Source organism: Azospirillum sp. UENF 112521 (assembly GCF_058780665.1).
The window spans coordinates 112479-168280 of sequence record NZ_JBSNCI010000007.1; the positions used below are offsets into that span (position 1 = coordinate 112479).

Consider the following 55802-nt stretch of genomic DNA (forward strand, 5'->3'; position numbering starts at 1 on the left):
GCTGTCCCGCGCATGGCGGGTGCAGGTTCTTTCGGCCTCGCCCTACAGCCTGGACGAGATGGACGCCATCCTTCGGGAGGAGATCCACCCCGTCTGCTTTCCGAACCTGCTCCAGCCCGCCGGCGAATGGGCCGGCTTCGATCCCGCCATGATCGAGCAGGCGATTAGAGGTCGCAGGGCGCGCTGGCGCTCCAGGCTGCTGGCGAGGCTCAGCCTGGCCCTGCCGGGGTGTTTCCCGACGGTGGAATGGACGGTCACGCGCCGGGAGATCGCCTGTCGGCGCGGAGCATCGCAGATGTGAGCGGCACCGTGCAGCGGCTCCAGGTGAGGCCGGGCACCCAGCTCATGGCGTTGTCCTGATGTCGGATAATGTATCGCAGACACTACACACCCATAAAATAACGTACTATCTATAAGACATAGACCGGCATGTCCCGAGACTTCGCTTCGATCTGCATCACGTCTCGCACATGAGAGTTGATTTCCGCATCGCGTATCAGGTGTAAGACGATGAAAGCCCAAGACGGAACCCACAGGACCAAAGGGTCGCCGGTCTATCCGGCGGTGGCTCGGGCAATCGGGAAGCTCGGCCAGGACATCTCTCTCGCACGCCGGTCGCGCCGCATTCCGGCCGAGGATTTCGCGCGGGCGATGGGCGTGTCCCGAGCGACCCTCCATCGGCTGGAGAAGGGCGATGCCGGTGTCTCGCTCAACACGCTCGCGATGGCGCTCAACGCGCTCGGCCGACTGGATCTGCTCACGAACCTTCTCGACCAGACGAAAGACGACGTTGCCTTGATGATGCTCCGCCAGGACGTACCGACCCGCGTCTCGAAGCCTCGGGCGAAGAAAAACGGGTCGAAGCCCGATGACGCCACGGCCGGCCCCATCGTCTCCACCGATGAGGTGGAGGGTTGGTGAGATGACGACACGGAGAATCGACGTCCGGCTCGGAACGAATGCCGTTCCCGTGGGAGAGTTCATTTACGAGAGCACGGGCACCCGCGAAACGTCCGCATTCACCTATCACGCCTCTTGGCTGGACAATCCGCGGGCCTTCGCCATCGCGCCCGACCTGCCGCTCCAGGTGGCTCCGTTCTACCACGTGCGCACGGGCAACGCCTCCGCGCTTCCCGGCCCGATTGCCGATGGTTCCCCGGATTCGTGGGGTCGCGCCATCATCAGGATGGCGCTGGGCGGCCGCGTGGACTCGGAACTCGACTACCTGTTGGAGGCCGACGACGAACTCCGCTCCGGGGCGCTTCGCTACTTCGATAAGCCGGGCCCCGCCGGAAAGCCGCTCGCACCCCCCAGGGAGACGGGCGAGATCTCCATCCCGCGCCTTTTCGACCTCGAGCAGATCGTGGCCGAGTCCCGGGCATTCGAGGCGGATCCCATCCACTACCGGGAGAGCCGGGCGAAGATGCTTCACGGCGGTCTGCTCAAGACCGCCGTCGGATCGCTCGGCGGCGCGCGGCCGAAGGTGAACGCCCGCGATGAGCATGGCGCCCTGTGGATCGTGAAGCTGGCGAAGATGGACGACGAGTATGCTGTCGCCCGTGCCGAGGTTCTGGCGCTCCGCCTGGCCGGGCGCGTCGGCATCAAGGCGTCCACGGCCGATGTGCTGCCGACCGGCCAGCGCTTCCCCGTCGCGATCATCAGGCGTTTCGACCGCATTGCCGGCCGCGCGGACGGTCAGCCGCACGCCCGTGTCCCCTTCATCTCGGCGCAGACCTTCATGGGGCTGCGCGGTGCCGAGCCGGGCAACTACGTCGATCTTGCCCAGCGGATGCTCACGCACTGCGCGGCACCACGGACCGACATGCGCGAACTCTTCCGGCGGGTGATGTTCAGCATCCTGATCCGGAACACCGACGACCATCTGCGGAACCACGGTTTCCTCGCCGCGCCCGGAGGCAAGTGGACCCTCTCTCCGGCGTTCGACGTGAACCCGGTTCCGGAGGAGGGCACCCTGAAAACCGCCATCTCCGAGGTTCACGGCAACGAACTCAGCGTGGCCCGCCTGATCGAGGCCGCTCCGTATTTCCAGACGAGCGAGGACGAGGCCCGCAAGATCGCCATCGGCATGGCCAATGCGATTTCCGCCGAGTGGCGGCAAATCGGAACGAGGCTCGGCATGACCGGGCAGGACATGCGGGCCATCGCCCCGGCGATGGAGAACCGCCAGATCGAGGAGGCACTTGCGCTCGGGCGGACGACGGCTCCCGGCGCCACCATCCCGTGAGGCGGGGCATGCCCGGTTTCCGCTGCCGGGCATGCCGCACCCGTCACTCCGGCACTGAGCCTTTCACCACGACGCGCATGAGCACGCGGCGGTGCTTGCCCATCTCGTAATTGGCGGTGGCGCGGTGCAACAGGCAGCGGTTGTCCCAGAAGACGAGGTCGCCGTGCCGCCAGCGGTGGGTGTGGACGAAGCGGTCCTGCGTCGCATGCTCCAGCAGCTCCTCCAGCAGGGTTCGCCCCTCCTCCTCCGGCATGCCGTCGATGTGGGAGCTGTACATGCCGATGTAGAGGCTCTTGCGCCCGGTTTCGGGATGGGTGCGGACCAGCGGATGGGCGATGGGCGGGGCGGCGGCGATGTCGTCTTCGGTCGGCGGGGCGCTGCCGGTGTAGCGGCGCATGAACTCCAGGCTCTGCACCGTCTTCAGCCCGTCGATCCGCCGGCGCGTCGCCTCCGGCAGCGCGTCGTAGGCGGCGGTCATGTCGGCGAACTGGGTGTCGCCGCCGTTCGGCGGCAGTTCCACCGCCTGCAGCATCGTCAGCAGCGACGGCTCGCGCAGGAAGGACTTGTCGGTGTGCCAGAAATAGTTGGAGCTGATGAAGGGCTTGGCCACCGGGTTGCCGGCGGCGTCCAGATTGGTGATGGTGTGGACCGCATCCCATTTCGACCCGTCGGCCAGCCGGATCATGTGGCTTTCGATGGGGCCGAACAGTTCGGCGAAGCGGTACATGCGCTCCTTGTCCAACGACTGGTTGCGGATCACCAGCAGGTGATGGTCGCGGAAGGCCGTCCGCACCGCATCGACCGTCGCGTCGTCGAGCGGCCGGGACAGGTCGAGCCTGTCGGTCTCCGCCCCGATGATGCCGTCGAGCGGCGTGAACAGGGGAATGGTCGCGGCCGAAGTGGCGGAAGCAGCGGCGGAAGAGGCGGCTGGCGCATGGAGGCTGGTCATCGGGACGGTTCCTCGTGCAGGTCGGTTGGTTTTCAAAGCGGTCGGCGGCAGGCCCAGAGGGCGGCGCGCCTCAGGATTTGGCGGTGGGCGGGGTGTTCCAGGGACGCGCGGTCATGGCCCAGCGTGTCGGCCACCACCCGCCCCAGCCCGGCGTCGCGCGCCCACAGGGCGGGCCAGGCGCATCCCCCTTCCGGCGCCACCAGCGCCAGCGGCCGGACGTCGCCGGCCAGATCGAAGTCGCCGTAGGCCTCGTCGGTGACGGTGAAGGGCGGCAGGCCGGCGGTCAGGGGATGGGGAAGGTCGGTGGGGACCAGGGTGACCGGACCGCGCGGCGGATGGGCGGAGCGGCCCCACACCCAGGCGCCGCCCAGCAGATCCTTCCAGTCCGGCCAGTCGTCGAAGCAGATCAGCGCGGTGTGCAGGCCCAGCAGCCCACCCCCGCCGGTGACGAAGTTCCACAGTCGCTCCCGTCCGGCTTGCGACAGCGAAAAGGCCCAGCGCTCGCGGTGGGGGGCGTATTTCTCGCTGCCCAGCATCCGCCAGCGCAGCGCATAGACGGTGAGCAGGTCGAAGCCGCCCTGGTCCAGCGCCGAGAGCCCGCCTTCGATGTCGTCGGTGACGGTCGAGACGACCCCCGCGCCGGCCAGGATTTCCTCCAGCGCCGGAGCGGCGTCGGCGAAGGGGTGGCCGATGCCGCCGGTCAGGATCAGGTTGCGGACCGCCCCGCTCATCGGTCGCCCGCCAGGGGCTTCACCGCCGGCGCGCGGCGGGGCAAGTGCATCTTCAGGCTGAAGGACACGCCGCCATCGACCATGAGATGCTGTCCGTGGATGTAGCGTGCCCGGTCCGAGGCCAGGAACAGCACCGCGTCGGCGACATCGTCGGCGGTGCCGAGCGACCGGGCGGGAACGGCGGCGCCGCGCACCGCGCGCACCTCCGCATCGGCATAGATCGGCGCCGACATGCCGGCGTCGATGAAGCCGGGAGCGACGGCGTTGACCCGCACGCCGCGCGGCGCCAGCGCCAGCGCCAGATGTTCGGTCAGCAGCGCGACCGCCGCCTTGGTCGCCGGATAGGCCCCGGCGTCGGGGCTGGGGGCGACGGCGTTCAGCGAGGTGATGTTGACGATGGCCCCCGACCCGCGCTCCGCCATCCGCCGCGCCACGGCGCGGGTGACGATGAAGGTGCCGGTCAGGTTCACGTCCACCACGCGGCGGAAATCGGCAACGCTGTGCTCCAGCAGGTCGCCGAAGCGGACGATGCCGGCATTGTTGACCAGCAGGTCGGGACCGTCGCCGAACGCCTCGGTCATCGCGGCGACCACCGCGTCGATCTGCGCCTCGTCGGTCACATCGGCGGTGAAGGCCAGGGCACCGGGAATGCGCGCGGCCTCGACCTCCAGCCCGGCGGCATCGAGGTCGAGCAGCGCCACGCGGTATCCTTCGCCGGCCAGACGGCGCGCGATGGCCGCGCCCAATCCGCCGCCGGCTCCGGTCACCAGAGCGGTCTTGGTCATGCGATCCTCCCGGGAAAGCGGGTTTTGAACATCGACGGAATCGCCGTCGCGGCGTGCTCTGCGCCCATCGCTGTGGTCTTCCTTGTTCCGGATGCGGGCGGCCCGTCAGCCGCGCGGGCGCCTGTTGACGACGGTTCCGGCCTCGGGCTGGAAATAGCTGCGCTCGGGCTTGTAGGTTCCGCTCGCCACGGTGATGCCCCAGCTTCCCGGCTCCAGCGCCATGAAGCCGTGGATGTCGGCGGGCGGGGCGATCACCACGCTGTCGCCCGGCTCCAGCACGCGGTCCTCGACCACGCTCAGGTCGGCCTTGCCGGGAACCGAGCCGTCGTCGCGCCGCTCATAGACGGTGTGCTTCACCCGCCCCCGGTAGATCGCCATGCTCTCCCAGTTGCCATGGTCGTGGACGGCGATGGGCTGGCCGTCGGGCAGCTCGAACAGCAGGATCGACAGGTCGCCGTCATGGTAGAGGTACTGGGAGTTGGCGACGTGGTTGCCGATGCGCGGCACGCCGGCCGTGCACAGGTCGGGCCGGGCGGCGAGTGCCGCCAGCGGTTCGCGCAGCGCCTCCGTCAGGCGGGCGGTGTCGTGTCCGTGCGTCTCGATCGCCCGGATCGCCGCCTGGGCGCAGGCGCGGATGGCGGTGCCGGTCTCGGGGCTGGCGGCCATGATGGTTCCTCCTGGGTAGGCGGTGGTCAGAGCGTCGCCAGCAGGCGGCGGGTGGCGGCAACGGCGCGTGCCACGCGGGCCGGCGCGTCCATCGTCCGCGCCAGGGCGGCGGTGGGGATTTCGAGGGCGAGCGGCAGGCCGAGCGGAAGCGCGCGCAACAGCCCGGTCAGGTCGATGCCGCCGTCGCCGGGAAACAGCCGCTCCTTCACCGCGGTGTGCAGCAGGGACTCGCGGTCGGTCCGATAATCGCGCGGGGCGTCGCAGAGATGCATGTAGGCGAACAGGCCGGATGGGATCGCCGCCACCTCGGCCGGCGTGCCGCCGGAGCGGTCGTAATGCAGCGCGTCGAGCGCGATGCCGATGTTCGGGCGGCCCATCCGGCCGATCAGCCGGGCGGCGGCGGCGGCGCTCGGCACGCTCATCCAGGGCACGAACTCGAACTGCACGCTCAGTCCGAAGCCGGCGGCATCGTCGCACAGCCGCCCCAACCTTGCCGCCAGCCGCCCCTCGTCGGGGTCGTCGCCGGTCGCCAGAACATGGCGGGCGCCCAGCTCGGCCGCAGCCTCCAGGAAGGGGCGGAAGGCGTCGAGGTCGGTGTGGGGCAGGACGCGGGCGGTGTTGGCGTCGAGCGCCGTGACGCCGCGGTCGGCCATGCGCCGCTTCATCTCGCGCCTGAGGGCGGGGTCGGCCAGCAACGGCATCGGATCGCCGTCGGGCTGGCCGCCCAGCAGGCGCAGGCCGACATGGGCGCAGCCCTGGTCCGCCGCCACCGCCACCATGTCGGGCGGCGACAGCTCCGGCACCGTGTAATAGGAGAGCGACAGCGGGTTCACGCGGCACCTCCCGCCTGGAGGGGGGCGGGAGCCGGACGGACGCCGCCATACTGCGCCCAGCTGCCGGCGACGTGCCATCCGGCATCCACCACCAGGTTGACGCCGGTGATCGCCGACGCCCGGTCGGAGGCCAGGAACTCGATGCTCTCCGCCACCTCGCGGGGCTGCACGATCCGGCCGAGTGCTGTGAATTCGGCCGGATCGGCGGCGTAGCGGCCCGACCGGATCCGCTCGACCACCCGCGGCACCAGCGTCGAGCCGGGCGAGACGCAGTTGACCCGGACCCCGGCGCGCCCCCATTCCCCGGCGAGGTTCAGCGTCAGGCTGACCACCCCGGCCTTGCTCGACGCATAGGCATGGACCGGCACCGAGCCGATGGCGGCAATCGACGCGATGTTGACGATGCTGCCCCGTCCCTGCCGCGCCATGCGGGTGCCGAAGGCGCGGTTGGCGTAATAGGTGCCGGTCAGGTTGACGTGGATTGTGCGCTCCCACACCTCAAGCGGCAGCTCGGCCGGCGGCAGCACCGGCTGGAAGACGGCGGCGGCGACCACCAGCGCGCCGACCGGGCCGTGCGCCGCCTCGATGGCCGCCGCCGCCCGCTCCACCGCGCCGGCGTCGGCGATGTCGAGCGCCAGCGCGGCGCCGCCGAGGTCGCCGGCCACCCGTTCCGCAGCATCCGGGTCGAGGTCGGCGACCGCCAGCCGCCAGCCGCGCGCCGCCATCAGCCGGGCGGTCTCCTCGCCGATGCCGTTGCCGCCGCCGATGACGACGGCCAGCGCGCCGTCCGCGGTGGGGATTTGCTGGGTCATGGCGGAATGCCCCGTCACTTGCGCAGGTCGGCGGCGAGGAAGGAGCTGTCCAGCACCTTCGACCAGTCGACCGGGCCGGACCATTCGCCCATGCGCTCCATGCCCTTGACCCAGATGTTCAGGGCGTCCATGTCGAAGTCGCCCTGGCTCCAGTACTTGATCGCCGCCATTCGCTTCATCGAGGCGGTGGCGACATCGACCGGCAACGTGTCGCCATAGCGCTTGGCGACCATCTTCGCGGCCTCTTCCGGATTCTCGTAGATGAAGTTCACCGCGGAGCGCCAGGCGGCGAGCAGCCCGCGCAACTGGTCCGGGCTCTTGCGCATGAAGTCGCCGGTGGCGACGCCGACGGTCGGCGTCATCGACGGCAGGTTCTCCAGCGAGAAGGCCACCTTGTAGCGGTCCTTGCGGGCGCTGTAGAGCGGCTCCAGGATCAGCGCCGCATCCACCCCGCCCTGCTCCAGCGCCGACAGGCCCGAACCGACCGATCCCAGCGCCACCATGTCGGCCTTGCCGGGGTAGCCCGCCGCCTCGAAGGCCATGACGACCATCAGCTCGCTCGACGATTTCGGCGCGGTGATGCCGACCTTGCGGCCGACCAGATCCTTGACCGAGGACACGCCGCTGTCCGGCCGCGTCACCCACAGCAGGTCGTCCACCCGGCGGATCGCGGTGTGGACGATGCGGATGTCCATGCCCTGCCGGATGCCGGCCAGCGCGGTGGAGGTGCTGACGATGCCGTAGCCGAGGCCGCCGCCCACCATGTTGCGGATGCCGGTGCCGCCGCCGACCGAACTCATCACGTCGGTGACGTCGACGCCGCTCTTCTTGTAGTCGCCGCGCTCCAGCGCCACCGCGATGGGGGCGGTGTTCAGCAGGGCGCCATAGTGGGACGCCATGATCTCCAGCGCATGGGCCTGCGGTGCCGAGGCCATCAGGCCGCCGATCAGCGGCACCGCCGCCAGCGCGCGGGTCAGGAAACGGGTGATGGTCATGGCGTCCCTCCGTTGTGCGTTTTGTCTTTTCTCAGCAGCCGGCGGGCGTTGCCGGCCAGTGCCGGCGACACGGCGCCGTGGTGCCCGTCCTCCGGCTGGTCCCAGCCGGCGAAGTTGGTGCCGAAGACCAGCCGGTCCGGCCCGACCACCTGGGTCAGCAGCGCCAGCGCCCGGTCGTCGTTCAGGTGCGTGTCGAACCACAGGCGCGACAGCATCTCCTCGAAGGCGCCGTCCTTCTTCATCGACTGGCTGGCCCACGGGCGCTTCATGCCGGCCTGCGCCAGCCGCCCGGCGGTGAAGGCGGCGGCACCGCCGCCATGGCTGATCCAGACGTCCAGCCGGGGATGGCGCTCCAGCACGCCGCCGAAGATCAGGGTGGCGACGGCGATGGTCTCCTGCGCGGCGAAGCCGATGATGACGTCAAGGTCGAAGCGCTTCAGCGCCGGGTCGCCGGGCGGCCCGTCGATGCCGGCCGGGGCCGGATGCAGGAACAGCGGCACGTCCAGCCGGACGAACGCCTCGTAGAGCCTGTCGAACTCCGGGCTGTGCAGCGGCTCGCCCGCGAATTCGGTGCCGGTCGCCGCCCCCCACAGCCCCAGCTCGCCGACGGAGCGCTCCAGCTCCTCCGTCGCCGCGCGCGGATCCTGCATCGGCAGGGCGGCCAGTCCGCCCAGCCGGTCCGGATAGCGCGCGACCAGCTCGGCCAGCGCGTCGTTGTGCCGGCGGCAGAAGGAGACGGCGGAGGGCACGTCGATGTGGTGGAAGTAGTTCAGCGGACTGGCCGACAGCACCTGGAAATCGATGCCGGACCGGTCCATGCGGCGCAGCCGCAGCTCCGGGTCGGTGAAGGGGCTGTTCAGGTGGCGGACGCCGCTCAGCCGGTAATTGCCGACGCGATACCAGGGCTGGCCGGTCTCGTCGACGCCATGCTCCGGGCCGTGGATGCCGGCGGCGCCGTTGGTCGCCTCCAGACGGACATGGGCATGGACGTCGATCAGCGTCGCGGTTTCGATGGGCATGGGAAGGTCCTTTCCGCCGGACAGGCCGGCGGCCGGGAAGGAAGGGCTGGCGAAAGGCGTCGAATACGGGCGCCGCTCAGGCGACCCGGTGCATCCGGTTGTCGAGCGCGAGCAGCGCGCTGTTGACCGCCAGGGCGAACAGGCCGATCAGCACGGTGACGCTCATCATCGTCGCGGTGTCGTTGACGCTGATGCCGTTCATGATCATGAAGCCCAGCCCGCGCTTGGACGCGAACATCTCGCCGACCATCACGCCCAGCAGGGTGATGGAGAAGCTGATGCGCAGGCCGGTCACGATCTCCGGCACCGTCGCCGGCACCAGGACCGCGGTCAGCGTCTGCATCCGCGTCAGCCGCATGGCGCGGGCCGAGCGCCGCAGCACCGGGTTCATGGCGCGGATGGCGCCCATGGTGACCAGCATCATCGGGATGAAGCCGTGGAGCGTGCCGAAGGCGACCTTCGCCGGCATGCCGAGCCCGAACAGCAGCAGGATCACCGGATAGAGCGTGACCTTGGGAATGGCGTAGAGAGTGACGAACAGCGGCTCCAGCACGTCCGAAAGCGCACGGTTGGCACCGATCAGCACCCCCGCCAGCCCGCCGCCGAGGCAGGAGATCAGCAGCGACAGCCCGAGCGCCTTGGCGGTCTCCGCCACATTTTCCCAGAAGGACGGGTTGCCGAACAGGACGGTCATCCGGTTCAGGGTGACGGCGGGCGAAGCCAGCGCCTCGTCCCCGGCTAGCCCGTGGAACAGCTGCCAGCCGCCCAGGATCAGCAGGGCGATGACGGCGGCGGCCACCAGCTTCTCCCCTGCCCCGGCGGTGTCGCGGGCGGCGCCGACGCGGCCCGCACCGGAACGGTGGCGCACCCGCTGTTCCGCCCAGTGCAGCAGCACGGTCAGGCTGGAGACGAAGACCACGACGAACAGCAGCAGCGCGTACATCGTCCGGTCCTGGAGATTGTTGTACGCGAAGGCGATGGAGTAGCCGAGCCCGCTGCCGGCCAGGATGAACTCCGCCCCGATCACGCCGGTCACCGAATAGCTCAGCGCCAGCTTCACCCCGGTGAAGATGTGCGGCCCGGCGGCCGGAAGCTGGATCAGCAGCGCGTCCTGGACGCGGTCGAGGCGGTAGGTGCGGCCGACCTTGCGCAGCACCGGCGGGATGCGGTCCAGCCCGGACAGCGTCGCCGTCACCATCGCCATCACCGCATAGAGGAAGCCCATGGCGATGATCGGCAGCGCGTTCATGCCGAGCAGCACGATGAACAGCGGATACAGCACGAAGAACGGCAGGGCGTAGTAGCTGGCGATCAGCGGCTCGACCGCCCGGCGGACCCGCGGCAGGGCGTGGAGCGCGACGCCGCCGGCAAAGCCAACGACCATCGCGGCGACGGCGGCGGCCAGGATGTTGCGCAAGGTGAAGCCGATCTGCGACCAGAACCCGTCGGTTCCCATCAGACGGACCAGCTCGGCCAGCATCTCCGACGGCGGGATCATGGTGGCGCGCCCGACATAGCCCAGCCGGCAGGACGCCTCCAGCGCCAGGACGGTCGCGGCGGTGATCAGCAGGCGCTGGATGCCGGCCCGCGTCATCCCGCGACCCTCCGCTGGCTGGCCATCGCCTTCAGCGACTCCTCGCGCAGCGTGTTCCACAGCCGGGTGGTGACCTCGCCGAAGGCGGGTTCGGCGGCGATGGCGCTGGTGCGGTCGCGCGGCCAGCCGGTCTCCATGATCTCGATGAAGCGGCCGGGGCGCGACGACATCACGCCGATGCGGTCGGACAGCATCGCCGCCTCGTCCAGCGCATGGGTGATCAGCAGCACGGTCGCCCCGCTGGCCCGCCACAGCCGCAGCAGCTCGTCGCCCATCAGCAGGCGCGTTCTGCTGGTCGAGCGCACCGAACGGCTCGTCGAGCAGCACGAGGCGCGGACGCATCACCAGCGTGCGGGCGATGCAGACGCGCTGGCGCATGCCGCCGGACAGCTGGTTGGGATAGGCGTCGGCGAAATCGTTCAGCCCCATGAAATCGATGGCATGGCGAACGCGCTCCTCCGCCTCCGCACCGCGGAAGCCGGCGCGGCGCAGGCCGAAGGCGATGTTGTCGCGCACGGACAGCCAGGGGAACGACGCATCCTCCTGGAAGACCACGCCGACCCCGTCGGGAACCGTGCCGCGCACGCGCTTGCCTTCAAAGGTGATGCTGCCGTCGGTTGGGCTGCTCAGCCCGGCCAGCACGTCGAGCAGGGTGGATTTGCCGCAGCCGGACGGCCCGACGATGGAAAAGAACTCTCCCCGGCGCAGGTCGAGGTCGACCGGACCCAGCGCATGGACCGCCGATCCGAAGATGCGGGTGACGCCGGTCATCACCGCGTGGGCGCCGGCCGCGAGGCCGTTGGAACCCTGGGCACCGCTCGGACCCTGGGCGCGGCCGAAGGGAATGGGCTGCGCCGGATGGGACGCGCCTGCCGCATCCTGGGGGACCGGTGCTCTTTCTGACGATAGGCCACGCATGGGCTGCATCTCCCTCCCGGTGTCGGGCGTTCGGCGTTGCGCCTGAATTCTGTTTGTTTTGTAAGCATACAAATGCAGCCCGCCGGCCCTGTCTAGGACAGCTTTGGACCACCCCCATACAAAAATTGTTTGCCCTCCCCCACCGCCGATGCGAGGCTTCCGTCCCTGCCGGTGGCGTGCCGCAGGGCCGCCCCACTGGACCGCCCCACTGGACCGCAACGATGGATCGCGACCGATGCGCAGCCGCCAGTTGGAAAGCTTCATCCTCGTCTGCGAACTGGGCAGCATCAGCAAGGCGGCGCTGGCGCTGAACATCGCGCAGCCGGCGCTGGGGGTGCAGATCAAGGCGCTGGAGCGGGAGTTCGGCGTGCCGCTGCTGGTCCGCACCGTCACCGGAACCCACCCCACCCCGGCCGGCCTCCTCTTTCTGGAAGAGGCGCGGCTGATGGTGCGGCGCCTGCAGGACTTGAAGCGCTCGCTGCGCGAGGCCGCCGGGCAGGTTCCGAGAACGCTGGCCGTGGGACTGACCCCCAGCCTGTCCGGACTGCTGGCCGGCAGGCTGATGGAGCGGCTGCACGGCGCCCTTCCGGGGGTGGAACTGAAGCTGTTCGAGGAGCTGAGCCATGCCCTCATCGGCCATGTCTCGTCGGGCAAGCTGGATCTGGCGCTGGCCTACACGGTGCCGCGCAGCCGCATGCTGCACCGGGAACCGCGGCTGAACGAGGCGCTGTGCCTGATCACCCATCCGGGTTCGCGGTTCGACGGGACCGGCCCGCTGTCGCTGGCGGCCATCGCCGACGCCGACCTGGCGATGCCCAACGAGGGCGATCTGGTCAGGCGCCTGGTGACCGATGCGATGACGGCGCGCGGTCTGGTGCCGAACATCGCCTTCTCGCTGGAATCGATGCAGGCGATCAAGGACATGGTCCGGCGCGGACTGGCTTGCGCGATCCTGCCGCACAGCGCCGTCGCGGAAGACATCCAGGCCGGCACCCTGGTGATCCGGCCAATCTGCGACCCGGCGCTGATGCGCACGCTGTTCCTCATCCATCCCGCCGGAAGCGAGGTGAATGCCGCTACGGCACAGGCGCTGCGCATCATCGACGGCCTGCTGGACGAGTTGAGGCGGAGGGACCGGAACTTCACCGTCGCGACGGAAGAGGAGTGATGGTTTCCATATGGCCGTTACCGATCTCAATGGTGTTGTCGGTGCCGATCCCGGTGAAGGCTTCGGCCCAGGGCGCAGCCCGATTGCGCAACAACCCCTGAACCGTCCTTGAACAGTCCCTGAACAGCCCTCGCCGCGAGCGGGCACAATCGAACGGAAAAGCCAATGAAGCCCACCCCCATCACCGCGCCCCCCGCAGATGCCGCTGCACGCAAGGCGGTCAGGCCGGTCATCTGCTATCCGACGCAGAGCCTGCCGCGTGCCGATCTGGCGGCATACCGCGCGGTGCGGGACGGGATGGAACTGGTCGGGACGGTGGTGGTCCCGCCGCGCGATGCGGCCACCTGGACCGTGCCCGCCGGCCACTTCTGCCGCATCGTCTCGACCGAGGGCGCACAGGTTGGCGACCTCAACCTCTTCAACGCGAACGATCTGAAGGAGCGGCTCTACACCGGCAAGACCCGGGCGCTGAACGGCACCCATGTGGGGCTTGGCGATCAGCTGTTTTCCAACCTCCCCTATCTCCGCCCCATCGCCACCATCACGCACGACACGCTCGACTGGTACGGTTTCGACGAATTCGGCGGGTCGGTGCATGACGTCATCGGCACCCGCTGCGACCCCTACACGCACAACCTGCTCAGCAGCGGGGACCATTACCACCACTGCTGCCATTCCAATCTCACCCGCGCCCTGGCGAAAGCCACCGGCATGAGCCTGGCCGAGGCCGAACCCCACATCCACGATGTGCTGAACGTCTTCATGTGCACGGGCTTTACCCGGGACACCGGGCAGTATTTCATGAAGGCGAGCCCCGTGCGGCCGGGCGACTACCTGGAGTTTTTCGCCGAAGTGGACCTGCTCGGCTGCATGTCCGCCTGCCCCGGCGGCGACTGCTCGTCGGAGCACTCCTCGGACACGGCCAGTTGCCATCCGCTTCTCGTCGAGATCCACAAGCCCGCCCGACTGCCGGAGGGATGGCGCGCACCGGCCATCAATGGCTACGACCGAAGCCACGGCTGCTGAACGGCTCAGAGCGGGCTTGCACTGCGGTCGATCTCAATGACTCATTGAGATCATCGGATCGGATTGACGGACACATCATGCGCGAAATCTTGAAGATGGGTGATCCCCGGCTGCAACGGGTGGCGAGGCCGGTCGAGGATATCCACGACCCGGCGGTGAAGTCGCTGATCGCCGAGATGTTCGAAACCATGCATGCCGCCAACGGTGCCGGGCTGGCCGCACCGCAGATCGGCGTCGACCTGCGGGTGATCATCTTCGGCTTCGACGCCAATCCGCGCTACCCGGACGTGCCTCCCGTCCCCGTCACCACGCTGATCAATCCCTGGTTCGAGAAACTCACCGAAGAGGTCGAGGAGTCCTGGGAGGGCTGCCTGTCGGTTCCGGGGCTGCGCGGGATGGTTCCGCGGTGCACGCACATCCGCTATGGCGGCACGCTGGAGGACGGCACGACGCTCGTCCGCGAAGCGAAAGGCTTCCACGCCCGGGTCTTCCAGCACGAGTTCGACCACCTCGACGGCTTCCTCTATCCCCAACGGATCGTGGACATGTCCAAGTTCGGCTTCATCGACGTCCTGTTCCCAGAATCCGGACTGGCCGATCTGGAAGAGCACTGACACGACCCAGGCGGGAGATGTCCTTGCCCGAAAACCCCCAATCTCGGTGCCGACGGGGTCACGCCGGTTCACGCCGCCAGCAAAGCCCCAAGGCGGCGTAACCCCGGTTCGATCCGGTGAGCGGCAATGGAGGTGAAGCCCAGCCGGAAATACCGGCGGCCCTCGGCGGGATCCAGAAAGAAGATATCGCCGGCTTCGATCAGGACGCCCTGATCGCGTGCCCTGCGAACCAGATCGCGGCTGTCCAGGTCGGGCGGCCCTTCGATCCAGAAACTCTTCGCGCCGAAGTCGCGGCGGGGCCGGCAGCCGGGCAGAAGCTTCGGCAGCAGTTCGGCGATCAGCTCGGCCCGCTCCTCCAGCACGGCGGCGGTCCGGCGCAGATGCTGGCGGTAATGGCCGAGCTGGATGAAGGTGGCGAGGCTGCGCTGGTTGTTGGTCGGCGGGTGGCGCAGCATCAGCCGGCGCAGGACGCGCAGCTCGTCGATCACCGGCTTCGGCGCCACGATGTAGCCGATGCGCAGGCCCGGCGCCAGGATCTTGGAGAAGCTGCCGGTGTAAATCACCCGGTCGGCCCGGTCGAGGCTCTTCAGGCAGGGCAGATCGGCATCGCCCTCCACCGACAGGTCGGATTCATAGTCATCCTCGATCAGGACGACGTCGTGGCGGGCGGCGGCGTCCAGCAGGGCGCGCCGCCGCCCCATCGGCATCACGGCGGTGGTCGGACACTGGTGCCCCACCGTCACGAAGGCGACCCGGCGGCTGGCGAACACCGCATCGGGCAGGACGCCGAAGCCGTCGCAGGTCAGCGGCCTTATGTCCGCCGTCGCCATGCCGACCATGTGGCGCACGTCGGGATAGCCTGGATTCTCGATCCCCACCGGCGTGTCGCGGCCGACCAGCAGCTGGACCAGCATCGACAGTGCATGCTGGGAACCGATGGTGACGATGATCTCGCCCGGACCGGCGAAGATGCCGCGGCGGGGCAGCACCTTGTGGCGCAGTTGGTCCAGCAGGTCGGGGTCGTCGTCGTCGATCATGTCGCGGGCCCAGCGGGTGATCTCCTGCACGCTGGACGCCGCCTTCACGCTCTCCCGCCATGGGTTGGTCGGAAACAGGCTGGGATCGAACTGTCCGAACAGAAAGGGATAGGGATAGTCCGTCCAGTTGCGCGGCTTGGTGATCTGCGGCAGGCGCGACGGCCGGATGGCGAAGCGCGCCGCCCAGCCGCCGGCCTTGTCCGCCGCGGCGCCGGTGTGCGTGGGCTCCGACGCACGCCGGTCGTCCGACGGGGCAACGAAAAAGCCGCTGCGCTCCCGCGCGACCAGCAGGCCATCGTCGATCAGATGCTGATAGGCAGCGTTGACGGTGTTGCGCGAGATGCCCAGCGCCTCGGCAAGGCTGCGGCTGGAGGGAACCCGCATGTCGGGTGCCAGCAGGCCGGTCTCGATGGCGTCGGCGATGATGCCGCGGACGCGCGCGCTCAACCCCTGCGGGTCGCGCTCCATCCCGCCGAAAAGAAGCCGCCAGGCGGTGTCGATCTGCATGGTGCAACCGTCCTTCTTTCCCCGAAACCATCGCGCCGGCCATCACGCCGGGCTGCCTGCCCCGGTATGCGGAAAAGCAAGAAGGGTGCCGGCCGGTGACGGGCGGAAAGGCGTCGATTGCGGCGGCCGGGATGGTTACCGGACGGGCGTCTGCCCAAAGGGGCGCCACATGGCGCGGGATGGGGCAGCGGATCGGGCGCCGGACCAGTCACTGCCGCAAAGCGGGAGGATCTGGACCTTTCGGCGGGGGCGGCGGCTGGGTCCTAATGGCCGCATCGGCCTAATGGTCGCATCGGCCCAATGGTCGCATCGGATTGACCGGCCTCGACGGAGACCCCGCCATGACCTTCAGCAAGACCCTGCTCGCCACCGCCTTCGTCGCAATCGGCGCGCTGTTCGGGGCCTCCGCCCCGGCCGTGGCCGCGGAGAAGACCGTCACCTTCGCCTATCAGGACATGATGACCCCCATCCGCGTCCTGATGGAAAGCGGCGAGCTGGAGAAGAAGACCGGCTATGCCGTGAAATGGGTGAAGTTCGGCGGCGGCGGCGACGTGATCCGCGCCATGTCGTCGGGCAACGTCGACATCGGCGAGGCGGGATCCTCCCCCATCGCCGCGGCGGCCTCGCAGGGGCTTCCCATCACGCTGTTCTGGATCCTGGACGACATCGCCAACGCCGAGCAGCTGGTGGTCCGCAACGGCAGCGGCATCAAGTCCATCGCCGACCTGAAGGGCAAGACGGTCGCCGTTCCCTTCGTCTCGACCTCGCACTACCAGCTGATGTACGCGCTGCAGGAGGCCGGGCTGTCGGGCAAGGACGTCAAGCTGCTGAACATGCGTCCGCCGGAAATCGCCGCGGCGTGGGAGCGCGGCGACATCGACGCCACCTTCATCTGGGCGCCGGTCCTGACCGCCGCGAAGAAGACCGGCACCGTCATCGCCAGCGCCGGCGATTTCGCCAAGAAGGGCAAGGCGACCTTCGACGGCATCGTCGCCACCAAGGCCTTCATGGCCGCCAACCCCGACTTCATGACCACTTTCGTCAAGCTGCTGGCCGCCGCCGACGCCGATTACGCCAGGACCGGCGCCGGCTGGACCGCGACGTCGCCGCAGGCCGCCGCCATCGCCAGATGGACGGGTGCCGCCCCGGCCGACGTGCCGGACGGGCTGGCCGCCTACCGCTTCCCGACCCTGGAGGAGCAGGCGTCCAGGGAGTGGCTGGGCGGTGGTGCCGCCGAGGCGCTGAAATCGACCGCCGAGTTCCTGAAGAGCCAGGGCCGCGTCACCGAGCTGGCCCCCGACTACGGCCCCTTCGTCACCGCCGACGTGGTCAAGGCGGCGGCGAAGTAACGCTCCGCCGCTCCTCCGCCCCCCCTTCACGCCGGGAGACCAGCCATGCTCGAAGTCCGCAATGTCAGCGTCCAGTATGGCGGCGGGGAAAGCGCCACCGTCGCCCTGTCCTGGGTCGATCTGACCATCGAACCGGGGGAATTCGTGGTGGCGCTCGGCGCGTCGGGCTGCGGCAAGACGACCCTGCTGTCCTGCATCGCCGGCTTCCTGCCGCCGACGGACGGGGAGATCCTGCTGGACGGCAAGCCGGTCGCCGGGCCGGGGGCCGACCGCGGCGTGGTGTTCCAGCGCCACGCCCTGATGCCCTGGCTCAGCGTGGCCGACAATGTCGCCTTCGGCCTGAAGATGCAGGGCATGGGCAAGGCCGAACGCGGCCGGCGCGCCCGCAGCATGCTGGAGCTGGTCGGGCTGGCGTCCTTCGCCGACAAGCGGATCTACGAGCTGTCGGGCGGCATGCAGCAGCGCGTCGGCATCGCCCGCGCGCTGGCCGCCGACCCGCGCATGCTGCTGATGGACGAACCGCTGGGGGCGCTCGACGCCTTCACCCGCGAACAGATCCAGGAGCTGATCCTTCGGGTGTGGGCGGAGACGCGGAAGATGGCCTTCTTCATCACCCACGAGGTGGAGGAGGCGATCTTCCTGGCGACCAAGCTGATCATCATGACGCCGCGCCCCGGCCGGATCGCCGAGACGATCCCGCTCGATTTCAGCCGGCGCTTCCTGGCCGGGCAGGACGCCCGGTCGGTCAAATCCTCCCCCGATTTCATCGCGATGCGCGAGCGGGTGCTGGGCTTCATTCATGAGCGCAGCGACCAGGGGCACGAGCGCAGCGACCACGGCAGCCACGCCGCCACAGGAGAGGCCGCATGAAACCGACCGCCACGGAGCAGGCGCGATCCGCCAAAAGCCTCGGCACCGGGCTGACCGGCATCCCGACCGGGATGGTGCCGCTGGGCCGGCTGCGCCGCCGGATGCAGGGCTTCCGGTCGCAGCCGGCGCTGGTCAGCATGGCGGCCATCCTGGCGGCGCTGGCGCTGTGGGCGGCGCTCACCGGCCAGGGCGTGGTCAAGCCGCTGTTCCTGCCGAAGATCGGGACGGTCTTCCAGGCCTTCCTCGACGCGGTGGATGGACGGATCGACGGCGCGCCGCTGGCCGAGCACATCGCCATGAGCCTGCTGCGCGTGGTCAGCGCCTTCGTGCTGGCGGCGCTGATCGGCATCCCGGTCGGGCTGGCGACCGGGTTGAGCACGACCCTGCGCGCCGCACTGGATCCCTTCATCGAGTTCTACCGGCCGCTGCCGCCGCTGGCCTATCTGCCGCTGGTCATCATCTGGTTCGGCATCGGCGAGACCTCGAAGATCCTGCTGATCTTCTTCGCCTGCTTCGCCCCGGTGGCGCTGGCCGCCCGCGCCGGCGTGTCGGCCGCCGCCGCCGATCAGGTCAACGCCGCCCGGGCGCTGGGCGCCAGCCGCTGGCAGGTGGTGGTGCATGTGGTGCTGCCGGCGGCCCTGCCCGACATCCTGGTGGGCTTGCGCATCGGCATGGGGGTGGGCTGGACGACGCTGGTCGCCGCCGAGATGGTCGCTGCCTCCACCGGGATCGGGCAGATGGTGCTGAACGCCTCCAACTTCCTGCGCACCGACATCGTGCTGATGGGGATCTTCGTCATCGGCGCCTTCGCCGCCCTGTTCGAGTTCGGCATGCGCTGGCTCGAACGCCGCCTGGTGCCCTGGAAGGGCAAGGTCTGACGCCACGCCGGGAAGGTATCGGGTCCGATGTCGATGATCCTCTTCGGGGGCGTGACCTTCCTCGCCGCCGCCTTCCGCGGGGTGACGGGGTTCGGATATGCGCTGATCGCGGCGCTGGGTCTGCTGTTCCTGCCCTCTCCGGCGGCCGGCATCCCCTTCATCCTGATCAGCGACCTGCTCTTGACCTGTTTCCTGCTGCTGGACCGCGACCAGGGGCGGGTGGACTGGGCGGTGTCGGGGCTGCTGCTGGCGATGGGCTTCGCCGGGGCGCTGTGCGGCAGCCTGATCGCCGCCAGCCTCGACGAGGCAACGTCGCGGCTGCTGGTCGCGGCGACCATCTTCGGGGCGGCCTGCGTCGCCCTGGTGCGCGAGCCGCCAGCCTGGCTGCGGCACCGCGCAATCGGCGGCGCCATCGCCTTCACCGTCGGCGTGCTGCTCGCCGCCTTCGCCGTCGGCGGGCCGTTGATCGCGGCGTGGCTGCTGGCCGGCGGGCGGGACCGGCGGACGATCAAGGGCACGCTGGCGGTGTTCTTCGGGGCAGTCGATGCGCTCAGCCTCGCCGGCCGCGCCATGGTCGGGGCCATCGACCCCGGCGTCGCCGGGCTGCTGGCGACCTACATGGCCCCCACCCTTGCCGGCTTCGCCGCCGGCCGGCTGCTGTCCGCCCGCCTCGGCGTCGAGGGCTGGCGGCGGCTGGCCTCCGGAGGATTGTTCGCCGTGGCGGTCGCCGGGCTGATCCAGACCGCCGTCACGCTGGGCCTGAGCCTCGCCACCCCATCATGAGGAAAGATCGCACCATGTCGAACACCACGCCAAAAACGGCAATCGTCACCGGCGCCACCTCCGGTTTCGGCGACGCCATCGCCCGGCGGCTGGTGGCGGAGGGCTGGCGGATCGTCGCCACCGGCCGGCGCCGGGACCGGCTGGACGCCCTGGTCGAAGCGCTGGGCGGGCCGGATGTCGTCCATCCGCTGTGCTTCGACATCCGCGACGAGGCGGCGACGAACGCCGCCCTCGACAGCCTGCCGGAAGAGTTCGCCGGCATCTCCGTCCTGGTCAACAATGCCGGGCTGGCGCTCGGCACCGGGGCGGCGCAGGACTGCGACCTCGACCAGTGGCGCACGATGATCGACACCAACGTCACCGGGCTGGTCACCATCACCCGGCTGCTGCTGGACCGGCTGATCGCGCGGCGCGGGCTGATCGTCAATCTCGCCTCCATCGCGTCCAACTGGCCCTATCCGGGCGGCAACGTCTATGCCGGCACCAAGGCCTTCGTGAAGCAGTTCTCGCTCGGCCTGCGCTGCGACCTGTCGGCGCGGGGCGTGCGCGTGACCTCCATCGAGCCGGGCCTGTCGGAGAGCGAATTCACCCTGGTGCGCACCGGCGGCGACAAGGCCGCCTACGACGCGCTCTATGGCGGGGCCGACCCGCTCCAGCCCGAGGACATCGCCGAGACGGTGCGCTGGGTGGTCTCGCTGCCCCCTCACGTCAACATCAACAGCGTGGAGATCATGCCGGTGAGCCAGTCCTGGGCGCCGTTCAGGATCCACCGCGAAACACCCGCCTGATCCCGCCGCAACCGGCACCGCATCCGACCCCCAGGAGATGACCGATGGATGACGTCCTTCGGACCGACCAGTCACGCACCAACGACATCCGCCACGTCATCGAGGCCGACCGCGCCCATGTCTGGCACCATCTGACCCAGCACAAGGGGTTCGAGACCACCGACCCGCGCATCTTCGTCGAAGGCAAGGGAATGCGGGTGTGGGACGCCGCCGGGCGCGAGTATCTCGACGCCGTGTCGGGCGGCGTGTGGACGGTCAATGTCGGCTATGGCCGGGCCAGCATCGCCGACGCGGTGCGCGACCAGCTGGTGAAGCTGAACTATTTCGCCAACTCCGCCGGATCCATCGCCGGCGCCCGCTTCGCCGAGAAGCTGATCGCCAAGATGCCGGGGATGAGCCGGGTCTATTATTCGAACTCCGGCTCGGAGGCGAACGAGAAGGTGTTCAAGATGGTGCGCCAGATCGCGCACCGGCACCATGGCGGCCGCAAATCCAAGATCCTCTACCGCGAGCGCGACTATCACGGCACCACGCTCGGCACGCTGGCGGCGGCGGGGCAGGCGCAGCGCCGCGCCCAGTTCGGCCCCTTCCCCGACGGCTTCGTCGAGGTGCCGCACTGCCTGGAATACCGCAGCCAGTACGGTGCCGTGGAGAATTACGGCGAGCTGGCCGCCGACGCCATCGAGGCGGTGATCCTGCGCGAGGGGCCGGACACGGTCGGCGCGCTGTGCCTGGAGCCGATCACCGCCGGCGGCGGCGTCATCACCCCGCCGAAGGGCTATTGGGAGAAGGTGCAGGACATCTGCCGCCGCCACGACGTGCTCCTGCACATCGACGAGGTGGTCTGCGGTCTCGGCCGCACCGGCACCTGGTTCGGCTACCAGCATTACGGCGTGCAGCCGGACTTCGTCACCATGGCGAAGGGGGTGGCGTCCGGCTATGCCGCGATCTCCTGCACCGTGACGACCGAACGGATCTTCGAGCTGTTCAAGGACGACCCCGCCGATCCCATGTCCTTCTTCCGCGACATCTCGACCTTCGGCGGCTGCGTCGCCGGGCCGGCGGCGGCGCTGGAGAACATGCGGATCATCGAGGACGAGAATCTCCTCGCCAACACCCGGGCGATGGGGGAGCGGCTGATGGCCGGCCTGTGGGAGCTGTCGGAGCGCCACCGCGCCGTCGGCGACGTGCGCGGCAAGGGCCTGTTCTGCGGCGTCGAGCTGGTGCAGGACCGGACGACGAAGGAGCCGGCGGAAGAGAGGCTGGTGCAGGCGGTGGTCGCCGACTGCATGGCGAACGGCGTCATCATCGGCGCCACCAACCGCTCGCTTCCCGGCCTGAACAACACGTTGTGCCTGAGCCCGGCATTGATCGCCACCGCCGACGACATCGACCGCATCGTCGCGGCCATCGACGGCGCCTTGTCGCGCGTCTTCGGCTGAAGGACGGCACGTCCGCAAGCCCGGTTGCCGCCGGGTTGCCGGTGCTCCGCCTGCTGCGGGGCACCGGCGCGGTGGAAGGCGGCCTTGCGGGTCCACGATGCCGCAAAGCGTTCCGAGAGGCCGGTGCGGGTCGGCTACGCGCAATTCCTCAAAGGCAATGTCTCAAAGAAAGAACTCGTCGATCTCGCCGCCCTGCTCCTGGCCGCTTTTCTCCGGGCCGGCTTTCTCCTGGCCGGTTGGCCCCCGGCCGCCTTGCAGGCCACCGAAAAGCTCGGAATGGATGCTTCTCTCCCTTTCGGCGGTATACAGCGACGCGAAGAGCCGGTTCATGTCGTCGGAGATTCCCGGGGCATGGATGTCCCCCCGTCCGGCATAGGGCTGCATCCGGTCGACGAAGCGCTGGGTGAATCCGCCGAGCCGAAGCTCCATACCCAATCGGCCGACCGTGCCGGTCAGCACCTTGGAGGCCTCCGCGCAATCGCCGGTCATGGTCGACAGGGAACGCATCTGATCGGCATGCAGCCGCTTCAGGCAGTCCATGGAGCCGGTCATGGCATCCACCAGCTCCATCGCCACCCGATGGTTGGTGCCCGACCGCCGGTCCAGGCCGTTCGCGCGGTCGGTGGCCGCATGGATCGCCTCGGAGATCGCCTTCGACATGTCCTCGGTCCGGCGGCTGCACGCGCGCAGTTCCTGCGCAACCACGCCCAGCGCCCGCCCCGCATCGCCAAGGCGCGCGCATTTCAGCGTCGTGTTCAGCCCCATCAGCCGCATGTCGGTGTCGATGGAACGGATGGCGAGAACATCCCGCCCCATGGCGACGAAGCCGCCCGAGACTTCGCCGACCTGCCTGCGGATGATGTCGTCGGAGCGGCGATAGTGATGCAACAGCTCCAGCGCCCGGTCGACGTCGCCCGCGACATCGTGCAGAACGGACTTGCCTGCCGGTTTGCCGGCAGCCGGGATGTCGCCGCCCGACCCGAACAGCTCCCGGGCTTCCTGCGCGATGCTGTCCGCATCGCGGGCAAGCGCTTCCAGATTGTCCTTCAGCGACGCCACCTGACTGCCGAAATCGGCGCACGCCTCGACGCACTGGCGGATTTCGAGGGTGCAGATCGCCGCCGACAGATCCTGCCGGTGTCCCAGCTCCAGCTCGGCGAGCCATCGCAGGTCCCGTGCCACGGATGACGCCGGGGGCGGGTCCGCCAGCAGGGCCAGCACATCCATGGCCGTGCCGATATGGGCCAGCCGCTGGCAGGTGAAGTCGCCGACCTGAAGGTCGCTGATGCAGCGGGCGATCCGCCGGCCGATCTCCTCGACACGGCCGACGAAGCGCTGCGATGCCGCCTGCGCGGTGCGGCGGTATGCCGTCAAGCGGTCCAGGCTTGCCTGCAGACGGCTGCCGACATCGTCCAGGCGGGTGCGGTTGTCGCGCTCGAACGCACCGGCGCCGTCCTTTGCCGCGGACATGGTCGTGCGCAGATCGGCGAGGCGTCCGATAGCCTGCGTCGTCGCCGCCTCGGCCAGACGGTGGAGCCGGTCGATTTCCCGGTTGAACACGCTGAAATCGTCGCTGCCGGTGCGGATCTGGACCGACTGGACCTTCGCGTTGATCGCCAGGGCGGTAATCTCGCCGATGATCTTCGACAGGGTGGCGAGCAGGGCGGCCATATCGGCCCCCGTGCAATCGAGATCGCTCAGATCGGCCAGCGTTTGCCGGAGGTTGCCCGCCAGGCCGTCGGTCACGCTGCGGACGGTGCCCAACCGTTTGCAGGCCTCGGCGCCGTCCTCGCTGTCGATCAGCATGGACAGGGCGCTGAAACGGCCGGCGATGGCCGTCATCCGCTCCAGCGTCTGCGACAGCGTTTCGCCGACCGTCAGGAAGGTCGTCTCGATCGGCGCCGATGCGGCGCGCAGTTCGGCGCTCAGCGAGCGGATCAGTCCGGTATCCGGGCCGGCGCCTGGGCCGGACTGGGAAGCCGCCGGGAGGGCGCCGCCCGGACCGCCGAGGGCCACTGCGTCAACGGTGCTGTACATGCCGGAAGCCTTTTCCAAACGGATGCGTCAGGGGAAGCGGATATGGTCACGAGCGGTCATGGCGCAGGATCTCGCGCGGGATCGACGAAAGTCCCACCACCTTGTCCACCCCGCCCCGCGCGATGGCCTCCTTCGGCATGCCGAAGACGACGCAGCTCTCCTCGTCCTGGGCGACGGTGAAGGCGCCGGCCTGCTGCATCTCGCGCATCCCGGTGGCGCCGTCGTCCCCCATTCCCGTCATGATGACGCCGACGGCATTGCCGCCGGCGCAATGGGCGGCCGACCGGAACAGCACATCGACCGACGGCCGGTGCCGCGACACCAGCGGCCCCTCCTTCACCGCCACCAGATAGCGGGCGCCGCTGCGTTGCAGCAGCATATGGCGGTTGCCCGGCGCGATCAGCACCTGCCCGCGCAGCACCGTGTCGCCGTCGCGCGCCTCGCGCACCGTCATCTCGCACAGGCTGTCGAGCCGGCGGGCGAAGGCGGCGGTGAAGCTTTCCGGCATATGCTGGACGATGACGATGCCGGGACTGTCGGCGGGCAGCGCCTCCAGCACCTCGCGCAGGGCCTCGGTGCCGCCGGTGGACGCGCCGATGCAGATGACGCGCTCGGTGGTGCGGGCCATCGCCCCGCCGCTGGGGGCCGGCATCATCACGTCGGCGCTCAGCTTCGGTTCCGGGGCGCGGGTGCGGCCGAGCGGAGTGGGAGTGGCGGCGGCGGAGGCCGGGCGGGCGGAAGGGCGCGGGCGGGCGCGGGCCGCCGCCTTCACCGTGTCGCAGATGCGGACCTGGGCGTCGAGCAGGCTCTGGCGGGTGTCGATCCGCGGCTTCAGGATGACGTCGACGGCTCCGGCCTCCAGCGCCTGCATCAGCGTCTCGCTGCCATCCTCCACCAGCGAGGAGCACATCACCACCGGGATCGGGTGCTGGCTCATCAGCTTGCGCAGGAAGGTGATGCCGTCCATGCGCGGCATCTCGACGTCGAGCGTGATGACGTCCGGCGCCTCCTCCGCGATGCGGCGGACGGCGGCGTAGGGATCGGCGGCGGTCCCCATCACCTCGATCTGCGGATCGGACGACAGGATGCCGGCAAGGGTCTGGCGGACGGTCGCGGAATCGTCGACGATCAGCACGCGGATCTTCTGGCCCATCGTTCAGCTCCGGACGAAAATGGCGGAACCCACCTGTTTCACGGGCAGGTCCATGTTGGCGATGGTCTCGCTGTGGCCGACGAACAGGTAGCCGCCGGGCCGCAGATGGCCGCACAGCTTCTCCAGCACCCTCTGCTGCGTCTTCTTGTCGAAATAGATCAGGATGTTGCGGAAGAAGACGACATCCATGTCGCTCGCCACCGGATAGACCGGATCCATCACGTTGAGATGGCCGAAGCGGACCGACTGGCGGACCGGCGGCACCAGCCGGACCGTGGGATTGCCGTCGTCGCGCGACCGCATCAGATAGCGTGACGCGAAGGGGGCGGGCACCATTTTCGCCATGTCGAGCGGGTAGACGGCGGTCTTCGCGGCGGCCAGCGCTTCCGTGCAGATGTCGGTGCCGATGATCTCGTGGCGGATCGGCGTGCCGGTGCCGGCACGGTCGAGCAGCAGCATCGCCACCGTGTAGGGCTCCGCCCCGGTCGAACAGGCCGCACTCCAGATCTTGAGCGGGCGGTCCTGGCCGGGCCGGTGGGGGAGACGGGACAGGGCCGGAATGGCGGTGCCCATCAGGTAGCGGAAATGCTCGATCTCGCGGAAGAAGTCGGTCTTGTTGGTGGTGACGGCATCGATCAGGTCGACCATCTCGCCGTCCAGCCCGCCGTCGTCCAGCACATGGCGGCAATAGGCGTTCATATCCGGCAGACCGAGCGCCCGCAGACGGCGGCGCAGACGGCCTTCCACCATGGTCCGCTTGCCGGGCGGCATCCGGATGCCGGCATGGCGCTCGATGATGGCGGCGAGCCGGGCGAAGTCGCGCTCCGACAGGGTGTCGGAGGACGACCGCCGCGATCCTTCCTCTGGCTGCGGATCGTCGTGATCGATCATGACACCCCGTCCGCCATCAGGCTCGCCATACCGTCGGCCATGTCCAGCAGAGCCACGTCGTCCTCGGCGAACAGCCGGGCGATGTCGAAGACGATGACGAACGTGCCGTTGGAGCGGCCGATGGCCTGGATGCAGTCCGACCGCCAGCGCCCGCCGACCTGGGGCGGCGTCTCCAACCCGCGCTCGTCGAGTGCGGTGACCTCGAACACCCGGTCGGCGATGACGCCGACGGTGATCGACTGCCCGCGCTGCGGCACGTCGAGCACGACGATCCGGGTGTTGGCAGTGGGCTGTGCCGCCGGCAGGCCCAGCTTGACCCGCAGATCGACGGTGGGCACCCCCTGCCCCCGCACGTCAATCATGCCGACCAGGAAGGACGGCGCGTGCGGCAGGCGGGTGATCGGCTGGAGATCGAGGATCTCGCGCACGATGGCGACCTCAATGGCGAACACTTCGCGATCGATGCCGATCGTCACATATTGCGCCGGTTCGCGGGGCGCGGTCGCGCTGGTCATCTGCGGCTTCCGGTTCGGGGGACGGAACGGCGGGATGGCGCTGCAAGCACCATCCCTCCTTGCATGGGAAACGGCCCGGCGATCAGAACGCGGTGTAGCGGGCGTCGAGCGCGTCGGGGCCGCTGCCGCCTTCCAGCGCGATCTTCACGCCGCGGTCCCTGCCGTTCAGCTTCGCCGCCGGCTTGTGCGTCAGGGTAACCGTCGTCGCCGGACGGCGGGCGGCCGGAACCGGGGCCGGGGCTGGGGGCTGAGCATGCGCCGGCCGGGCCTGAGCGGCCACAGCGACCGGGCTGCGGACTGCGGAGCGGGCGGCGGCCTTTTCCTCCACCGTGAAGTACGAGATGGTGTCCTGAAGCTGCGTCGCCATCGACGACAGCTCCTCCGAGGTCGCGGCCATCTGTTCCGACGCGCTGGAGTTCTGCTGCGTCACCTTGTCGAGCTGCTGGATCGCCTGGTTGATCTGCTCGGCGCCGATGTCCTGCTCGCGGCAGGCGGCGCTGATCTCCTCGACCAGTTCGGCGGTCTTACGGATGTCGGGCACCAGCCGGCCCAGCATCTGCCCGGCCTCCTGGGCGATCTTGGTCGATTCCGCCGACAGGGAGCTGATTTCCGCCGCCGCCCCCTGGCTGCGCTCGGCCAGCTTGCGCACCTCGGAGGCGACCACGGCGAAGCCGCGGCCATGCTCGCCGGCCCGCGCCGCCTCGACCGCGGCGTTCAGCGCCAGGAGGTCGGTCTGGCGGGCGATCTCCTGCACGATGCTGATCTTCTCGGCGATGGTCTGCATCGCCTGCACCGCCTTGTTGACCGCCTCGCCCGACGCCTGGGCGTCCTTGGACGACTGGCGGGCGATCTTCTCCGTCTGGGTGGCGTTCTCGGCGTTCTGCTTGATGTTGGCGGCCATCTCCTCCATCGAGGCCGACGCCTGCTCGGCGGCGGACGCCTGCTCGGTCGAGCCCTGCGACAGCTGCTCCGAACTGGCCGACAGCTCCTGGCTGCCCGCCGCCACATTGTCGGAGGCGGACAGCGCGTCGGTCACCACGCCGCGCAGCTTCTCCAGCATGGTTTCCAGCGCCAGGCCCAGCGTGTCCTTGTCGGACTGCGGACGGGCCTGGACGGTCAGGTTGCCGCGGGCAATCTCGTCGGCGACCTCGGCGGTCGCCCGCAGGTTGGCGGTCATGCTGTTCAGCGCCGTCACCAGATCCTTGATCTCGTCGTCGGTCGACACCTCCACCTTCTGGCCGAGATCGCCGATGGCGACCGCATCGGCCAGACCGACCGCTTTGCCGAGGCCACGGGCGATGGAAATGGCGATGTAGGCGCCGGCGGCGATGGCGACCAGCAGGGCGAGTGCGACGGCGCCGATGGTGACCGCGCGGATCTGGGCGTAGGTGGCCTCCGCCGCCTGCCGATCCGCCGCCATGCCCTTCTCGGCGTCGGCGACGAGATCGTTGGCAGCCTGCGCCAGCTTGCTGGCGGCGGTGCGCACCTCGCCGACGGAGAGCGCCAGGGCCTTGACCTCGGTGTTCTTCAGCGACAACGCGATCACCTCGTCGGTGAAGCGCTCATAAACGTGATAACGCTCGACGAAGACATTGAATGCCCGGATGTCCTCTTCGCTCGTCAGGCGGGTACGGATGCGGTCCTGTTGCTGGGAAATGCTCTTCAACAGATCGGGCAGCGGTTTGAGCATCGCGGCCGTCGCCGCATCGTCTGGAACGAGCAGGGAGTTTCTGACGATGATCCGTGCGGTGCCCCAATCGGTCGTCATGCGCCGGATCAAATGGGCGATGGCCGTCTGTTCCGCCGTCGCCTGTGTCCCATTCTCGACGCGGTCGAGCAACGGGCGCAGAGCCTCCTGCGCAGCCATAACGGCTTCGTTGCCGGAGCCTGTCAGCAGGTCTGCACCCTTGGCATTCGAGTGGATCCGACCGATGGAGCGGACTTTGTCCTGAGCCGCGTTGAACTCCGTCATCAGGGCTTCGATCTGGGCCAGCTTGCGGAGGCCATCAGCATCCGCGACGCGCCGATACTGCTCCAGCACGCCCTTGAACTCCTCACGGCGGGCCAGGATTCCCTTGTCGAAGCGATCCATGTCCTCCTCGCTGCTCGACAGCAGGAAGTTCTTCTCCTCGCGCTGGATCAGATAGACCGTGGTCGGCATCTGGCGGGCGACGTTGATCCGCTGGGACGATACGCTGACGAGTTCCTCGATCTTCTGGTTCAGGTCCGACAGCCCGTTCAGGGCGATGCCGGCGGTGGCGGCGGACAGCAGGATGACCGTGCCGAATGCCGCGACGATTTTGGCCTTGATGGAGATGCGCATGGTCGTTCCTCGCTCCGCGAACCGGTGCGGCCTGTCCGATGGTTGGGACGGCGCTGGCCGGTCTGGTTTCCGTTGTCCTGAGTTCAGTGGGTCGTGAAGATGCGGACGATGTCCGGAATGACGATGAAGTCGTCGCCGCGCTTGCCGATCCCCTTGATCAGGTCGGGGTTCCAGCGCATGCCGATGTCGGGCGTGTCCTCGATGGAGGCGCCGGCGATGCCGGTCACCTCATGGACCTTGTCGGCCAGCAGCCCGACCACCGTCGGCTCGTCGTCCAGCAGGATTTCGACGACGACGATGCGGGTGTCGATGGTCGGCGGCGTGCGCTCCATGCCGAAGCGGATGCGCAGGTCGGCGAGCGGCACCACCTTGCCGCGCACGTTGATCAGGTGGCCGACCAGCGGCGGCGCGCCCGGAACCTCGGTCTGGGGAACGATGTCCAGGATCTCGTGGACCGAATTGGCGTCGATGGCGAAGATCTCGCCGCCCAGCCCCAGGGTCAGCGCTTCAAAGGTCTCTGTCCCGGTGACGGCCATGCCGGCCTCCCTGTGAGGTCTGTCGGTGGAATCGGTTCGCTTTTGAGGAGCGCTCAGCAGGCTTCGCGCCGCAGTTCCTGCGTCTGGCCGGCGGCGACGATCTGCGCGATGTCGAGGATCAGCGCGACCGAGCCGTCGCCCAGGATGGTGGCGCCGGAGAAGTTGGCGACGCCGGCATGCAGCTTGGACATCGACTTGATGACGGTCTGGTGGTCGCCCAGCACCTGATCGACCACCAGACCGACGCGCTTGTCGCCGGAGGAGATGATGACGATCTTCTGATAGGGATCGGGCGGATGACGGACGGCGAAGCTGTCGCGCAGACGCAGGAACGGCACCAGCGCACCGCGGATGTTCAGGAAATTGCGGTTGGCATGGCGGCGTTCGACATCGGCCGGCAGCTCGACGCATTCCTCCACCGCGAACAGCGGGATCACATAGCGCCCCTGCCCGACCCGGACCAGCAGCCCGTCGATGATCGCCAGCGTCAGCGGCAGGCCGAGCGTGATCTCGGTGCCGCCGCCGGGAAGACTGGACACCTCGATGGTGCCGCGCAGCCCGTCGATCGTGCGCTTGACCACGTCCATGCCGATGCCGCGGCCCGACACGCTGGTCAAGGTCCGCGCCGTCGAGAAGCCGGGATGGAAGATCAGCTGGAACAGCTCGGCATCCGACAGCTTGGCACCGGGCGGGATCAGCTCCTGCTCCTCGGCCTTGGCCCGGATGCGGTCACGGTCCAGCCCGCGCCCGTCGTCGCGGATGGTCATCAGCACGCGGGTTCCGGCATGGCGGGCCGACAGGTGGATGCGGCCCTGCGGCGCCTTGCCGGCCGCCACGCGCTCCGCCGCCGGCTCCAGCCCGTGATCCAGGCTGTTGCGGATGATGTGGACGAGCGGGTCGTTCAGCCGCTCGATCATCGTCTTGTCCAGCTCGGTCTCCTCGCCGGACATCGTCAGCGCCACGTCCTTGCCCAGTTCCTGCGAGAGGTCGCGGACCAGCCGGCGGAAGCGGCCGAACAGCGATTCCACCGGCACCATGCGGATGCCCATGGTGATGTCGCGCAGCCCGTTGGACAGCCGTTCGATCTCCTCGGTCACCGACTTGATCTGGAGATCGACGCTGTCGGAGATCAGCTGCTTCAGGCGGGCGTGCGCAATCACCAGCTCGCCGACCTGATCCATAAGATCGTCGAGCCGCTCCGCCGGCACGCGGATCGAATTGGTCGCCGGCTGCGCCCTGCCCTTTTCGGCCGCTCCGTCCGCCTTCGACGGGGCCGGCTCCTTCGACGGGACAGGCCCGGCCACCATCGCCGTCACGGGCATCGGCACCGGCTCCTGCTCCGCCCCCGGCTCCGGCATCGCAGACATCGGTTCGATGGTCAGTTCGGTCTCGTCGATCACGAAGATGAACACGTCTTCGATGGTCGAGCGCGGATGGGTGGTGGTGAGGATCAGCTCCCAGCCGATGTGGCAGCTGGTCGGTTCCAACGCCTCCAGCGGCGGAACGTCGTCGGTCAGGGCGACGATCTTGGCCTCGCCCAGCCCGCGCAGCTCGTCGAGCAGCAGCAGCGGGTTGGTTCCGCGCTCCAGCGCGTCGGGAGCGAGCCGGAACCGGACACGCCAGGTCGCCGGGCTTTCCTCGTCGTCGTGCTCCCGGCCAAGGGGAGCGGACATCGCGGCACTGCCGCTCAGGTCCGCCAGCCGGGCCAGGATGCCGTCTGCTACGGCAGGGTCGGCACTGGCGGGGTCCTCGATCAGGATGCGGATATGGTCCTTGGCGGCAAGGGCGATGCCGATCATCGCCGTCGTGGCGGCCAGTTCGCCCTTGCGCATCCGGTCGAAGGCGCTTTCCAGATGATGGGTGAAGCTCGCCGCAGCCTCGAACCCGAACATCGAGCCGGAGCCCTTGATCGTGTGCAGGGCGCGGAACGCGGTGTCGAGCGGCTCGCGGTCGGTGGGATTCTGCTCCAGACGGAGCAGTGCGGATTCGAGATCGGCCAGAAGCTCCGCCGCCTCTTCGCGGAAGACCTGGCCCGGGTCGCCGCCGGTCATGTGCCGACGATCTTGCGGACGACGCTCAGCAGCTGGTCCTGCTGGAACGGCTTGACGATCCAGGCGGTGGCGCCGGCCGCCTTGGCTTCGGCCTTCTTGGCGGCGTCGGATTCGGTGGTCAGGAAGACCATCGGGATGCCGCGATAGGCCGGCAGCGTCCGCAATTCACGGATCAGCGTCAGGCCATCCATATTCGGCATGTTCAGATCGGTCAGCACCAGATTGAAGCTGCCGGACTTCGCCTTGACCAGAGCGTCACGCCCGTCCGCGGCCTCCACCACTTGATAACCGGCAGAGGACAGGGTCAACTTCACCATCTGGCGCATGCTGGCGGAATCGTCGACGGCTAGTATGGTCTTCGCCATGATGTCAGGGCACTCCAATCCAGAATTCATCCGCCTTGCGCGTCGGTCCGGACATACCGATGAAGCCGCCCCGTTCGAGGGCATCGCGCATCGATGCGGAGATCGGCTGCTTGAGGTGAAGGCCGATGCCCCGCCCGGCTGCGCTCGTGCGTGCCGCCAGCAGAAGTTGAATGAAACAGATCGATGTCTCTCCGACTTCACTGCAATCGACATCGACCCGGCCAGCCGAATTCAGCGAATCCCGAAGCCGGTCGCGAACGTCCTCGACTTCGATGAGCGTCATCGGGCCAACGCAGTCCATAACAACGCTTCCACTGAGATCGGCCATTTTTCTTCACCGCATTCACCGCGTCATCGCGTTCGCCACGTCGCCGCAAGGCACATGTTGAAATTTTATATCGCGTCAGTCTGCGTAATTGAAATTCGGGATATCCCCAACCCCGGTTTCATCGCAACTTAATGGCCGCGAAAGATGATATAGCGTCTATATTAGACTCTTCATTGGCACCGAGCCGGTGGCAACGCGCGGCGGATCGCTTCGCGCCAATGGCCGACAGCCCGCTTTGGGTCATGCGCATGGCTTTTCCCGGCAGCGCCTTGCCGGCACAGCCGGCGGCGGCTTCCCCCTCCCCATCCGGTCACGGCCGGCAATCGTGTGCGTGTTTGCTGCCGCCGCCCACCTCTTGGTAGTCTGGGGCTGGACGACCGGAGAGGCTTTCGTGGCGAACGGCGGGCAGCGGGACGGGCAGCGGGGCGGGTGGCCGGACAGAGTGGGGCCGGAGGGTGGAAGGCCGGCACGGGCTGGTCTGAGCGAGGCGATCCTGACCTTCCTGGAGCGTGGCGTCAGCCTGGTCGTATCGTCGAGCGACCGGGCGAACCGACCGCGGGTCGGGCGGGCGCTGGCGGTGCAGGTGCCGGCCGACGGGGCCTGGATCGGCGTCTGCCTCGACCGGACGGCGAACGCCGCCCTGTTGGCTGCAGTTGCCGAGACCGGACGCTTCGCCCTGGCGGCGACCGAGCCGAGCACGCATATCTCCATCCAACTGACCGGCGAGGACGCCATCGTCACCGCAGCGGATGCCGAGGCGACGGCGCTGGCCGCCCGCCACGTCGACGCCTTCTCCGCCGAACTGGCGCTGATCGGCTACGGCGACGCCTTCACCCGTGCCCTGATGGCGCATGACCCGGCCACACTGGCAATGGTCCGCTTCTGCCCGTCGCGGCTCTACGACCAGACACCGGGCCCGAAGGCCGGCACCGCGGTGCCGCCATGAGTGCCGCCACCAGCGCCTCCCTGACGCTCGATGCGATCCGCGCCTGCCTGGAAGGGGCGGTCCCGGCGACCATCGCCACCTGTGCGCCGGACGGAACGCCCAACGTCTCGCTGCTGTCGCAGGTCCATTACGTCGATCCCGACCACGTCGCGCTGTCCTATCAGTTCTTCAACAAGACTCGCGCGAACATCCTGGCAAACCCCATCGCCGTCCTGCAGCTGATCGACCCGCCGACCGCTGCGCAGTACCGGATGGAGCTGTGCTACCTGCGCACCGAGACCAGCGGTCCGCTGTTCGAGAGCATGAAGGCCAAGCTGGCCGGCATCGCCTCCCATGTCGGAATGCAGGACGTGTTCCGCCTGCTCGGCGCCGACCTCTACCGGGTGACGGCAATCGAGGCGGTGCCCGGCGGCGCGCCCCTTCCCGCGCCGGTCGCCCAGCGGAGCCTTCTGTCGGCGACCCGGCGGGCCTGCGAGGCCTTGCGCGGCTGCGCCGACCTGACGGAACTGCTCGACCACAGCCTGTGCGTGCTGCGGCGGCTGTTCGGGGTCGAGCATGCGCTGATCCTGATGCCGGACGCGGCGACCGACCGGCTCTTCACCGTCGCGGCACTCGGCTACGATTCCTCCGGCGTCGGGTCGGAGGTGGCGCCCGGCGAGGGGGTGATCGGCGTGGCCGCACGGGAACGGGTGCCGATCCGCATCACCCACATGACCAGCGACGTCGCCTACAGCCTGACCGCCCGCGACGGGGCGGAGGACGCCGGGCTGACCGGCGGCCCGGCCCGCGAGATCCCCTTTCCCGGGCTGGACCGGCCGCACAGCCAGCTGGCGGTGCCGATCCTGGCCGGGCGGCGGCTGGCCGGCGTGCTGTTCGTCGAGAGCCGGCAGGAGATGCGCTTCACCTACGACGACGAGGATGCGCTGGCGACGCTGGCCGCCCAGCTCGGCGCGCTGATGCAGGCCCTGCCCCCGGCGGAGGAGGTGGCGCCCGTTCCCGCCGCCTGCCCGCAGGCCGGCGGCGCCCCGGTGGTGGTGCGCCACTACGCCGCCGACGACAGCGTGTTCGTCGACCACGATTATCTGATCAAGGGCGTGGCCGGCGCCATCCTGTGGAAGCTGGTGCGCGACCACACCACGCTCGGCCGCACCGACTTCACCAACCGCGAGCTGCGGCTGGCCCCCGACATCCCGCTGCCCGACTTCGCCGAGAATCTGGAAGCGCGGCTGATCCTGCTGCAACGCCGGCTGGCGGAGCGCTGCGGCGTGCTGCGCATCGAAAAGACCGGACGCGGGCGCTTCCGCCTGGTGGTGGCGAAGCCGCTCCTCCTCCAGGAGACGTCGTGAACACCGTCCGGCTTTACTTTCCATCCCGACAGTTATCGGGTCAGAAACGGTTACGAATATTTTAGCATTCCGTTAGGCAACAGTTAGCAAGCCGGCGGCGATTGCCTGCGTAGGGTCCGTTCCGCACACAACGTCACGGAGCCGACCGACATGACCGCCCTCCCTCCCGTGGAGGCCCTGGAACGCATGATGCTGGAGCGCATGATGCTGATCCGGGCCTACGAAGAAACCCTGGTCGACCTGCATGGCCGCGGCCGCGCCGCCGGAACCTGCACCGCCATCGGGCAGGAGGCGTCGGCCGTCGGCGTCGTCGCGGCGCTGACGCCCGACGACCTGATCCTCACCAACCACCGCAGCGCCGGCCATCTGCTGGCCCGCGGCGCCGACCCCGGACGGATGCTGGCCGAGGTGCAGGGCAAGAGCGGCGGCTATTGCGGCGGCAAGAGCGGGTCGCTGCACATCTCCGCCAGGGAGCTGGGCGTCGTCCTGACCTCCACCATCGTCGGCGGCGAGCTGGCGCTGGCGACCGGCGTGGGGCTGTCGCGCTCGATGCAGGGCGGCCCCGGCATCGTCGTCTGCTTCTTCGGCGACGGGGCGGCCTGCGAAGGGCGCTTCCACGAATCGCTGAACCTCGCCGCGGTGTGGAGCCTGCCGATCCTCTATGTCTGCGAGAACAACCAGTGGCAGGCCTTCGTCCACCGCAAGGAGACGATGACGGCCGACGGCATCGCCGGCCATGCCGCCGCCTACGGCATCGACAGCGCGGTGGTCGACGGCAACGACCCGCTGGCGGTGTTCGAGGCCGCCGCCGCCGCGGTCGCCGCCATCCGCCGCACCGGCAAGCCCTTCCTGCTGGAAGCCATGACCTACCGGCTGCGCGGCCATTTCGAGCCGGACGACCAGTCCTACGTCGACCCCGGCGAGTTGGCCGGCTGGCGCGAGCGCGACCCCGTCGCCCTGCTGCGCCGCCGGCTTGAGCGCGACGGGCTGCTGGATGCCGCATCCGCCACCCGGATGGAGGAGACGGTCAGGGCACGGATGGAGGTGGCCGCCGCCTTCGCCGAGGCCAGCCCATACCCGGCGCCCGAAGAGCTGACCCGCGACGTCTACGCCTGAGCGAGGAAACCGACATCATGACCCAGATGACCGTGAACGATGCGATCTCCGCCGCGCTGGCCGAGGAGATGCGCCGCGACCCCTCCGTGCTGATCTTCGGCGAGGGCGTCGCCACCAAGCGCCGCGACCTGCTGGGCGAATTCGGCCCGGCCCGCGTCCGCAACACCCCGCTGGCCGAGGGCATCATCGCCGGCACCGCCGCCGGGGCCGCCGCCACCGGCCTGCGCCCGGTGATCGACCTGCTGTTCGCCCCCTTCCTCTGTTACGCGATGGACGAGATCGTCAACAGCGCCGGCAAGCTGCGCTACATCTCCGGCGGACAGTTCAAGTTCCCGATGGTGGTGCTGGCGATGACCGGCGCCGGCTGGGGTGTCGGCGCCCAGCACAACCACAACATCGAATCCTGGTTCGTCCACAGCCCTGGCCTGAAGGTGGCGATGCCCTCGACCCCCGCCGACTTCAAGGGGCTGCTGAAGGCGGCGATCCGCGACGACAACCCGGTGCTGGTCTTCGCCGACATCGCGCTCGGCTACAGCGCCGGTGAGGTACAGGACGACATCGACGCGATCCCGCTGGGGCAGGCCGCACTGCGGCGGACAGGCGACGATGTGACGCTGGTCTCCTACGCCAAGACCGTCGGCACCTGCCTGGCTGCCGCCGACCGGCTGGCCGAGGCCGGCATTTCCGCCGATGTCCTCGACCTGCGCAGCCTGAAGCCGCTGGACGAGGACGCCATCCTGCGGTCGGTCGCCAAGACAGGCCGGCTGGTGGTCGTGCACGAGGCGAGCCGCCTGTGCGGCGTCGGGGCGGAGGTCGCGGCGCTGGTCGCCGAAAAGGCCTTCGCCAGCCTGCGGGCGCCGGTGCTGCGGCTGACCGGCCCGGACGCCCCGGCCCCGGCCAGCTTCCCGCTGGAGCAGGCCTTCGTTCCCCAGGCCGACGCGGTGGTCGCGGCGGTCCAGTCCCTCGTCCATGGCGCGCTCGCCGCCTGATCATCCGGAGTTGCCGACGATGTTCCGCAAAACCCTGTGCACCGCCCTCCTGCTGTCCGCCGCCGCTCTCGCCTTCCACGCCGATGGGGCCCGCGCTGATGAGAGGGTGGAGCGCGGCAAGTATCTCGTCGCCCTCGGCGGCTGCAACGACTGCCACACGCCGGGCAACTTCCTCGGCAAGCCGGATTTCGCCCACGCGCTGAGCGGGTCGGAGGTCGGCTTCGAGATCCCGGGCCTGGGCGTGTTCCATGGCCCGAACCTGACGCCGGACAAAGCGACCGGGCTCGGCGAGTGGAGCGAGGATCAGATCGTCGCCACGCTGCGGACCGGCAAGCGGCCGGACGGGCGCATGCTGGCGCCGGTGATGCCGTGGATGGCCTTCTCCGTCCTGACGGACGCCGACGCCTATGCCATCGCCGCTTACCTGAAGAGCCTGCCGGCGGTCGCCAACAAGGTCCCCGGCCCCTTCGGCCCGACAGCGAAGCCGACCGGGTTCGTGATGCGGGTGGTGGCGCCGCAGAGCGAGTGAAACCGGCGGCCCGGCGGGTTCGCTCAGTCCTCGCCGATCGACACCAGTTCGGCCTTCCGGCGGCGCCGGGTGTCGGCCAGTTCCCTGGAATCGACCCGGACGAAGCTGCCCGGAGCCTGTTCGGCGTCGGCCGCACGGGCGATTTCCCGCCGGCTCCAGGCGGATACCCGATGCGCCTCGGCGATCTGATGCAGGAACAGGTCGGACGGACGCAGGCGGAAAATGATGTCGTCGTGCCGCTTGCCGACCTTGACGACCTCGCGTTCGACCTCCGCCAGAGCGCCGACCTTCTGCAGCACGTCGACGATGTCGGAAATCCAGCGGAGCATGTTCGACCAGCGCGCCCATTCCGTCATGCCGCTGTCGCGCATGATTTCCCGCGCGGTGATCTCGATGCTGGACCGGTCCTGGTGATGGCGTTGCAGCAGCGTGAAGGCCACGCGCTTGAACAGCCAGCGCGAGAACGGGTTGGCGATGCGCATCAGCCATTCATAGGAGATGCGCTGCTGCTCGACGCTGCGGATGGTGTTTTCCACCATCCAGTTGAACTGCACGGCGGTCTCGACGTCGGCCCTGCCGTTCTCGTCCGGCGAGCCGCCGGCATTGACGTCCTGGTTGCGCATCCACAATTGCGGGAAGACGCTGGAATCGAGCAGGGCGTTCTTCCCGCCCTTCTCTGCGATGACGATGGTCGAGCGGCGCAGGACGAGAAGCGCTTCCTTGAGTTCCGGCAGGCTCAGCGTGTGCTTGACCCGCCGAAGCTCCTGCATCACCTCGTAAAGGGTGAATTTGAAGACGATGGAGTCCTTGTCCCCGGTCGACAGCCGGGCCTTCTCGGCCGCAAGCCGGCGGATGACCTCTTCGACGACCTGCTCCTTCTCGCCGGGGAACATGTCGATTTCCTCGACGACCTCGGTGGCGCCCTCCTTCACCCGGCGCTCGATGCGGGCCGGCAGGATCTTGAGCGAATAGCTTTTGTCGTTGAAGACGAACTCGCGCTTCACCTGGCGCAGGAACCGCGGCTTGGCCGGATCGGGCTCCGCGGCGTCGACCGCGCCGGCGGAGCGCTTGCGGCCGTTGGACCGTGCGACATCGGAGGCGAAGAAGACCCATTTGGGCGCGACATCGTAGAGGCCGACGAAATGGGTCGTGCGCTTGGCGTCGTCGGGCTCGTCGATCTCGAACAGCGCGAACTGGAGCGGCAACGCCATCTGCTTCACGTCGCCCTTTCCGCCCGGTGTGTTGCTCGACATCTTGGGGTCTCCAGCCACGTCTCCAGCGATACACGCTATGGGGTTGGACGTCCGATGCGCAACGACGGATTTGGCATGCCCTCCCCCAAGCCGGTAGGTGCCGGGTGCAGATAGCTAGGTTGCGGGTGCAGAAGCGATAGGTACCGGGTGCGGACCGGTAGGTACCGGGTGCAGGAAAATGCGGGACCGGCTGCCGGACATTCCTTTCTGCACCCGGCACCTACCGGAAACCCGTCCGAATCGGGCTGGAAATGCCCGGCCGGATTCCGGAGACGGTCCCTGGGGCGCCCCCCGAGGCGCCGGGATCTCCAGCCTCCGCAGCGATCTGCACCCGATGCCTACCCATCCGTGAGGGCCGTCACGCCGGCAATCGGTCGGTAGGTGCCGGGTGCAGCAACGCCACCGGCGATTCTCCCAGGTGTAACGGCCAAGCCTCTATACGGTAGGCACCGGGTGCAGAAAGCGGACTGTCGTCCGGCCCCTCCTGCCGCTGCGGCCGTGTGCGGAGTCCAGCGCCGGTCCCCGATAGGAGCCGGGTGCAGATGGACCGCTCCGATTCGCAGTGTTTCTGCACCCGGTGCCTATCCATCGGCACCCGCATCCTACCGGGCCGCATCCGGCACCTACGCATCTGCACCCGACACCTAACGGTGGGCGCCGGGTGCAATTTGGCCGATGCCCGTCCCTCGGGGAATCCTTCCTGCAGATCCGTCGGCCCGTGCCGATTGCCAGACCTCGCAGGAGCACCCGATGCGCAGCTCGCCGACCGACAGCACCAGCCGCTGGGGCAGGATTCCCGCCTGGTGGCTCGACCACCCCGATCTCGACGCCGACGGGTTCGCCATCCTGGCGGCACTGGCCACCTTTGCCGACGAGCAAGGCGTCTGCTGGCCGTCGCAATCGACGCTCGCCGCCAAACTCAAGCGGTCGCGCCCGACAATCAACCGAATCCTGCAACGGCTGGACGACATCGGTCTCGTCCGCATCGAGCACCGCCGCGGCCGTGACGGCTCCCGGCTGTCCTGCCTCTACCGGCTGCGCGTCGAGCGGGATGGGGTCAGGGCCGCGGAGGAGGTGCCGCGCCCCGCCGCCAGCGGGTCTGTCCATGCGGAGGACAGGGATGACTCGGTCGTGAACGCCCCCTGTCCGCCAGCGAGTCAGAAACACCTCCATTCCGAACAGATTCCAAACTCGCTCGCCACGGGCGGGCGCGGACAGCTATCCGACGTGCCTGCGGATTGGATGCCGACCGCCGATGATCTCGCCTGGGCGGGCAGCCGTTTCGGCACGGTCGATCTCGGCCGGCATGTCGAGGGCTTCGTCCTGCGCTGTCAGGCACATGGCTACCGCTACCGCGACATCTCCGCGGCGTGGCGCGCCTGGCTGATCCAGGATGCGGCCGCCGGCAAGGCACCCGCTGCCAGGATTGCGGCGACCGGGGGCTCCCTTCCGCATTCCGCTCCGCCGGCCTCCCGGCCACGCGAAAGCTCTGCCGAACAGCGCGTCAATGCCTGGATGACCGTCGCGGCGCGGCTCAGGGACACCAAGACCGAACCCCGTTCCTGGCTGTGAGGAGAACCGCCATGTCAGCCTCCATGTCAGCCGCCGCCCTGATGCCGGTGCCGGAGCGCTCACCGCTGCCCTTCGACCCCGCGATGCCGGCGGGCGACCGCCGCCGGCTGCTCGTTGACGCCTTGCCGGAACCGCTGCGCGAGATCCTGGCCGCCGGCCGGCTCGAACACCGTCCGCGCTTCGGTGACAATGGCTTCGACGGCCTATCCGAGATCTGGTCGCCACCCGCCACCGTCACCGCCCGGCAGGCCGCCATGGCGCAATGGGCGCTGGCCGACCTCGAAGGATCGGTCCTGGCCCCGGTGGAGCCCGACCGGCTGCTCGGCCGTATCCTGGCGCTGCTGTCGCATTACCCCGCCAAGGGATTGACACCCGAGGTGGAGCAGCTGGTTGCGATGGACTGGGTCGAGGATCTGGGCGAGTTTCCTGGGTGGGCAATCGACCAGGCGGCGCGCAGCTGGCGCCGGACACGGAAATGGCGGCCGAGCATCGCCGAAATGCGGGCACTGTGCGAGGAAGCCTGTGCGAAGGAACGCCAGCTCGCCGAGTGTCTCCGCAAACTGGCGGGTGCCGCCCTGCCCAGACCATCGGTTCCGGGTTTCACGCGGCTGGCCGAGGCTCCCTGCATCCGCCGTTTTCCCTGAGTCCAGGCCTTGATCGCAGCGTTCGCCGGTGTTGCCGAAAAGCCAGGGTGGCGGCGAGACGCTAACGCGGGCATGGCCGGCCCATCCGAACGGCGTTGACAGGTGTGAGTGTCTCACACTATCGGTGACCCGGCTGGACTTGACGGATTGGGGAGGGGGCATGCTCGGCGAACAGTTGAAGGCGTACCGGGAGGCGCGCGGGCAATCGAGGGAAGACTTCGCGGCCTTCCTGAACGAGGGCCTGGACCGCTCTTACGACCGCCAGCGGATTTCGCGCTGGGAGAATGGCGGCGAGCGCATTCCGCAGGCCGTCGTCGCCTTTGTCCGCAAGCACCCGGTGCTTCCGGTCGAGAAGCCCGGCCCGGCGCTGGTGGTGTCGCTGGCGAACCAGAAGGGCGGCGTCGGCAAGACCACGGGCTGCGTCAATGTCGGCCGCATGCTGGCCGACCGCGGCTATTCAGTCGTGCTTGTGGATTCCGACCCCCAGGCCAACGCCGGCATCCATCTCAGTGTCGACGTCGTCGCCTGCGAGGAAGCCGAGAAGACCCTCTATTATGTCCTCAAGGGGGCGGCGAAGGCGGAGGAGTGTCTGGTCGAGACCCGCAACCCGCGCCTCCGGGTGCTGCCCTCCTCCCTCAAGCTGGCTGAGAGCGAGACCGAGCTTGCCGCCCAGCAGTTCTCGCACAACACCTTGCGCAGCCGTCTTGCCGAACTGCGCCGCAGCGTCGATTTCATCCTCATCGACTGCCCGCCCACGCTGGGGCATCTGGTGACCAACGCTCTGGTGGCCAGCGACACGGTGCTGATCCCGTGCCAGACCCAGCCGCTCGCCTTCATGGGGATGGGCACGCTGCGCAAACAGATCGACTTCGTGCGCGAACGCGGCAATCCCACCCTGTCGCTGCTCGGCATCGTCCCGACCTTCTATTCCGGCCGCACGACCCAGGATCAGGCCACCCTGAAGGACATGCACGACACCTACGGGCAGGAGGTTCACATCTTCCCGCCGATCCCCAACACCACGCTCTACCCGCAATCCTCAGCCGGCGGCGATGCGCTGGTCGCCTTCAACGCCAAGGCGCCGGGGATCGGAACCTTCGATCTGGTGGTGCAGACCCTGATCGCGGAACGCGACCGCCGCATCGTTCCGGCCGGTCATGGAGTGATGACGCATGGCTAAGGGCATTCCGCGCTCCAACATGGGGCTTATCGCCAAGAGCAGCGATCAGAACAGCGCCAGCCCGGTGCGGCTCGACAGCAACGCGCTGACCGGCAAGGCCGTCCCTTTCGAGCGGCCTTTCGCCTGCGACATCGGGCTGGTGGTGACCAATCCCGACCAGCCGCGCAAGATCTTCCGGGAGGAGGATCTGGCATCTCTCGCCGCCTCGCTCGACCGGCATGGCCTGAAGCAGCCGATCGGTGTGCAGCAGCAGGCCAACGGCGAATATCTTCTGGTGTGGGGCGAGCGGCGTTGGCGGGCCGCCCGGTCGCTGGGCTGGCCGACCATCACCGCGGTCCTGACCGCCGGCGATCCGCTCGAGGTGGCGCTGGTCGAGAATGTGCAGCGTGTCGACCTGTCTCCGTTCGAGCAGTCCGACGCGTTGCAGGGGCTGAAGGAGCGTCACGGCTACACGGACGAGGCGCTTGCCGGCATCGTCGGCAAGGATCGCAGCATGATCTCCAAGCTGCTCCGCCTGCAATCCCTGCCTGGATTGGTCCGCAAGGAATATGCGGAGCATGAGCCGACGCTCCGCTTCCTCCTCACCCTGACCCGGGCCGCGTCGGAAGCGTCCGCCCTTGCCATGTGGGCTCAATGGAAGAGCGGTGACGAGCCGGGAAATCCCGATCCGGATGGCGAGCCGCCGCAGCGCAAGAGCGCCGAGGAGGAGGGCGAGCGCCTTCCCCACAACCCGGCCGACGGCTCGTCGGAGATGGCGCTGAGCGCCTTGCCGCAGCGGGTGTTCCGCGTCCTCAACCGGGCTCAGGAAACCATCAGCGCGTTGGTCGAAAAGCCGCGTCCGCTGACCGACGAGGATTGGCAGCGGCTGATGCGGATGCGGTCGCTGATCGACACGCTGCTTGAACAGCGCAAGGCGTAGTCGGGGGATCGTGCAATGGGAACGGTTCCCATTGCACGGCGCCCCCGTGCCATGGACGGGCCGATGACCGCCGACCCGCTCAAACGTGTGGTCATGCCGGTCCGTTCGATGGGAACGGTTCCCATCGGACAGCGCGCCGCGCCCGTTCAAACCGCCTTCAGCACCCGGTTATGCAGCAGGTCGGACTAAGCCCGGCCAGTCATTCGTCCGGCAGCCCTGCGCCGGTGCGGTTCAGGGTGACGGCGCGGCAAACCGCATTCAGCAGTCACATCGCCCTGGGACATTCAGGCCATCTCTGTCGGGCGCCGGAGAGCGACGCCCAGCCATCAGACCCTGCTGTCGGATAGCGGGCGGTTTGGGCTTTCGATGGAAGAGGCCGCCGACATCGTGAGAGGCGTGTTGGCCGTCACGACGCGGTGGCGTGAGCACTTCGCGGCGCATGGGAGGAAGGCAGCCGACCTCCGTCGTGTCGCCCGCTGCCTGGAGCGATTGGCGCTGCCCGGCTGGTCGAGACCTTGAACCGATCGGATTGACGTCGCGGCCTCTCGCCGAGGATGCCCTTTCAGCGCGCCCTTTGGCTCTCCACGCCGGCCCTCTTGTTATCGCCGCCGGTCTGCTGCCACCTCATCCGCCCGGTTTCGGCGATCATCTGGATGTGGCGGTCGCGAAGGATGGAGGCGAAGCCGCGATCGCTCTCGCCAGCCGCTCGAAGTCGGGTCCTTGCGAGCGGTCCTCCTCCAGCGGCGCCACGAGGCCGCGGACGAAAGCATGCACCGCACGGGTGCCGGTACCGAGAACGAGAGGGCCGCGCAAATCCACCGCCTGTGCCGCCGCCGCCAGTTCGATTGCGGTCAGCCAGCGCAGCCGCTCGACGATCTCGCCGGTCTTGGCGACGACGGCGGGCGCCATCGAGGCATGGTCCTCGATGCCGTCCGCAACCGGCAGGACGCCGAGCGAGACCGGCAAGGCGAGATGGCGGATTTCCGCCTCCAGCGCCGCAATCGTCTTCTGGACGGTGGCGAAGCCGGTGCGGCTCTGGCCCTGCGGGGTGAGGAAGCGCGGCAGGTCGGAAACCGCGGGGGACATCAGTTTCATCGTGCGGTGGGCGGCCATGGTCGCCGCCTGGGCCAGCGCCTGTCCCAACGCCTCGAACCGCAGAACCAGGGCGGTCATGTCGAAATTGCCGTTGTGCAGCATCCAATCCTGTTCGCCCTCTTCGGCGATGACCACCAGAGGGTTGTCGGCGGCGGCATTCAGTTCGATGGCGACCGGTTCGCGCGCGGCCTCCAGCGTCACGCGGACGGCGCCATGGACCGGGGCGAGGCAGCGGAAGCTCAACGGGTCCTGGAGGCGCCTCGCGGCCCCCGGCTTCTCCAGCGCGCTGCCGGCGAACAAGGCCCGCAGCCGGGCCGCCGCCTCCGCCTGTCCGGGGGCGGGCCGTGCCTGCTGGACGCGCGGGTCGAGCGGCTCCAACTGTGCCCGGAACCCTTCGCAGCTGAGCGCCGCCGCCGCGTCCATCGCGTCCAGCGCCACGCGGGCATCCTCCAGTACCAAGCATCCCTGGCCGACCGACAGGGCGTTGGCGACGACGACGGCATGACCGTCCTTGAGACCGAGGACCGGTGGCGTCAGTCCGGCACGCGCGAGGGCCGCATCGGCGGGCAGGATGTCCCCGCCGACCTCCGCTTCGGCGTCCGGGTCGCCGAGCAGGGCGCGGCCGAGATGGGCGAGCGGAGCCAGATCGTCGGCGCCGATGGAACCCTTGGACGGCACCTGCGGATGGAAGCCGGCGTTCAACGCGGCGACGAGTGCCTGCAACATCGCCGGCGACGACCCGCTGCCGCCTGCGGCATAACCGGCGGCGCGGACCAGCATCATTGCGCGCAGGATGTCGGTCGGCAGGTGCCGCCCCACCCCGACGGCGCGGGCCGGAACCGCCCGCTGCTGGAAGACGATGAGGTCGTCGGCCGTCAGCCGGGTGTCCACGCCGGCTCCGAGCCCGGTCGTCAGGCCATAGACCGGGACTTCAGCGTCCGCCAGCCGTTCGACCACCGCGCGGGCCGCGGCAATCCGCGGCGTCACCAGCGGATCAAGGATGACGGTCTGCCGCTGCCGCGCCACCGCGACCACCGCCTCGATCGTCAACGGGCCGGCGCCGAGCACCAAAGGGTCCTGCCGCATTTCCAGATCACATCTGTAGTTTCCCAATCATTTTCCTATTGATCCCTACGATATTTGTCTATCAATTTAATCGGCTAAAATCAGAAAAACACAGAACTATGGTGAAATATGGTGGTCACGGGTGGGAGCGGGGAAGGCGGGGCGCTGGCCGCCAATGCGCGCATGTACGCGCCGAACGCCGATGCTGCCGCTGCGTGGCGGGCGCTGTTCGACTGGGTGTCCGCGCGGTCCGGCGTGCCGCTTGCGGTGCTCGACCATGCATTCCCGGCCCGGCTGGAGGATCTGTGGAGTCGTGACGATCTTGGCGCCGCCTTCATGTGCGGCTGGCCCTTCGTGCGCGCCGGCTCCCGGCACCGCATCGTCGCCGCCCCGGTGCCGGCGGCGGCCCGCTATGGCGTGCGGGCGGAATACCGGACCGACTTCGTGGTCCGGGCGGAGTCCGCCATCCACCGGCTGGAGGACAGTTTCGGCGGGCGGCTGGCCTTCACGGTGGACCACTCCCAGTCCGGCTACAACGCCCCGCGGCACCATCTGCTGCGCTTCCGCACGGCTGAACGGCCAAACCTCTACGCCGCCACGGTCGGTCCCTGCGTGACGCCGAAGCGGGTGCTCGACGCCGTGCTGGACGGCAGCGCCGATGTGGCGCCGCTCGACGGCTACACGCTGGAGCTTATGCTGCGCCACGATCCCGAACTAGGAAAGCGCATCCGCATCGTCGCCAGCACCGACCCGGTGCCGATGCCGCCGCTGGTCGCCAGCCCGTCGGTCCCGGACGAGACCGTGGAGGCCCTGCGCGCCGCCTTCCTGGCCAGCGGCGAGGCGCCCGCCCTGGAGGCGGTGCGCGACGCGCTGGTGCTGGCCGGGTTCGCCGTTACCGATCCGGCGGATTACGCCGTCACCGAACGCTGGGCCGCCGAGGCGCTGGCCGCCGGCTACCCGGCGCCGGGCTGACCCCCATCCATCCGAAACGCACGCACCATCGAAAACGCACGCAAGACAGGAAGGATCACCACCATGGTCGATGTGACGAGGCGCCAGCTTCTGGCCGCCGGGGCGGCATTCGGTGTCGCCGGCACCGGCTTCTCCCTGCCGGTTCTCGCCCAGTCCGAGAAGGGAGCGGGCCGCAAGAGCATCACGCTGGCGCTGCCGCGCGACGTGCAGCCGCCCTTCGACCCGCTGAACCGGCTGAGCTATCCGGAGGGCAACATCCTGCGCTCCGTCCTGCAGGGGCTGATCGCCTTCAAGCCCGGCAGCTTCGAGTGGGAACTGTCGGCGGCCAGGCGCATCGAGCAGGTGTCCGACACCGTCATCGAGTTCGAGCTGAAACCCGGCCTCAAATTCCACGACGGCTTCGGCGAGCTGACCGCCGACGACGTGAAGTTCTCGTTCGAGCGGGCGATCAAGCCCGGTCCCGACGGCAAGCTTCCGCTGCACGGCAAGGATCTGGCGGCGCTGGAGGAGGTCGAGGTCACCGGCACCCACAGCGGCCGCATCAAGCTGAAGACCCCGGCCCCGGCGCTGTGGCAGGTGGTGCTGCCCGACAATTCCGGCCTGATCATCTCGCGCAAGGCATTCGAGGCCGGGGCCTACCGTGCCGACCAGCCGACGAAGGTCATCGGCACCGGCCCCTACCGGTTGGCCGAATGGCGTCCCAACGAGCGCGTCGTCCTGCGCGCCAACCCGGACTTCCAGGGGTCGAAGCCCGGCTTCGAGGAGATCGTCCTGCGGCCGGTGCGCGATCCCAAGACCGCCGAGCTGGCCTTCCGCGCCGACGAGCTGCAATTCACCGCCATCGAACCGGCAAATGCCGCCGATGTCGGCAAGATCCCGGGAACCAGGATCCTCAAGCAGGACTCGATCAACTTCGTGTGGATCGGCATCAATGTCGAGAAGGCGCCCTTCACCGACCTGCGCGTCCGTCAGGCGATCCGGCTTGCCATCGACGTCGATCAGGTGATCGAGGGCGCCTACAACGGCGCGGTCGGCCGGGCCTATGCCCCGGTGGCGCCGGGACTGCTCGGCTATTGGAAGGATGCGCCGCGCCGCGCCCGCGATGTCGCCGCCGCGAAGAAACTGCTGGCCGAGGCCGGCGTCTCCGGCCTGCGCACCCGGCTGACGCTGCTCAACAAGCCGGCCTACCAGAATGCCGGCATCATCATCCAGGCCCAGCTCGCCGAGGCCGGGATCGCGCTGGACCTCGACGTGCAGGAGGGCGGCAGCTACTGGTCGGCCGGCAATGGCGAGGCCGGCAAGACTCTGGAGCTGTCGCTCCAGCGTTTCGGCGGCAAGGCCGACCCGTCCTTCCAGCTGCAATGGTTCACCGCAGCCCAGATCGGCAGCTGGAACTGGCAGCGCTGGAACAATCCGCAATACGACGCGCTGTTCGCCAAGGCCGGCGCCATCACCGACGCGGCCGAGCGCGCCCGGCTCTACATCGAGGCGCAGAAACTGATCGACGAGTCCGCCGCCTTCATCTGGCTGACCCACGAGGTCAACGTCTATGCCCTGAAGGACTGGCTGGTGCCGGGCATCCTGCCCAACGGCGACGACCAGCTGTTCAACCGCTTCGGCGCGGCCTGACCGTGGCGGGAGCCGTGCCGGTCCTGTTGCGGCATGCCGGGCAGCGCCTCGCCTCCACCCTGCTGGTGCTGGCGGGGGCGGTCGCCCTGCTGTTCGTGCTGACCCTGTTCATCTCCGGCAACCCGGCGCAGGTGCTGCTCGGCCCCCGCGCCACGCCGGAGGCGGTGCAGGCCTTCGCCCAGGCGATGGGGCTCGACCGTCCGGTGCATGAGCGCTTCGCCCTGTTCGTCTGGAACGTGCTGCACGGCGATCTCGGCACCGACGTGGTGTCGGGGCGCCCGGTGGCGGCGCTGGTGGTGGAGGTGCTGCCCTACACCGTCACCCTGACGCTGTCGGCCATCGCCATCGCCGTGCTGTTCGGCGTGCCGCTCGGCTGCTACGCAGCGACGCATCCGGGCAGCGTCCTGGACCGGGCTGCGGCGGCGGTCAGCATCGGCTTCATCGCCATCCCGAACTTCGTGGTGGCGATCCTGCTTCTGATGATCTTTTCCATCTGGCTCGACTGGTTCCCCGTCCTGGGCGTCAGCCGGTCGGGGAGCATCGGCGACCAGCTGGCGCGGCTGGCGCTGCCGGCGGTGTCGCTGGCGCTCGGCTGGATCGGCTACATCGCCCGGCTGCTGCGCGCCTCGCTGCTGGAGGTGCTGGGCGAGCCTCACATCCGCACGTTGCGCGCCTATGGCGTGCAGGACCGTACGATCGTCTACAAATACGCCCTGAAGCCGGCGGCGATCCCGACGGTGGCGATCCTGGGCCTCGGCGTCGGCCGGCTGCTCGGCGGCGCCATCTTCGCCGAGATCGTCTTTGCCCGGCCCGGCATCGGCACGCTGGTCTACGATGCGATCTCCTCGCGCAACTACCCGGTGGTGCAGGCCTGCGTGCTGGTGGTGGTGGCGCTGTTCACCCTGACCAATCTGGCCGTCGATCTCAGCTATGCCTGGCTCGACCCGCGCATCCGCCGGGCGGGAGACCGCTGATGCACGCCGTCCTGAAACGCATCTGGCGCGATCCGGGCGGGCGTACCGGGCTGCTGCTGGTCGCGGCGGTGCTGCTGCTCGGGCTGGCCGGGCCGTCGCTGGTTCCCCACGATCCCAACAGGCTCGACATCCTGGCCCGCTTCGGCGGGCCGTCGGCGGCGCATTGGCTCGGCACCGACCATCTCGGCCGCGACCTGCTGAGCCGGATCGCCGACGGTGGGCGGGTGGCGCTGCTGGTGGCGCTCTCGACCATCGCCGTGGCGCTCGCCGCCGGCACCCTGCTCGGCATCGGCGCCGCCTATGCGCCGCCGCAGGGGGAGCGGGCGATCCTCGCCGCCTTCGACATCATCAGCGCCTTTCCCAGCCTCGTCTTCGCGCTGGCGGTGGTGGCGCTGATGGGGCCGGGGCTGGACAAGGTGATCCTGATCGTCGCCGTGACGCTGGTCCCGCATTTCGGCCGGGTGGCGCGGGCGCAGACGCTGAGCCTGCGCAACAGCCCCTTCCTGGAGGCCGAGCGCGTGCTGGGCGCCTCGCCGCTGCGCGTCGCGCTGCATCATCTGGTGCCCAACATCCTGGGGCCGCTGGTGGTGTTGGCCAGCATGGACGTGCCCGTCGTCATCACCATCGAGGCGGGCCTGAGCTTCCTCGGCGTCGGGGTTCCGCCGCCGCGCGCAAGCTGGGGAACGCTGCTGCATGAAGGCTACATCACCCTGTCGCAATCGCCCTGGCCGGTGATCGCCGCCGGTGCGGTGCTGACGCTGGCGACGCTGGGCTTCACCCTGTTCGGCGAAGCGCTGCGCGATGCCATAGATCCGAAGCTGAGGACGGAACCGTGACCGCTTCCCCGCAAGAGGCGGAGCCGCTGATCGCCATCCGCGACCTGTCGGTTTCCTTCGCGACCGGCGCCGGCCCGGCCGACGTGCTGCGCAACGTGTCGCTGGACCTCGGGCGCGGGCGCGTCGTCGGGCTGGTCGGGGAATCCGGGTCGGGCAAATCGACCCTGGCCTCGGCCATCCCGCGCCTGCTGCCGCGCAACCTGTCGCGGCTGGAGGGCAGCATCCGCTATGGCGGGCGCGACCTGCTGGCCTTGCCCGACCGCGAGCTGGCGGCACTGCGCGGCACCCGCTTCGCGATGATCTTCCAGGACCCGATGGCGGCGCTGAACCCGGTCTTCCGGATCGGCACCCAGCTGGTCGATCTGCAACGCGCCAAGCGCCCGAAGGACAGGCGCCGAGCCCTGCTGGCACGGGCGGCGGCGATGCTGGCCCGCGTCGGCATTCCCGACGCCGAACGGCGGCTGTCCGATTACCCGCACCAGTTCAGCGGCGGCATGCGCCAGCGGATCATGATCGCCGCCGCCCTGCTGGCCGAGCCCGACCTGCTGATCGCGGACGAGCCGACGACCGCGCTGGACCCCACCATCGAAGGGCAGATCGTCGCCCTGATCGAGGAGCTTCGGCAGGACTATCGCGGCACCATCCTGCTGATCGCCCACAGCCTGGGGCTGGTGTCGCAGCTGTGCGACGACGTGGCGGTGCTCTATGCCGGCACGCTGGTGGAGAGCGGACCGGCCGCCGCCGTGCTGGGCGATCCGCGCCACCCCTACACCCGCGCCCTGCTGGCCTGCGAGATCGGCCCCGGCGTCACCCGGCGCGCCACGCTGGCCTCAATCCCCGGCGAGGTGCCGGACGCGACGCGCCTGCCGCAGGGCTGTGTCTTCGCCCCGCGCTGCCCGCAGGCGGCGGAGTCCTGCCGTGCCGCGGTGCCGCCGTTGCGCGCTCTCGGCGGCGGCCGATCCGTCGCCTGCGCCCTGGTCTGAGGAAATTGGTCTGAGGAAATTGGCCGTGAGTCATCCCCTGCTGTCGCTCGCCCTGCTGTCTCTCGATGGTCTGTCGCTGAATTACGGCACCGTCCCGGCTGTGCGCGCGGTGTCGTTCGACCTCCATCCCGGAGAAACCCTGAGCGTGGTGGGGGAGAGCGGGTCCGGCAAATCCTCGCTGATCCGCACCGCGCTGGGGCTGGTGCCGCCGACGGCGGGAACGGTGCGTTTCGACGGGCGCGGCCTCGGGGATCTGCGCGGGCGCGAGACCAAGGCGTTCCGCCGCGACGCCCAGATGATCTTCCAGGATCCGGCCGCCGCCCTGTCGCCGCGCATGACCGTCCGCACTCTGCTGGCCGAGCCGCTGCGCATCCATGGCGTGGCGGAGCGGTCGGCGTGGCCGGGCGTGCTCGACCTGCTGCGCCGGGTCGGGCTGCCGGAGTCGGTGCTGGACAAGCACCCGCACCAGATCAGCGGCGGGCAGGCGCGCCGGGTCGGCATCGCCCGCGCGCTGGTGCTGCGGCCGCGCCTGCTGGTCGCCGACGAGCCGACCGCCGGGCTCGACCTGTCGGTGCAGGGCGACATCGTCAACATGCTGGTCGATCTCCAGCGCGATTTCGGCCTGACCATCCTGATGGTGTCGCACAATCTCGACGTGGTGCGCGCCATGTCCGACCGGGTGCTGGTGCTCTATCTCGGCCGTGCGGTCGAAGTCGGGCCGGCGGAGCATGTGCTGGATGCCCCCGCGCATCCCTACACGCGGGCGCTGCTGGCGGCGGTTCCCCGCTTCGATCCCGGCAACCGGCACCGCGCGCCACCGCTGCCCGGCGAGGTGCCAAGCCCGCGCACTCCCCCGTCCGGCTGTGCCTTCCACCCCCGCTGCCCGCTGTCCGATGCGCGCTGCCGCGCCGAGGAGCCGGCGGAACGCATCCTGACGGACGGGCGCCGCGTCGCCTGCCACAAACCCCTGCTCGCCTCCCTGGCGGCAGCGTGAACGGAGTTCCCACGATGGCGGACATCAGCATTTCCTATCTGAACGGCCCGGACGTTGACCGGCTGGCACTGACCGACGACGAGATCCTGGCGGCGGTGGAGCAGGCGCTCCACGCCCAGGGCAGCGGCCGGACGGTGATCGAGCCGCGCGTCCACCTGATTCCCGAAAGCTCGGCCAAGGGGCATTTCAACGTGCTGCGCGGCGTGGTCAAGCCGCTTGGCGTTGCCGGGGTCAAGGTGGTCGGCGACTTCGTCGACAACTACAAACGCGGCCTGCCGTCGGAGATGGCGGTGCTCAACCTGTTCAATCCCGAGACCGGGATGCCGAAGGCCTTCATCGACGCCACCGGCATCACCGAGATGCGCACCGGTGCCGTCACCGCGCTGGGCGCCAAGCATCTGGCGCGCAAGGACAGCCGTATCCTCGGTCACATCGGCGCGCGCGGCACCGCCTATTGGAATGTCCGGCTGCTCGACCGGCTGTTCGACTTCGATGAAATCCGCGTCCATTCGCGCCGTCCCGACAGCCGCAACGGCTTCGCCGCGCGGCTGTCGCGCGACCTCGGCAAGCCGGTGGTGGCGACGGAGGATTGGGAGAGCTGCGTGCGCGGCGCCGACATCGTGGTCGAAGCCTCGCGCCTGCCGGAACCGGCGCCGCTGCTGAAGACCGACTGGATCGCCAAGGGGGCGCTGGTCGTGCCCTACGGCACCATGAGCGCGGTCGAGCTGTCGCTGACCGACATCATGGACAAGATGGTGGTGGACGACTGGGGCCAGTGCCGCAAGGGACTGCCCTTCGGCGCGCTCCGCGCCCACGTCGACAGCGGCCGGCTGAGCGAGGAAAACCTGCATGCCGAACTCGGCCAGATCGTCGCGGGCCTGCGGCCGGGCCGCGAGAGCGACGGCGAGACCATCCTGTTCTGGCATCGCGGCCTCAGCCTCAGCGACATCGCGCTCGGCCATGCGCTGCTGGAGAAGGCTGCCCGGCTGGGTGTCGGGCAGACTCTTCGCTTCGCATGATGGGTGCTTCGCGTCCTCAACTCCTCGTCCGGGTCAGTGGGTGAAGGGGTGGGGCGGCTGGTGGTGCGGGGTGAACAGATAGCGACGGGCCACCTCGCCGTACCCCCGGTAGACCAGACCGCCGTTCCGGGCGATCAGCGCGCTCCGGTTCGCACGGTAATAGGCGGGGATGGCGTACCAGGGCAGGTCCGGCCGCAGATGATGGACGACATGCAGGTTGTTGTGGAGGAACAGCAGCCCGAACAGCGGCGCGCGCTCGACGATGGCGGTGCGGTGGTCGCTGTCCCCGGCGGCGCGATGCTCGGCGAAGGACCGGACCAGGGCCAGGGCGAAACCGGGATAGGCATAGAGCAGCGCATAGGTGCACAGCGGAATGCCGCAGACCAGAATCACCCAGGCGGCGACCGCCCCCGCTGCCGCGCCATGCGTCAACCAGATGGTCCAGGCTTCGCGGTCGCCGCGCGCCAGCAGGACGGCCTCGCCGCGCAGGAAGCCGGCGATGGCGAGGGCCGGACCGATGGTCAGGCGGCCGGCCAGCGTGTTGTCGACCCGCAGAAGGGTCCGCGCCAGCGGACCGCGCGCCGCCCAATGCGCCGGGGTGACATAGCGGGATTCCGGATCCTCGACCGGATCGGTCAGCCACTCTTCGCGATGATGGGTGGTGTGCGACTGACGGTAGCGCTCATAGGGAAGCCAGAGGCTGAGCGGGGCGAATCCCAGCGCCGCATTGATTCTCGTCGAGCGGGTCGGGTGGCCGTGGATGACCTCGTGCTGCAACGACATGTGCCAGGCGATCAGCCAGGATCCCAGCGGCAGCACCACCCACCAGGGCAGGGCATGGTCGAACCATGTCAGCAGTCCCCAACCCCCATAAATGACCAGCGCCAGAATCCAGGTCGGCGCTTCCGGCAGGCCGCGCAAGCGTGCCCGTCGGCTGGAGGAGGGCACTGCCACGTCGATCATATAATTCACCATATAAATTGGTTGTTCATTTTTAAACTATATCTTACAAATAGGAAATAACGCAATGGAGCGTGAGCCGGGCCATGGAGCCGCATTCATCGGCGTTGCGTGGCGTCCCGACGCTCTCGAAACGACAGATAAAAACACTATCAAAATGTGAATTTTAATAATTCACAGGATGCATACGCTTTTATGTTGCGAAACAACAAAGCCATCGATAACCCTTTGGGAAAAGGGAGTGCAGACCATGGATGAAGTTAAGATTCAGCGGCGCAGGGCGCTCGGTGCGATCATGCTGACCGGCGCGGGGGCCGGGGCCTCGCTGGTCGCCGTCACGCCGGCGCCGGCTGCGGCGCAGCAGTCCGCCGATACGCTCCAGCAGGTTCGCAACCGTGGCGAACTGCGGATCGGAACGCCGCCGGGCGAGCCCTGGTTCTTCAAGGACCAGCGGTCGGGCGAGTGGAAGGGGATCGGCTGGGGCGCCGGTGTCGCCCTGGCCGAGGAACTCGGCGTCAAGCCGGTCGCCGTCGAGACGACTTGGGGAACCGCGGTCGCCGGCCTCCAGGCGGGGCAGTTCGACGTGCTGTTCGCCATGGACGCGACGCCCCAGCGTGCGCTCGCCGTCGATTTCCCGGTGCAGCCGATGTTCTACTATGCGCTCGGCATCCTCGCCCGCGACGGTCTGGCGGCGAAGAGCTGGAGCGACCTCGACAAGCCCGATGTGCGCATCGGCGTCGTGCTCGGCACCTCGCCGGACCGCGAACTGACCGTCCGCCTGACCAATGCCAAGCTGGAGCGCTTCCCCAACATCGACGAGGTGGGGGCCGCTTTCGTCTCCGGCCGCGTCGATGCGGTCTCGCTGTTCCATCCGGCGCTGGTCATGCTGCGCAGCCGCGTGAAGCGCGGCACCGTGCTGCTGCCCGACCCGATCCGTGCCGCCTCCACCAGTGCCGGCGTGCGCCGCGACGTGGACAAGTCATGGCGCGACTGGGTCGGCATCGCCATCCAGTCGCTCTATGAGTCGGGCCGGATCCAGAAGATCTACGAGGAGTTCCTCGCCTTCCGCGGGATCGATCCCAAGGACGCTCCGGCGCTCGTGCGCGAGCAATGGTCCCGGACCTGACCCGGTCATCCGCCCCCGGCCGGTCCGGGGGCGGTCTCGCAGCGCAGGAACGGGAGCGCAGGAACGCCTCATGGGCTATGTCTGGGATTTCTTCGCCGTCGCCCGCAATGCCGACATCCTGCTGGCCGGTCTGGGCCAGACGCTGCTGCTGTCGGTCTGCGGCATCGCGGTGGGGGTGGCGATCGGCGGCGTGCTGGCGGCGATGCGCCTGTCGGGCCGGCGGACGCTGTCCTGGCCGGCGCTGGCCTTCACCGAATTCTACCGCAACACGCCGCCCTTGGTTCATTTCTTCTGGTTCTTCTACGGCCTGCCGATGGCGTTCGGGCTGACCATGCCGCCCTTCGCCGCCGCCCTGGCGGCGCTGGGCGTCCAGTCCGCCGCCTTCTTCGCCGAAGTGTTCCGCGGCGGCATCCTGTCGGTCGAGACCGGCCAGTGGGAGGCCGGCCGGGCGCTCGGCATGGGGCGGGTGCGGCTGATGCGCCGCGTCATCCTGCCCCAGGCCGCCCGCCGGATGGCGGCACCCTTCGTCGAACGCAGTTTTGAACTGGTGAAGACCACGACGCTGGCCGCGGCGCTGGCCTTCCACGAGACGATCTACAGCGCCATGGTGATCGTGACCCAGACCTACCGCCCGCTGGAGGTCTATACTGTGGTGGCCGGACTGTTCTTCGTCGTCCTGTTCTCCGCCAGCCAGATCGCGGAGTGGCTGGAGGCCCGCGGCCGCCGGGCGGGAGCGCGGTGACGATGCCGACGATCACGATGCCGGAGCTTCAGTTCGGCGAGGTCTTCGCCAACATCGACCTGTTTCTCGAAGCCTGCGGCCTGACGCTGGCGCTGTGGGCGGTGGCGCTCGCCGCCGGCCTGTCCGGCGGCCTGCTCGTCGGTCTCGCCCGCCTCTCGCCGCGGCGCTGGATCGCCTGGCCGGCGCGCGGCTATGTCGAGCTGTTCCGCAACACCCCGGTCCTGGTCCAACTCATCTGGTTCTACTACGCGCTGCCGGTGGTGAGCGGCATCCAGCTGCCGGCCTTCGCCGCCGCGGCGCTGGCCCTGAGCCTGAACGCGTCGGCCTATTGCGCCGAGATCTACCGCGGCGGAATCCAGTCGGTTGCGGCTGGGCAGTGGGAGGCGGGGCGGGCGCTCGGCATGGGGCGGCTGCGGCTGCTGCGCCGCATCATCCTGCCGCTGGCCGTGCGGCGCATGGTTCCGGCCTTCACCAACCGCGCGGTCGAACTCGCCAAGAACACCTCGGTCGCCTCGATCATCACCGTGCACGAGCTGATGCACACCGCAAGGCTGTTCAGCAGCCAGAACTACATTCCCATGGAAACCTTCACCGTCGTGGCCATGATCTATTTCCTGCTGATCTACCCCTTCACGCTGGCATCCTACGCGCTGGAACGGCGCTTCGCGGCGGGACGGGCATGACCGTGGCCGGCGACGTCGTGTT

Annotated in this window: 55 protein-coding genes and 1 pseudogene (2 of these 56 cut by a window edge); 32 read left to right on the forward strand and 24 right to left on the reverse strand. The window is 69.0% G+C overall.

Annotated features, from left to right (window positions below):
* The 3 genes from ACWPN8_RS29270 to ACWPN8_RS29280 form a co-directional block, all read left to right on the forward strand.
* Positions 1-301 carry the 3' portion of a DUF7079 family protein gene (locus ACWPN8_RS29270; protein WP_492243298.1) on the forward strand. It extends 98 nt beyond the left edge of the window, so 301 of the gene's 399 nt are visible here — the last part of the coding sequence; its start codon lies off the left edge, out of view; the stop codon is at positions 299-301.
* A 209-nt stretch (positions 302-510) separates the two neighbouring features.
* Positions 511-921, forward strand: coding sequence for a helix-turn-helix domain-containing protein (locus tag ACWPN8_RS29275; protein ID WP_492243299.1), 411 nt, complete (start codon positions 511-513; stop codon positions 919-921).
* 1 nt (position 922) lies between these two features.
* The gene (locus ACWPN8_RS29280; RefSeq protein WP_492243300.1) at positions 923-2245 is read left to right on the forward strand and encodes a type II toxin-antitoxin system HipA family toxin; all 1323 of its coding nucleotides are present in this window, start codon (positions 923-925) and stop codon (positions 2243-2245) included.
* A 43-nt stretch (positions 2246-2288) separates the two neighbouring features.
* On the opposite strand, the gene ACWPN8_RS29285 is transcribed toward ACWPN8_RS29280, so the two are convergent.
* The 11 genes and pseudogenes from ACWPN8_RS29285 to ACWPN8_RS29335 all read right to left on the reverse strand — a co-directional run.
* Positions 2289-3194 (reverse strand): TauD/TfdA dioxygenase family protein, encoded by a 906-nt coding sequence (locus ACWPN8_RS29285; protein WP_492243301.1) that lies wholly within the window; start codon positions 3192-3194, stop codon positions 2289-2291.
* A 32-nt stretch (positions 3195-3226) separates the two neighbouring features.
* Entirely contained in the window at positions 3227-3925 is a 699-nt protein-coding gene (locus ACWPN8_RS29290; RefSeq protein WP_492243302.1) for a ThuA domain-containing protein, read from the reverse strand.
* Positions 3922-4710 carry an SDR family NAD(P)-dependent oxidoreductase gene (locus ACWPN8_RS29295; protein WP_109448955.1) on the reverse strand — a complete coding sequence of 263 codons (789 nt, stop codon included), beginning with the start codon at positions 4708-4710 and terminating at the stop codon, positions 3922-3924. The genes ACWPN8_RS29290 and ACWPN8_RS29295 overlap by 4 nt, the downstream gene beginning before the upstream one ends.
* 105 nt (positions 4711-4815) lie before the next feature.
* On the reverse strand, positions 4816-5376 hold the full coding sequence (locus ACWPN8_RS29300) for a hypothetical protein (RefSeq protein ID WP_492243303.1): 561 nt from the start codon (positions 5374-5376) through the stop codon (positions 4816-4818).
* Between the two features lie 26 nt (positions 5377-5402).
* Entirely contained in the window at positions 5403-6209 is an 807-nt protein-coding gene (locus ACWPN8_RS29305) for a sugar phosphate isomerase/epimerase family protein (protein WP_492243304.1), read from the reverse strand.
* Positions 6206-7021 carry an SDR family NAD(P)-dependent oxidoreductase gene (locus ACWPN8_RS29310; RefSeq protein ID WP_492243305.1) on the reverse strand — a complete coding sequence of 272 codons (816 nt, stop codon included), beginning with the start codon at positions 7019-7021 and terminating at the stop codon, positions 6206-6208. Before ACWPN8_RS29310 ends, ACWPN8_RS29305 begins: the two co-directional genes overlap by 4 nt.
* Before the next feature lie 14 nt (positions 7022-7035).
* Positions 7036-8016: an ABC transporter substrate-binding protein gene (locus ACWPN8_RS29315; RefSeq protein ID WP_492243306.1), complete on the reverse strand. Its 981-nt coding sequence runs from the start codon at positions 8014-8016 to the stop codon at positions 7036-7038.
* Positions 8013-9035, reverse strand: coding sequence for an amidohydrolase family protein (locus ACWPN8_RS29320; RefSeq protein WP_109448963.1), 1023 nt, complete (start codon positions 9033-9035; stop codon positions 8013-8015). The genes ACWPN8_RS29315 and ACWPN8_RS29320 overlap by 4 nt, the downstream gene beginning before the upstream one ends.
* 76 nt (positions 9036-9111) lie before the next feature.
* Positions 9112-10629 carry an ABC transporter permease gene (locus tag ACWPN8_RS29325; RefSeq protein ID WP_492243495.1) on the reverse strand — a complete coding sequence of 506 codons (1518 nt, stop codon included), beginning with the start codon at positions 10627-10629 and terminating at the stop codon, positions 9112-9114.
* Positions 10626-10934, reverse strand: a complete 309-nt coding sequence (locus ACWPN8_RS29330; protein WP_492243501.1) for a hypothetical protein — start codon at positions 10932-10934, stop codon at positions 10626-10628. The genes ACWPN8_RS29325 and ACWPN8_RS29330 overlap by 4 nt, the downstream gene beginning before the upstream one ends.
* A gap of 61 nt (positions 10935-10995) precedes the next feature.
* Positions 10996-11862: pseudogene (locus ACWPN8_RS29335) on the reverse strand (ABC transporter ATP-binding protein); the annotation flags it as partial.
* Here ACWPN8_RS29335 and ACWPN8_RS29340 point away from each other — a divergent pair.
* From ACWPN8_RS29340 to def, 3 genes are all read left to right on the forward strand, one after another.
* A complete protein-coding gene (locus ACWPN8_RS29340; RefSeq protein ID WP_158285411.1) occupies positions 11783-12715 on the forward strand; it encodes a LysR family transcriptional regulator in 933 nt (310 codons plus the stop codon). The pseudogene ACWPN8_RS29335 and the gene ACWPN8_RS29340 sit on opposite strands and share 80 nt — an antisense overlap.
* 165 nt (positions 12716-12880) lie before the next feature.
* Complete coding sequence (locus tag ACWPN8_RS29345) at positions 12881-13741, forward strand: urea carboxylase-associated family protein (protein ID WP_492243307.1); 861 nt, start codon at positions 12881-12883, stop codon at positions 13739-13741.
* A 77-nt stretch (positions 13742-13818) separates the two neighbouring features.
* Positions 13819-14355: a peptide deformylase gene (def, locus tag ACWPN8_RS29350; protein ID WP_211099166.1), complete on the forward strand. Its 537-nt coding sequence runs from the start codon at positions 13819-13821 to the stop codon at positions 14353-14355.
* Between the two features lie 68 nt (positions 14356-14423).
* On the opposite strand, the gene ACWPN8_RS29355 is transcribed toward def, so the two are convergent.
* Positions 14424-15899, reverse strand: a complete 1476-nt coding sequence (locus ACWPN8_RS29355; RefSeq protein ID WP_492243308.1) for an aminotransferase-like domain-containing protein — start codon at positions 15897-15899, stop codon at positions 14424-14426.
* Between the two features lie 341 nt (positions 15900-16240).
* Here ACWPN8_RS29355 and tauA point away from each other — a divergent pair, with 341 nt between their 5' ends.
* The 6 genes from tauA to ACWPN8_RS29385 are packed head-to-tail and all read left to right on the forward strand — an operon-like array spanning position 16241 to position 22009.
* Positions 16241-17248, forward strand: coding sequence for a taurine ABC transporter substrate-binding protein (gene tauA, locus ACWPN8_RS29360; RefSeq protein WP_492243309.1), 1008 nt, complete (start codon positions 16241-16243; stop codon positions 17246-17248).
* Positions 17249-17293: 45 nt separating this feature from the next.
* Positions 17294-18118 carry a taurine ABC transporter ATP-binding subunit gene (gene tauB / locus ACWPN8_RS29365; protein ID WP_492243310.1) on the forward strand — a complete coding sequence of 275 codons (825 nt, stop codon included), beginning with the start codon at positions 17294-17296 and terminating at the stop codon, positions 18116-18118.
* On the forward strand, positions 18115-18996 hold the full coding sequence (locus ACWPN8_RS29370) for an ABC transporter permease subunit (RefSeq protein WP_492243311.1): 882 nt from the start codon (positions 18115-18117) through the stop codon (positions 18994-18996). Before tauB ends, ACWPN8_RS29370 begins: the two co-directional genes overlap by 4 nt.
* Positions 18997-19023: 27 nt before the next feature.
* On the forward strand, positions 19024-19779 hold the full coding sequence (locus ACWPN8_RS29375; RefSeq protein ID WP_492243312.1) for a TSUP family transporter: 756 nt from the start codon (positions 19024-19026) through the stop codon (positions 19777-19779).
* Positions 19780-19793: 14 nt separating this feature from the next.
* Positions 19794-20567: an SDR family NAD(P)-dependent oxidoreductase gene (locus ACWPN8_RS29380; RefSeq protein WP_492243313.1), complete on the forward strand. Its 774-nt coding sequence runs from the start codon at positions 19794-19796 to the stop codon at positions 20565-20567.
* Between the two features lie 44 nt (positions 20568-20611).
* Positions 20612-22009: an aminotransferase family protein gene (locus ACWPN8_RS29385; protein WP_492243314.1), complete on the forward strand. Its 1398-nt coding sequence runs from the start codon at positions 20612-20614 to the stop codon at positions 22007-22009.
* 162 nt (positions 22010-22171) lie between these two features.
* Here the strand turns inward: ACWPN8_RS29385 and ACWPN8_RS29390 are convergent, their stop codons facing one another.
* The 9 genes from ACWPN8_RS29390 to ACWPN8_RS29430 all read right to left on the reverse strand — a co-directional run bounded on the left by ACWPN8_RS29390 (position 22172) and on the right by ACWPN8_RS29430 (position 32208).
* Complete coding sequence (locus ACWPN8_RS29390) at positions 22172-24046, reverse strand: methyl-accepting chemotaxis protein (RefSeq protein ID WP_492243315.1); 1875 nt, start codon at positions 24044-24046, stop codon at positions 22172-22174.
* A 46-nt stretch (positions 24047-24092) separates the two neighbouring features.
* Positions 24093-25199: a protein-glutamate methylesterase/protein-glutamine glutaminase gene (locus tag ACWPN8_RS29395; protein ID WP_109095504.1), complete on the reverse strand. Its 1107-nt coding sequence runs from the start codon at positions 25197-25199 to the stop codon at positions 24093-24095.
* Positions 25200-25202: 3 nt separating this feature from the next.
* Positions 25203-26090: a CheR family methyltransferase gene (locus ACWPN8_RS29400; protein ID WP_109095505.1), complete on the reverse strand. Its 888-nt coding sequence runs from the start codon at positions 26088-26090 to the stop codon at positions 25203-25205.
* A complete protein-coding gene (locus tag ACWPN8_RS29405; RefSeq protein ID WP_492243316.1) occupies positions 26087-26605 on the reverse strand; it encodes a chemotaxis protein CheW in 519 nt (172 codons plus the stop codon). Before ACWPN8_RS29405 ends, ACWPN8_RS29400 begins: the two co-directional genes overlap by 4 nt.
* A gap of 82 nt (positions 26606-26687) precedes the next feature.
* Positions 26688-28928, reverse strand: a complete 2241-nt coding sequence (locus tag ACWPN8_RS29410) for a methyl-accepting chemotaxis protein (RefSeq protein WP_492243317.1) — start codon at positions 28926-28928, stop codon at positions 26688-26690.
* Between the two features lie 83 nt (positions 28929-29011).
* Positions 29012-29464, reverse strand: a complete 453-nt coding sequence (locus ACWPN8_RS29415; RefSeq protein ID WP_098734811.1) for a chemotaxis protein CheW — start codon at positions 29462-29464, stop codon at positions 29012-29014.
* A 53-nt stretch (positions 29465-29517) separates the two neighbouring features.
* Positions 29518-31515, reverse strand: coding sequence for a chemotaxis protein CheA (locus ACWPN8_RS29420; RefSeq protein WP_492243318.1), 1998 nt, complete (start codon positions 31513-31515; stop codon positions 29518-29520).
* Positions 31512-31880 carry a response regulator gene (locus tag ACWPN8_RS29425; protein WP_492243319.1) on the reverse strand — a complete coding sequence of 123 codons (369 nt, stop codon included), beginning with the start codon at positions 31878-31880 and terminating at the stop codon, positions 31512-31514. The genes ACWPN8_RS29420 and ACWPN8_RS29425 overlap by 4 nt, the downstream gene beginning before the upstream one ends.
* Positions 31881-31884: 4 nt before the next feature.
* Positions 31885-32208 carry an STAS domain-containing protein gene (locus ACWPN8_RS29430; RefSeq protein ID WP_492243320.1) on the reverse strand — a complete coding sequence of 108 codons (324 nt, stop codon included), beginning with the start codon at positions 32206-32208 and terminating at the stop codon, positions 31885-31887.
* Between the two features lie 391 nt (positions 32209-32599).
* Here ACWPN8_RS29430 and ACWPN8_RS29435 point away from each other — a divergent pair, with 391 nt between their 5' ends.
* The 5 genes from ACWPN8_RS29435 to ACWPN8_RS29455 all read left to right on the forward strand — a co-directional run bounded on the left by ACWPN8_RS29435 (position 32600) and on the right by ACWPN8_RS29455 (position 37134).
* The gene (locus ACWPN8_RS29435) at positions 32600-33154 is read left to right on the forward strand and encodes a hypothetical protein (RefSeq protein ID WP_492243321.1); all 555 of its coding nucleotides are present in this window, start codon (positions 32600-32602) and stop codon (positions 33152-33154) included.
* Positions 33151-34500, forward strand: coding sequence for a GAF domain-containing protein (locus ACWPN8_RS29440; protein WP_492243322.1), 1350 nt, complete (start codon positions 33151-33153; stop codon positions 34498-34500). The genes ACWPN8_RS29435 and ACWPN8_RS29440 overlap by 4 nt, the downstream gene beginning before the upstream one ends.
* A gap of 150 nt (positions 34501-34650) precedes the next feature.
* On the forward strand, positions 34651-35616 hold the full coding sequence (locus tag ACWPN8_RS29445; RefSeq protein ID WP_492243323.1) for a thiamine pyrophosphate-dependent dehydrogenase E1 component subunit alpha: 966 nt from the start codon (positions 34651-34653) through the stop codon (positions 35614-35616).
* A gap of 17 nt (positions 35617-35633) precedes the next feature.
* Positions 35634-36605, forward strand: coding sequence for an alpha-ketoacid dehydrogenase subunit beta (locus ACWPN8_RS29450; RefSeq protein WP_492243324.1), 972 nt, complete (start codon positions 35634-35636; stop codon positions 36603-36605).
* A gap of 19 nt (positions 36606-36624) precedes the next feature.
* Complete coding sequence (locus ACWPN8_RS29455; RefSeq protein WP_109452196.1) at positions 36625-37134, forward strand: c-type cytochrome; 510 nt, start codon at positions 36625-36627, stop codon at positions 37132-37134.
* Between the two features lie 23 nt (positions 37135-37157).
* Here ACWPN8_RS29455 and ACWPN8_RS29460 read toward each other — a convergent pair whose 3' ends face one another.
* Positions 37158-38387: a plasmid replication protein gene (locus ACWPN8_RS29460; protein WP_492243325.1), complete on the reverse strand. Its 1230-nt coding sequence runs from the start codon at positions 38385-38387 to the stop codon at positions 37158-37160.
* Positions 38388-39137: 750 nt separating this feature from the next.
* Between ACWPN8_RS29460 and ACWPN8_RS29465 the strand changes: the two genes are divergently transcribed.
* From ACWPN8_RS29465 to ACWPN8_RS29480, 4 genes are all read left to right on the forward strand, one after another.
* Positions 39138-39959 (forward strand): helix-turn-helix domain-containing protein, encoded by an 822-nt coding sequence (locus ACWPN8_RS29465; protein WP_492243326.1) that lies wholly within the window; start codon positions 39138-39140, stop codon positions 39957-39959.
* 11 nt (positions 39960-39970) lie between these two features.
* Positions 39971-40603, forward strand: coding sequence for a hypothetical protein (locus tag ACWPN8_RS29470; RefSeq protein WP_492243327.1), 633 nt, complete (start codon positions 39971-39973; stop codon positions 40601-40603).
* A gap of 160 nt (positions 40604-40763) precedes the next feature.
* Complete coding sequence (locus ACWPN8_RS29475) at positions 40764-41783, forward strand: AAA family ATPase (RefSeq protein ID WP_492243328.1); 1020 nt, start codon at positions 40764-40766, stop codon at positions 41781-41783.
* On the forward strand, positions 41776-42702 hold the full coding sequence (locus ACWPN8_RS29480) for a ParB/RepB/Spo0J family partition protein (protein WP_492243329.1): 927 nt from the start codon (positions 41776-41778) through the stop codon (positions 42700-42702). The genes ACWPN8_RS29475 and ACWPN8_RS29480 overlap by 8 nt, the downstream gene beginning before the upstream one ends.
* Before the next feature lie 645 nt (positions 42703-43347).
* On the opposite strand, the gene ACWPN8_RS29485 is transcribed toward ACWPN8_RS29480, so the two are convergent.
* A complete protein-coding gene (locus ACWPN8_RS29485; RefSeq protein ID WP_492243330.1) occupies positions 43348-44865 on the reverse strand; it encodes an HAL/PAL/TAL family ammonia-lyase in 1518 nt (505 codons plus the stop codon).
* A gap of 126 nt (positions 44866-44991) precedes the next feature.
* On the opposite strand from ACWPN8_RS29485, the gene ACWPN8_RS29490 reads away from it, so the two are divergent.
* The 7 genes from ACWPN8_RS29490 (at position 44992) to ACWPN8_RS29520 (ending at position 52269) form a co-directional block, all read left to right on the forward strand.
* Complete coding sequence (locus ACWPN8_RS29490; protein ID WP_492243331.1) at positions 44992-45834, forward strand: phosphate/phosphite/phosphonate ABC transporter substrate-binding protein; 843 nt, start codon at positions 44992-44994, stop codon at positions 45832-45834.
* Positions 45835-45897: 63 nt separating this feature from the next.
* Positions 45898-47463 (forward strand): ABC transporter substrate-binding protein, encoded by a 1566-nt coding sequence (locus tag ACWPN8_RS29495; RefSeq protein WP_492243332.1) that lies wholly within the window; start codon positions 45898-45900, stop codon positions 47461-47463.
* Positions 47464-47477: 14 nt separating this feature from the next.
* Positions 47478-48437, forward strand: a complete 960-nt coding sequence (locus ACWPN8_RS29500) for an ABC transporter permease (RefSeq protein WP_492243333.1) — start codon at positions 47478-47480, stop codon at positions 48435-48437.
* Complete coding sequence (locus ACWPN8_RS29505) at positions 48437-49273, forward strand: ABC transporter permease (RefSeq protein ID WP_492243334.1); 837 nt, start codon at positions 48437-48439, stop codon at positions 49271-49273. Before ACWPN8_RS29500 ends, ACWPN8_RS29505 begins: the two co-directional genes overlap by 1 nt.
* Complete coding sequence (locus ACWPN8_RS29510; protein ID WP_492243335.1) at positions 49270-50256, forward strand: ABC transporter ATP-binding protein; 987 nt, start codon at positions 49270-49272, stop codon at positions 50254-50256. The genes ACWPN8_RS29505 and ACWPN8_RS29510 overlap by 4 nt, the downstream gene beginning before the upstream one ends.
* 25 nt (positions 50257-50281) lie before the next feature.
* Positions 50282-51250 (forward strand): oligopeptide/dipeptide ABC transporter ATP-binding protein, encoded by a 969-nt coding sequence (locus tag ACWPN8_RS29515; RefSeq protein ID WP_492243336.1) that lies wholly within the window; start codon positions 50282-50284, stop codon positions 51248-51250.
* Between the two features lie 14 nt (positions 51251-51264).
* The gene (locus tag ACWPN8_RS29520) at positions 51265-52269 is read left to right on the forward strand and encodes an ornithine cyclodeaminase family protein (protein WP_492243337.1); all 1005 of its coding nucleotides are present in this window, start codon (positions 51265-51267) and stop codon (positions 52267-52269) included.
* Positions 52270-52302: 33 nt separating this feature from the next.
* Here the strand turns inward: ACWPN8_RS29520 and ACWPN8_RS29525 are convergent, their stop codons facing one another.
* Positions 52303-53232, reverse strand: coding sequence for a fatty acid desaturase (locus ACWPN8_RS29525; RefSeq protein WP_492243338.1), 930 nt, complete (start codon positions 53230-53232; stop codon positions 52303-52305).
* Between the two features lie 247 nt (positions 53233-53479).
* Here ACWPN8_RS29525 and ACWPN8_RS29530 point away from each other — a divergent pair, with 247 nt between their 5' ends.
* From ACWPN8_RS29530 to ACWPN8_RS29545, 4 genes are all read left to right on the forward strand, one after another.
* The gene (locus ACWPN8_RS29530) at positions 53480-54355 is read left to right on the forward strand and encodes a transporter substrate-binding domain-containing protein (RefSeq protein WP_199237418.1); all 876 of its coding nucleotides are present in this window, start codon (positions 53480-53482) and stop codon (positions 54353-54355) included.
* A 70-nt stretch (positions 54356-54425) separates the two neighbouring features.
* A complete protein-coding gene (locus tag ACWPN8_RS29535; RefSeq protein WP_492243339.1) occupies positions 54426-55097 on the forward strand; it encodes an amino acid ABC transporter permease in 672 nt (223 codons plus the stop codon).
* A 2-nt stretch (positions 55098-55099) separates the two neighbouring features.
* A complete protein-coding gene (locus ACWPN8_RS29540; RefSeq protein WP_492243340.1) occupies positions 55100-55780 on the forward strand; it encodes an amino acid ABC transporter permease in 681 nt (226 codons plus the stop codon).
* A protein-coding gene (locus tag ACWPN8_RS29545; RefSeq protein WP_492243341.1) for an amino acid ABC transporter ATP-binding protein crosses the window boundary here: on the forward strand, positions 55777-55802 show its 5' end (the start). It continues 757 nt past the right edge of the window; the window shows 26 of its 783 coding nt (coding positions 1-26); its start codon is at positions 55777-55779; its stop codon lies off the right edge, out of view. The genes ACWPN8_RS29540 and ACWPN8_RS29545 overlap by 4 nt, the downstream gene beginning before the upstream one ends.

Bases quoted from the DNA above. Each gene is read 5' to 3' on its own strand.
- ACWPN8_RS29275 (WP_492243299.1), top strand. From the start codon at position 511: ATGAAAGCCCAAGACGGAACCCACAGGACCAAAGGGTCGCCGGTCTAT.
- ACWPN8_RS29280 (WP_492243300.1), top strand. From the start codon at position 923: ATGACGACACGGAGAATCGACGTCCGGCTCGGAACGAATGCCGTTCCC.
- ACWPN8_RS29285 (WP_492243301.1), bottom strand. From the start codon at position 3,194: ATGACCAGCCTCCATGCGCCAGCCGCCTCTTCCGCCGCTGCTTCCGCC.
- ACWPN8_RS29290 (WP_492243302.1), bottom strand. From the start codon at position 3,925: ATGAGCGGGGCGGTCCGCAACCTGATCCTGACCGGCGGCATCGGCCAC.
- ACWPN8_RS29295 (WP_109448955.1), bottom strand. From the start codon at position 4,710: ATGACCAAGACCGCTCTGGTGACCGGAGCCGGCGGCGGATTGGGCGCG.
- ACWPN8_RS29300 (WP_492243303.1), bottom strand. From the start codon at position 5,376: ATGGCCGCCAGCCCCGAGACCGGCACCGCCATCCGCGCCTGCGCCCAG.
- ACWPN8_RS29310 (WP_492243305.1), bottom strand. From the start codon at position 7,021: ATGACCCAGCAAATCCCCACCGCGGACGGCGCGCTGGCCGTCGTCATC.
- ACWPN8_RS29315 (WP_492243306.1), bottom strand. From the start codon at position 8,016: ATGACCATCACCCGTTTCCTGACCCGCGCGCTGGCGGCGGTGCCGCTG.
- ACWPN8_RS29320 (WP_109448963.1), bottom strand. From the start codon at position 9,035: ATGCCCATCGAAACCGCGACGCTGATCGACGTCCATGCCCATGTCCGT.
- ACWPN8_RS29325 (WP_492243495.1), bottom strand. From the start codon at position 10,629: ATGACGCGGGCCGGCATCCAGCGCCTGCTGATCACCGCCGCGACCGTC.
- ACWPN8_RS29340 (WP_158285411.1), top strand. From the start codon at position 11,783: ATGCGCAGCCGCCAGTTGGAAAGCTTCATCCTCGTCTGCGAACTGGGC.
- ACWPN8_RS29345 (WP_492243307.1), top strand. From the start codon at position 12,881: ATGAAGCCCACCCCCATCACCGCGCCCCCCGCAGATGCCGCTGCACGC.
- def (WP_211099166.1), top strand. From the start codon at position 13,819: ATGCGCGAAATCTTGAAGATGGGTGATCCCCGGCTGCAACGGGTGGCG.
- ACWPN8_RS29355 (WP_492243308.1), bottom strand. From the start codon at position 15,899: ATGCAGATCGACACCGCCTGGCGGCTTCTTTTCGGCGGGATGGAGCGC.
- tauA (WP_492243309.1), top strand. From the start codon at position 16,241: ATGACCTTCAGCAAGACCCTGCTCGCCACCGCCTTCGTCGCAATCGGC.
- tauB (WP_492243310.1), top strand. From the start codon at position 17,294: ATGCTCGAAGTCCGCAATGTCAGCGTCCAGTATGGCGGCGGGGAAAGC.
- ACWPN8_RS29370 (WP_492243311.1), top strand. From the start codon at position 18,115: ATGAAACCGACCGCCACGGAGCAGGCGCGATCCGCCAAAAGCCTCGGC.
- ACWPN8_RS29375 (WP_492243312.1), top strand. From the start codon at position 19,024: ATGTCGATGATCCTCTTCGGGGGCGTGACCTTCCTCGCCGCCGCCTTC.
- ACWPN8_RS29380 (WP_492243313.1), top strand. From the start codon at position 19,794: ATGTCGAACACCACGCCAAAAACGGCAATCGTCACCGGCGCCACCTCC.
- ACWPN8_RS29385 (WP_492243314.1), top strand. From the start codon at position 20,612: ATGGATGACGTCCTTCGGACCGACCAGTCACGCACCAACGACATCCGC.
- ACWPN8_RS29390 (WP_492243315.1), bottom strand. From the start codon at position 24,046: ATGTACAGCACCGTTGACGCAGTGGCCCTCGGCGGTCCGGGCGGCGCC.
- ACWPN8_RS29395 (WP_109095504.1), bottom strand. From the start codon at position 25,199: ATGGGCCAGAAGATCCGCGTGCTGATCGTCGACGATTCCGCGACCGTC.
- ACWPN8_RS29400 (WP_109095505.1), bottom strand. From the start codon at position 26,090: ATGATCGATCACGACGATCCGCAGCCAGAGGAAGGATCGCGGCGGTCG.
- ACWPN8_RS29405 (WP_492243316.1), bottom strand. From the start codon at position 26,605: ATGACCAGCGCGACCGCGCCCCGCGAACCGGCGCAATATGTGACGATC.
- ACWPN8_RS29410 (WP_492243317.1), bottom strand. From the start codon at position 28,928: ATGCGCATCTCCATCAAGGCCAAAATCGTCGCGGCATTCGGCACGGTC.
- ACWPN8_RS29415 (WP_098734811.1), bottom strand. From the start codon at position 29,464: ATGGCCGTCACCGGGACAGAGACCTTTGAAGCGCTGACCCTGGGGCTG.
- ACWPN8_RS29420 (WP_492243318.1), bottom strand. From the start codon at position 31,515: ATGACCGGCGGCGACCCGGGCCAGGTCTTCCGCGAAGAGGCGGCGGAG.
- ACWPN8_RS29425 (WP_492243319.1), bottom strand. From the start codon at position 31,880: ATGGCGAAGACCATACTAGCCGTCGACGATTCCGCCAGCATGCGCCAG.
- ACWPN8_RS29430 (WP_492243320.1), bottom strand. From the start codon at position 32,208: ATGGCCGATCTCAGTGGAAGCGTTGTTATGGACTGCGTTGGCCCGATG.
- ACWPN8_RS29440 (WP_492243322.1), top strand. From the start codon at position 33,151: ATGAGTGCCGCCACCAGCGCCTCCCTGACGCTCGATGCGATCCGCGCC.
- ACWPN8_RS29445 (WP_492243323.1), top strand. From the start codon at position 34,651: ATGACCGCCCTCCCTCCCGTGGAGGCCCTGGAACGCATGATGCTGGAG.
- ACWPN8_RS29450 (WP_492243324.1), top strand. From the start codon at position 35,634: ATGACCCAGATGACCGTGAACGATGCGATCTCCGCCGCGCTGGCCGAG.
- ACWPN8_RS29455 (WP_109452196.1), top strand. From the start codon at position 36,625: ATGTTCCGCAAAACCCTGTGCACCGCCCTCCTGCTGTCCGCCGCCGCT.
- ACWPN8_RS29460 (WP_492243325.1), bottom strand. From the start codon at position 38,387: ATGTCGAGCAACACACCGGGCGGAAAGGGCGACGTGAAGCAGATGGCG.
- ACWPN8_RS29465 (WP_492243326.1), top strand. From the start codon at position 39,138: ATGCGCAGCTCGCCGACCGACAGCACCAGCCGCTGGGGCAGGATTCCC.
- ACWPN8_RS29470 (WP_492243327.1), top strand. From the start codon at position 39,971: ATGTCAGCCTCCATGTCAGCCGCCGCCCTGATGCCGGTGCCGGAGCGC.
- ACWPN8_RS29475 (WP_492243328.1), top strand. From the start codon at position 40,764: ATGCTCGGCGAACAGTTGAAGGCGTACCGGGAGGCGCGCGGGCAATCG.
- ACWPN8_RS29480 (WP_492243329.1), top strand. From the start codon at position 41,776: ATGGCTAAGGGCATTCCGCGCTCCAACATGGGGCTTATCGCCAAGAGC.
- ACWPN8_RS29490 (WP_492243331.1), top strand. From the start codon at position 44,992: ATGGTGGTCACGGGTGGGAGCGGGGAAGGCGGGGCGCTGGCCGCCAAT.
- ACWPN8_RS29495 (WP_492243332.1), top strand. From the start codon at position 45,898: ATGGTCGATGTGACGAGGCGCCAGCTTCTGGCCGCCGGGGCGGCATTC.
- ACWPN8_RS29505 (WP_492243334.1), top strand. From the start codon at position 48,437: ATGCACGCCGTCCTGAAACGCATCTGGCGCGATCCGGGCGGGCGTACC.
- ACWPN8_RS29520 (WP_492243337.1), top strand. From the start codon at position 51,265: ATGGCGGACATCAGCATTTCCTATCTGAACGGCCCGGACGTTGACCGG.
- ACWPN8_RS29525 (WP_492243338.1), bottom strand. From the start codon at position 53,232: ATGATCGACGTGGCAGTGCCCTCCTCCAGCCGACGGGCACGCTTGCGC.
- ACWPN8_RS29530 (WP_199237418.1), top strand. From the start codon at position 53,480: ATGGATGAAGTTAAGATTCAGCGGCGCAGGGCGCTCGGTGCGATCATG.
- ACWPN8_RS29535 (WP_492243339.1), top strand. From the start codon at position 54,426: ATGGGCTATGTCTGGGATTTCTTCGCCGTCGCCCGCAATGCCGACATC.
- ACWPN8_RS29540 (WP_492243340.1), top strand. From the start codon at position 55,100: ATGCCGACGATCACGATGCCGGAGCTTCAGTTCGGCGAGGTCTTCGCC.